The following is a 43,339-nucleotide window of genomic DNA, read 5'->3' on the forward strand; positions in this document are numbered from 1 at the left end:
TCAATGCCATGGTCCGAGACAACAAGGAATGGGAGGCAATGCCACACTCACCATGAAAACAACATGGTTGCTCCCCCGCTAACGCGGGAGAGGGGGTAGGACGCTTGTCAGAACAACTGAGACGCAGTGCGGCGGCAGTCCCCTCTCCCACCGAAGGTGGGGGAGGGTTAGGGAGGGGGCAGCCGTTCGCCCTTTAAGCCCCGCCGCCCTCGCGCTGGGTCTGTTCGATAATGTCCTCGCGCTCGCCCATCTCCTCCCACTTCTGCTGAACGGGCTTGTCGGGATCGCCGGAGGCCTTGCCGGTCTTGTCGACCAGTTTGTCCTCGATTCGCTGGGCGGCGTCTGACGGCGCGTCGGAGGTCACGGATTTGGAGCGGTCCTGGTCGGCCATGATGGCGGTCTCCCGAAAAGATGGTTGACCACCCAAACACTCACGGCGCGACAAAGTTCACGCACCGACGCGGAACGCCTCGGCCAATCGTTCCACCAGGGCATCGGCCTCCGCCGCCTCATAGGGTTCGGCATGGCCGGACCCCCAAACCGGCCCCGGCCATGCCGGATCGCCCCGCGTCCGGCCGATCACGTGGACGTGCAGTTGCGGCACCATATTGCCCAGCGCCCCGACATTCATCTTGTCCGGCGCGAACAGCCGCTCCACCACGCGGGATGCCTGCGCGATCTCCCGCATCAGCGTCGCCTGATCGACTTCCTCCAGCCGGTGGATCTCCACGGCCCCCTCGCGCATCGGCACCAGGATCAGCCAGGGCCACAGCCGGTTGTTCATCAGCAGCACCCGGCACAGCCCCAGATCGATCACAGGGCGGGTGTCGGCCCGTAGCCGTTCGTTAAGGGAAAACATGCTTCACTCCATTCATGGCCTGTGCCGGGCGCCACCGGGGAATAATCCGGAGGCTGCCCTGTTATAGCCGGCAGTGGCGGGGCAACCGCGAAGCTTGTATAGATTGCCGTGCGCGCCGGCCATACGGCGCAGCGGCATTCGTTGGACGATTGTAGAGTTCGGTCCGAGGACATGGTCGGGGCGGCAACGGTCCCCTTGCGCCATATCCACGGGCCGTATCCATGTTTTCTGGTGCGGCGAGCGAGAACGACCCACATGCGCAAATCGGCCTTTGCGGTTCTGATCCTGGTGATCCTCGGCAACATCGCCTTCTGGGCGCTGTGGAACCGACCGGTGGACGAGCGGTCCTGGGCGGGCGCCATCACCGGCGTCGCCTATACCCCCTTCCACTCGGACAAGAGCCCGTCGAAGGGCGACAAGGCGTCCGCCGAGGACATCGAACAGGACATGGACGCGCTGGAAGGCGCGGTAAAGGCCGTCAGAACCTATTCGACCACCGACGGCTCCGAAATGGTGGCGGCCATTGCCGCCAAGCACGGGCTGCCGGTCACCGCCGGCGCCTGGACGACCGGCAAGCCGGAGATCGACGAGCCCGAACTGGCCGGCCTGATCAAGCTGGCCCGCGCCAACAGCAACGTGCGCCGCGTCCTGGTCGGCAACGAAGCGATCCTGCGCGCAGACCTGACCGTCCCGCAGGCCATCGAATACATCAAGCGGGTGAAGAAGAAGGTCAACGTCCCGGTCTCCATCGCCGAGCCGTGGCACGTCTGGCTGAAGAATCCCGAACTGGCCGACGCGGTCGACTTCCTCGCCGTCCACCTGCTGCCCTATTGGGAAGGCGTCCCGGTCGACCAGTCGGTCGACTACGCCATGTTCCGCTACAACGAGCTGAAGGCGAAGTTCCCGAACAAACACATCCTGATCGGCGAGATCGGCTGGCCGGCCGATGGACCGTGGCGCCGCGGCGCCGAGGCCAGCCAAGTCAATCAGGCCAAGTTCATCCGCAACTTCCTGAACGTCGCCGCCCAGAACAAGCTCGACTACTTCATCATGGAAGCCTTCGACCAGCCGTGGAAGCGGGAGATCGAGGGCACCGCCGGCACCAGCTGGGGCCTGTGGGATTATCAGCGCAACCCGAAGTTCCCGATGATCGGCGGGGTGCACGAGGTCCGCAACTGGGAGATCAAGTGCGCCACCGCCATTGCGCTGGGCTTCCTGCCGCTGGTGTTCTTCCTGTGGCGCCGCAGCGACCTGAAGATCGGCGGCCAGATTTTCTATGGCGCGCTGATCCAGGCCGTGGCCTCCGTCCTTGTCTTCACCGTCAGCGCGGCGTCCGCCGCCGGCCTGGCGCTCACCACCGAAATCGCCTGGGGCCTGCTGATCTTCTGCCAGCTGGTGCTGTTCGCGGTCATGCTGATCGACGGCATGGAGCTGACGGAGGTCGTCTGGCAGCATAAGTTCAAGCGCAAGTTCATCCCCTGCTCCGCCGCCCCGCTGCCCAATGCGGCGAAGGTGTCGATCCATGTGCCCTGCTACAACGAGCCGCCGCACATGGTCATGCAGACGCTGGACGCGCTGGCCAACCTGGATTACCCGAATTACGAAGTCCTGCTGCTGGACAACAACACCAAGGATCCGGCGGTCTGGCGTCCGATCGAGGAATATTGCAAGAAGCTGGGACCGAAGTTCCGCTTCTTCCATCTCGACAACTGGCCGGGCTTCAAGGCCGGTGCGCTGAATTTCGGTCTGGCTCAGACCGCCCCCGATGCCGAACACATCGCCGTCATCGACAGCGACTATCAGGTCCATCCCGACTGGCTGAAGGCGACGATTCCGCACTTCAACCGGCCGGAGGTCGGCTTCGTCCAGTCGCCGCAGGACTATCGCGAGTGGGAACACGACCTGTTCCAGCGCATGACCAACTGGGAATATGCCGGCTTCTTCCACATCGGCATGATCCAGCGCAACGAGCGCAACGCGATCATCCAGCACGGCACCATGACCATCATCCGCAAGTCGGCCCTGGAAAAGGTCGGCCGCTGGGGCGAATGGTGCATCACCGAGGACGCCGACCTCGGCCTGCGCCTGTTCGAGCATGGCTATGAGGCCGTCTATATGCCGGAGAGCTATGGCAAGGGGCTGGTTCCCGACAGCTTCTCCGCCTACAAGACGCAGCGCTTCCGCTGGGCCTACGGCGCCGTGCAGATCCTGAAGCACCATTGGCGCCAGCTGTCGCCGGGTGCGAAGGAGCTGACCACCGGCCAGAAGTACCATTTCATCACCGGCTGGCTGCCCTGGTTTGCTGACGCCGCCCATATGGTGTTCGGCATCGCCGGCATCATCTGGTCCATCGGCCTGATGGCATTCCCGAAATATTTCGAGTTCCCGCCCAACGTCTTTATGATCCCGACGCTCAGCGTCTTCGCCTTCAAGGTCGGCGCTTCGCTCTGGCTCTACGAGGCGCGGGTGAAGTGCGGCTTCTGGGACAAGGTCGGGGCGGCGGTGGCCGGCATGGCGCTGACCCATACGGTCGGCCGCGCTATGTGGCTGGGCATCTTCACCTCCGGCCGACCCTTCGTCCGCACACCGAAGTGCGAGAACCAGCCGGCGCTGATGCAGGCCTTCCTGATGGCGCGCGAGGAGCTGGTGCTGCTGGTGTCGCTGTGGGGCGCGGCGCTGGCCATCGTCATGGTCTTCGGCCACGAGAACCGCGACGCCTTCATGTGGTCGGGTCTGCTGGTGGTACAGTCGCTGCCCTATCTGGCGGCCTTCATCACCGCGCTGATCAACGTCTTCCCCACTATCGGCTTCGGCAAGAGCAAGCCGGAAGCCGCCGACGGCGCCGTGAGTGCCGGGGCCGGTGACTGACCAATGGGAGCCGGCGCTTTCGCATTGACGAAAGCGCCGGCTCTGCCAGACTTGACCGCCAGGGAGAACCAAACCCGGGAGGCGGCTCATGTCCGGCAATCTCACCTCCGGGCGCGGCATCGGCCCGCCGGAGTTCAGCGTCCGCACCACTGCAGGCGTCGAGCGGAGCGGCAACGCCACCGACCGCAACAGCCGCCGCAACCCCCGCCAGGAGCGGCACGACCGCGAGCAGGAGCGGCGAGACCACAACCCGCCCAACCCGCAGCGCCGCCGCCTCTATGACCTTCTGTTCGACGAGGTCGACCAGTTCGACGGGTTGGACGAGCGTCAGCGGACAAGGCTGAAGGACAATCTCCGCAGCCATCTGTCCAGCCGAGCACCGCCACCCCCGGCCGCTCCACCCCCGGTCCACCATGACGAAGAGGCGCTGGCCGAAGCCCTGCTGAAGGACCCGGCGGCAGAGGTCCCCGTCGATCCGGAGCACATCGTCCAGGCTGCCATCGCCGCCGCACCGGAGTTGGACCCGGAAACCGCGCGTCTGGCGGAACAACTGCGCGACTGCCTATCCCGCAACAGCGACCGCGCCCGCAAGGTGGCGGTCTACCTGCATTTGCTGCTGACGCTGGAAGGAGCCTTCCGGCCGCATATGGTGGTGGATGTGTAGGTCTCGGCTGGCGAATGCCCCCTCCCCAACCCTCCCCCGCTTCGCGGGAGAGGGAGTTGAGCGCGATAGCGGCGGAGTTCCCTCTCCCGCGGAACGCGGGGGAGGGTTAGGGAGGGGGCACCCGGCAGCCGACACTTCTCCAAAACGGAAAAAGCCCCGCCTCCCTTTCGGAAGGCGGGGCCTTTCACGTCACATACCCTGGCGTTACTCCGGAGTGGAGGCTTCGCCGTCGGCTTCCGGGGTGCCCATCATCGCATCGGCGACCAGACCGGCGTTGCCGCGGATCTTGGCCTCGATCGCATCGGCCATCTCGGGGTTGTTGCGCAGGTAGGTCTTGGCGTTCTCGCGGCCCTGGCCGATGCGGGTGCCGTCATAGCTGAACCACGCACCCGACTTGTCGACCACGCCGGCCTGGATGCCGAGGTCGAGCAGTTCGCCCACCTTCGACACGCCCTCGCCGTACATGATGTCGAACTCGACCACGCGGAACGGCGGGGCCATCTTGTTCTTCACCACCTTGACGCGGGTCTGGTTGCCGACGACGGTGTCGCGGTCCTTGATCGAGCCGATGCGGCGGATGTCGAGGCGAACGGAGGCGTAGAACTTCAGCGCGTTGCCGCCGGTCGTCGTCTCCGGATTGCCGAACATCACGCCGATCTTCAGGCGGATCTGGTTGATGAAGATCACCAGGCAGTTCGACTTCGAGATTGAGCCGGTCAGCTTGCGCAGGGCCTGGCTCATCAGGCGGGCATGCAGGCCGACATGGCTGTCGCCCATCTCGCCTTCCAGTTCGGCGCGCGGAACCAGCGCGGCCACCGAGTCGACCACCAGCACGTCGATGGCGCCGGAGCGCACCAGCGTGTCGGCGATCTCCAGCGCCTGCTCGCCGGCGTCCGGCTGGGAGATCAGCAGCTCGTCGATGTTGACGCCCAGCTTGCGGGCATAGGACGGGTCGAGCGCGTGTTCCGCGTCGACGAAGGCGCAGGTGCCGCCGGCCTTCTGGGCCTGGGCGATGGCGTGCAGCGCCAGCGTCGTCTTGCCCGAGCTTTCCGGCCCGTAGATTTCGATGATGCGGCCCTTCGGCAGGCCGCCGATGCCCAGCGCGATATCGAGACCCAGGGAGCCGGTGGAGATGACCTCCGTCTCGACCAAGTTCTCACGGGCGCCAAGCTTCATGATCGAGCCCTTGCCGAACGCGCGTTCGATCTGGCTCAGGGCGGCATCGAGCGCCTTCTGCTTGTCCATGGAATCCTTCTCGACCAAACGAAGCTGTGCGGACGACATGCCCGGTACCCCTCTCTTAGAACACACGGTCGGCGCTCTTGCAACGAGGCTGAATGTACTCTCTTCGTTCTCATTTGCAAGGCCTGATGTTGCCTGTGCGTTCCTATTTTACGGGGTATGTCCGGGCATACCGTTGTGGCCGGATTCGCCCCTCACCGTCCGTCGCGGATGACCTCCTTCACCTTGGAGGCCAGTTGCTTCAGCGAGAATGGCTTGGGCAGGAAATGGGCGACTTCGACGCCGTCGATCTCGCCCAGCCGGTCCTCGGCATAGCCGGAGATGAAGATCACCCGCATCTCCGGGCGCAGCTTGCGAACATGACGGGCGAGCGTCGGACCATCCATCTGCGGCATCACCACGTCGGTGATCAGCAGGTCGATGGAGGCGCCGTTGGTCTCGATCTGCTGCAGTGCCGCCTCGCCGTTCTTGGCCTCCAGCACCTGATAGCCCTTGTTGCGCAGCGCGCGGGCGGAGAAGACGCGCACGGCGTCCTCGTCCTCCACCAGCAGGATGGTGCCGGTGCCGGTCAGGTCGCTGCCGCGCCGCTCGCGCGGTTCGGCGGTGTCGACCGGGCGCAGCTCGCCCTGGTGGTGCGGCAGCAGGATGGTGAAGGTCGTGCCCTCCCCCACCGCCGAATCGACCAGCACGAAGCCGCCGGTCTGCCGGACGATGCCGTACACCGTCGACAGGCCGAGCCCGGTACCCGACCCGACCTCCTTGGTCGTGTAGAAGGGCTCGAAGATGCGCTGCAGATTCTCGCGCGCGATGCCGCAGCCGGTGTCGATCACCTCGATGGAGACATAGCTGCCGGATGGGATCGTCTCATGCTCCCGCCGTTCCGGCTGGTTGACGACGTAGTTGGTGGTGTTGATGGTCAGCTTGCCGCCGCCGGCCATGGCGTCGCGGGCGTTGACCACCAGATTGATGATGACCTGCTCCAGCTGGTTCTGGTCGACCTTGACCAGCCCCAGGTCGCGGCCGTGGATCATCTTCAGTTCGATGTTCTCGCCGATCAGCCGGCGCAGCAGGTTCGCCAATTCAGCCAGCACATCGGTCACATTGATGACGCGCGGCTGCAGGGTCTGCTGGCGAGAGAAGGCCAGCAGCTGCCTCACGAGGTTGGCGGCACGGTTGGCGTTCTGCTTGATCTGCATGATGTCGCTGAAGGACTGGTCGCCCGGCTTGTGCCGAAGCAGCAGCAGGTCGCAGAAGCCGATCATCGCCGTCAGCAGGTTGTTGAAGTCGTGCGCCACGCCGCCGGCCAGCTGGCCGACCGCCTGCATCTTCTGCGACTGGGCGAACTGGGCCTCCAGACTCTTGCGCTCGGTCATGTCGATGAAGTGCAGGATCAGGCCGACCCCATCCGCCCTGCCGCCATCAGCTTTTCCGCCATCCGTGCGGCCATCGGTGCGCACCGGGTTGGCGAGCCGCCGGGCGTAGAGCTGGGCCGTCAGTTCCCGCCCGCCGGACAGCCGCACCTCCAGCGGGTGGGCCGGATCGGCGCCGCCCTGCACCGATTTCAGCCGCGCAGTCACCGCCTCACGCTCCGCCGGAACGATCAGGTCGGCCATCGGGCGGTTGATGACGCTGCCCGCCTCGCTGCCGATCAGCGCCAGGAAGGCCTCGTTGCATTCGGTCAGCTGGCCGGTCTCGTTGACCAGGGCGATCCCGATCGGCGCGTCTTCGAAAAAGCGCTGGAAGCGCTGTTCGGACTGACGCAGGGCCTCCTGCCATTCCCGTTCGGGCGACAGGTCGCGCACGACCGACCGGGTGTGGATGGTGCCGTCGTCGGCCCGCACCACGCTCTGCGCCACCGCAACCTGGAAACGCCGGCCGCGCAGACCCACCATGGTCAGCTCGCCGCGCTGCTCGCCGCCACCGTGATCGAACAGGTCGAAGGGGGCCGCGGAGACCGGGGGCACGGCCAGGATGCGGTGCAGCCGCGATTCGCCGTCGGTCAGATCGCCGGGTGCCGCCTCCAGCCATTGCGCCAGTGTGGCGTTGACGAACAGGAAATGGCCGTTCTGATCGACCGAGAAGAAGCCGACCGGCGCATGCTCCATGAAGTCGGCCAGCTTGGCCTGCTCGCGCAGCATCACATGCTCAAGCTCACGTCGGGCGGTGATGTCCTCGATCCGCCAATGGACGGAGCCGGGGAAGCCGGCGACCGGCTGCCCCTGCACCTTGCGCCATTCCGGCGGGCGGTTGTCCAATGCCGGGATCGCCAGCTCTGCCGAAGCGGCGGCACCGGCCCTCACCCGCTCACGCAGGCGGCGGAACTCGCGCGCGCTGTCGGGGTCGCCGGAAAACTGGCGCGCCAGGGCGTCCAGCGGCCGTTCGCCGCGGCGCCAGCCCGCCAGTTCGCGGAAGGCCGCATTGACGAACACCACCTCGTCGGCCCCGTCGCAGACCAGCTGCCCGGCCGGCATCCCTTCCAGCGCGCCGCTCAGCAGCGCGCCGATCCGCGCCGACCGCCGCACCATCGACACGCTTCGGCCAATCAGCAGCGCCACGCCCACCGCCGCCAGCCCGGCGCCCAGCCAGCCGACTTCGTCGCGGTCCAGCAGCAGGCCGGCGGCCAGCACCAGCAGCCCGGCCGGCGCCAGCGCATATTGGATGAGCATCAGCACTCCGCCGGACGACGCCCGGTGGTTCGCTGCATTGCGTGCGGTGTCGGAAAGGGAAGTTGTGTCGTCCACCAATACTCCAAACCCCACACGGTCTTCCTGGGAGTTGCCCCGGACCGGATGTTACCGACCGGGCATCTCCGTCGCGCCACCTGCGATGGTCGGCCGCTCCACCGGTCCCGTCAACCGTTACGGAGCCGGATCAGTTGCGCAGCGCCCGCCCTTTGAGCTTGAAGACATAGGTAATGACTTCGGCGACCGCCCGATAGTGCTCGGACGGAACTTCTTCGTCGATATCGCAAGCGGCATAGAGCGCACGGGCGAGGGGCGGGTTTTCTATGACCGGAACATTGTTCGATTCGGCGATCTCGCGAATCTTGAAGGCGACCTGATCGACACCCTTCGCCAGGACCATCGGCGCGCCCATCTGGGTCGGGTCGTATTTCAGCGCGACCGCAAAGTGGGTCGGGTTGGTGACCACCACGTCGGCGTTCGGCACCGCGGCCATCATGCGCTTGCGCGCGCGCTCGAACCGGATCTGCCGGATGCGGCCCTTGACGACGGGATCGCCTTCCTGCTGCTTGTGCTCGTCCTTCACCTCCTGCTTGGTCATCTTCATCTTCTTGTCGAACTGCTGCTTCTGCCACAGGAAGTCGCCGGCAGCGATGAAGGTGAGGACCACCAGGACCCAGATCAGCAGCCGGTGGGCCAGCCCGTCCATCTGCAGCAGCATGGTGACGATGTCGATGCCGATATAGGCCTCGATTCCGCCGAACATCGGCACCAGCGCCATGTAGGCGACGCCGCCCACCACCGCCAGCTTGGCGATGCTTTTCAGAAGTTCCACCCCCTGGTTTGCCTTGAACATGTTCATCAGGCCGGGCAGCGGGTTCAGCTTGCCGAATTTCGGCGAGATCAGCTCCCAGGAGACGTGGAAGCCGGTCTGGCCGATGGTCGACACCACGCCGGCCACCACGAACAGCAGGATGGGCAGCCACAGCGCCCACATGACGTCGCGCATCACCCGGAACAGCAGCGCGCCGACCCCGGCGCGATCGAAGGTGAACTGGTCCAGATTCTCGAAATAGTAGTTCAGGCGGAAGACCAGCCCCTTCAGGGTGCCGGGGAGGATGGAGACCAGCACCACCAGCATCGCCGCGACCATCAACCAGTTCGCGGCCTCGCGAGTCATCGCGAACTGGCCCTGTTTGTGGGCCTCGTCGAGTTTCTTGGATGTCGGGTCCTCTGTTTTGGAGGACTCGTCCGCCTCTTCCGACACGGGCGTCCCCCCTCTACAGCGGCTTCAGGAATTCGATGAAGGTCGATTCGAAGCGCGACAGCCAGAACAGCATCATCGCGCCCAGCGTCAGCGCGAACATGAACAGGCCCAGCAGCACCTGGACCGAGGTGAACAGCTGGAACACCTGAACTTGCGGCGCCAGCTTGTTCAGCAGCCCCAGCGCCAGCGCGAACAACATGCCGGTGATCAGGAAGGGGGCGGACATCTGCACCCCCAGCATGAAGCTTTTCGACACCAGTTGCCCGACCACGTTCGCCATGTCGTCGATCGGGATCGCCGCCCCCGGCGTGAAGGTGGCGTAGCTGTCGACTACCGCCATGATCAACAGATGATGCAGGTCGGTGACGAAAATCAGCAGCAGCCCCAGCCAGCCCATCAGCGAGCCGGGCAGAGAGCCCGATGTCGCCAGCGCCGGGTTGAAGATCTGCGCGTTGGCAAGGCCGCTCTGCAGGCTGATGATGGTGCCGGCCACCTCCAGCGCGCCCATCAGCAGCCGCGCGATGGTGCCGAGGAAAATCCCCACCGTCATCTCGCCGGCAGCCAGCACCATCAGTTGGAACGGACTGCCGGGCATCGGCGGCAGCATCGGCCGGATCGCCGGCGCCACCAGCGTGCTGACCGCCAGCGCGAACAGCAGGCGCATGCGGGTGGGAACGAAGGCGTCGCCGATGGTGGGCATCACGCTGAAGGCGGTGCCGACCCGCATGAAGACCAACATCCAGACGAAGATCTGTTCGCCCAGAAGCTGCTGCAGGACGTTCATTGGCCTGCCGCGGCCGCGGTCGGCGCCGGGGGCGGCATCACGCCGGTGCCGGGCGTGAAGGGCGCACCGCCATTGTCGGTGGCGCCGACGCCGATCGCGACGATGCGGTCGGCGACCTCATGTTCGAAGAAGTCGGTCAGCTTGCCCAGCATGAAGGGCATCAGCAGGATGCTGAGGCCGAAGACCAGCAGCACCTTCGGCACCATGGCGAGGGTCTGCTCGCTGATCTGGGTAACCGCCTGGAAGATGGAGATGACGGTGCCGACCGCCATCATGATGACCAGAATCGGCCCGCAGACCATCACCAGCGTGACGATGGACGTGCGGCAGAGTTCGATGACTTCGGTCTCGTTCATGACGACTGGTTCAGAACGGCGGAGGGTGCGAAACGGACGCCGTCACATCGGCATGCGCAGGATTTCCTGATAGGCGTTCAGCACCTTGTCGCGCACGGCGGTGACGGTCTGCAGCGTCACCTCGGCATTGGTCACGGCCTGAACGACGTCGTTCAGGTCCGCCTTGCCGACGGCCGCCATGGCCGACATGTCCTCGCTCTTCTTCAGGGTGCCGATGCTTTCCTTGGCCGCCTGCTCCAGCACGTCGCCGAAGGAGAGGCCATCGCGCGCGGCCATGCCAGGGCCGGTCGTCTTGGCGGCGGTGGTGGCGTAGGCCGCGGCGGCGTTCAGCGGATTGATCATGGCGGCGGTTCCGGTCGGTCGGGAGGTTCAGGGGCGATTGAGCGGGACGAGATCAGGCGCGCAGGATGTCGATGGTGCGGGTCAGCATCTGGCGCGCGGTGTCGATGGCCGACAGGTTGGCTTCGTAGCTGCGCTGGGCCTCGCGCATGTCCATCGCCTCGACCACCGAATTGACGTTGGGCATCAGCACATAGCCATCGGCGTCGGCCGACGGGTGGGAGGGATCGTAGCGGCGCTGGAAATCGCTCTTGTCCACATCGACCTTGGCGACGCGGACCTTGTCGACGTCCATCGCACGGTCCAACTCGTTCTTGAAGATGACCGTCTTGCGCCGGTAAGGCAGATCGCCCGGCGTTTCCGCGGTGGTGTTGGCGTTCGCCAGATTCTCCGAAATGACCTTCAGGCGCGTGCCCTGCGCCTTCATGCCGGAGGCGGAAACCGCCATCGACTTGTAGAGATCCATCGCACCGCCTCCTCAAAAACCCGCCGGCAAATCCAAGCCGATCAACTGCCCGAGCGGATCGCCGACTTGATCATCGCCACCTGCTTTTTGTACAGGTTGGTGATGGTCTGGTAATCCATCGAATTCTGGCTCATCCGCATCATCTGGTCTTCCAGGACGACGTTGTTGCCGTCCGGCGCCGTCTCGTACGGATCACGCACCTTCTGTTCCTGCGCCATGCCGCCGGGACCGCGGGTGCCGGCCAGATGGGACGCGTTGGTCGCAACCGGGGTCAGCCGCCGGCTGTCGCCGAGCGCGTCGCGGAAGGTGAAGGGCTTCAGGTCGCGGCCCTTGTACTCAGGCGTATCGGCGTTGGCGATGTTCTGCGAGATGACTTCCTGACGCTGGGTCAGCCAGTCCATCTTGCGCGACATCAGTTTGAAGATGCCGAGATTACCGAGGTCCATGGCCCTGATCCCGCCCCAATGCCGCCGAACGCTGCCCAGGCCGGGCATCGTCACAGCCTCCGATGGTCGCCCGTTTGCGTTAACGAAGAATGAATCCCCGCATGTGGAACCGCGCAGACACCACGCCTTTACAGTTCGTTAAGCCTACCGGTCCAGGATGCGGCGCAGGAAGGACCCTTCGATAAGGCCGCCTGTTGTCCGCGCAAGCCCGCCCTCCCGCCTCACCGCCAGCCGGCAAGAGGCCGTCCCCTGCCCGGCGCCCGGTCGCGGTTGCGCTGAAATACCAACTGGGGACGGAGACGCTGCCGCGGATCGTCGCCACCGGCAAGGGAACGGTGGCGGAGCAGATCCTGGAGGTCGCCTTCGCCAACGGCGTGAAGGTGCGCGAGGACGCCGATCTGGTCGAGATCCTGTCCGCCATCGAGGTCGACAGCGACATCCCCGTCGAGGCCATCGCCGCGGTGGCGGAAATCCTCGCTTATGTCTACCGCGCCAACGGCACGATGCCGTCGGAACCGCACTCCGAGGACATCGTCGAGGAGGACAAGCCGTGACCCGTCCGCCAACCGCCTCCCCTTCGCCCGAAAGCACCGAGTCGGCCGGCCGGATCGCGGACCAGGCGGTGGCGCTGGGTGCAACGCTCGACGATGCGCGCACGCAGGCCGAGGCTGGGGTGCTGATCGACCTCGCCGGGCTGGAGGAGCGCGTCGCCCATCTTTGCCTCGCCGCCGAAGCCCTGCCGCGCGGTGAGGCGCGGACCCTGCTCGGCCCGCTCGGCGATCTGGTCGCGGCGCTGGCGCCGCTGGCCGCCGCGCTGACCGACCAGCAGGCCCGGCGGGAGGAAACCATCGCCGCCGCGCTGGCCGGCCGCGACGATCCGCACACCGCCCGCCAGCGTGCCGCCGCCGCCTATGGCCGCTCCGGGGGGCCGTCCGCTCCGGGCCGCCCCGACGATACGCCCTGACAGAGAAAGCCTGCCGTTTCCATGGATCTCGACCAGTATATCCGTTTCCTGATGGCGCTCGTCTTCGTGGTGGCGCTCATCATGGTCGTCGCCTGGGTGATGCGCCGGGTCGGCATGGCCGGCGGCACCGTACGCGGGCGCGCCCGCCAGCGCCGGCTGAGCGTGGTGGAGGCGCTGCCGATCGACGCCAAGCGGCGGCTGATCCTGGTCCGCCGCGACGACCGCGAGCATCTGATCCTGCTGAGCGCCAACGGCGACCTGCTGGTCGACAGCGCCCCGGCCGGGGGATTCGACACGGCGCTCGCCGGGACGGCCGATGCCCCCCCCGCTTCCGCGCCGGCCGGGAGCCAGCCGCGATGACGGCGGCCGTCCTGAGGCGCCTGCGATCCTGGTGGAAGCCGGCAGCCGCCGGGCTGGCGCTGGCGCTCGTCGTTGGCGTGGCGCTGGGGCTGAGCGCCGGGCCGGCGCTGGCGCAGAGCCTGACCTTCGACCTGGGCGACGCCGGCGGCACCGCCACCGGCCGCATCGTCCAGACCATCGGCCTGATCACGGTGCTGTCGCTGGCGCCGTCGATCCTCATCATGATGACGGCCTTCACCCGCATCGTCATCGTGCTGTCCTTCCTGCGCAACGCGCTGGGCGTGCAGCAGGTGCCGCCGACCACGGTGATGATGTCGCTGGCGCTGTTCCTGACCTTCTTCGTCATGGCCCCGGTGTTCGAGCGCAGCTACACCCAGGGCATCCAGCCGCTGATGAACCAGGAAATCGACGAGATGGAGGCGTTCCGCCGCACAGTGGCGCCCTTGCGCGATTTCATGCTGCATCACACCAGCGAGAAGGACCTGCGCCTGTTCATGGACATGGCCCGCCTGCAGAATGTGCAGGAGCCGAACGACATGCCGCTGCACGTCCTGGTCCCAGCCTTCATGATCTCGGAGATCAAGCGCGGGTTCGAAATCGGCTTCCTGCTGTTCCTTCCCTTCCTCATCATCGACATGGTGGTGTCGTCCATCCTGATGTCGATGGGCATGATGATGCTGCCGCCGACCATGGTCGCCATCCCGTTCAAGATCATCTTCTTCGTGCTGGTCGACGGGTGGTATCTGATCGCCGGTTCTCTGGCCCGGAGTTTCGGAACGCTTTGAGGGCGCCCGCATAGCGCGAACAGCCCTGCGCACTTCGTCGCAGCCCCCGGGCTTGGCCTTCGCGGCGCAAGCCCGCGCTGGCGTTGTGCGCAGTAAGCGCGTATGAGGAAAGGCGATGTGCGTCGGTGGGATGATTGGCAAGGACGCCGATCCCGCCGGATGGATCGACCGTTCGCAGCCGCCGAAGGGGCGACGGGCCGGGACATCGCCGCGATGGGCGCCATCGAACGACGGACCAACTTCGGACCGCAATCACTGCATGACTGATACCGCTTTGAAGGCCGCGCCGCCCGACTCCGGCAAGCTCGCGACGCTGACCCTGGGTGCCCTCGGGGTGGTGTATGGCGACATCGGCACCAGCCCGCTCTACACGCTGCGAGAATGCTTCGGCGGCGACCATGGGCTCGCCCTGACCCACGACAATGTCCTGGGCATCATGTCGCTGGTGTTCTGGGCGCTGGTGATGGTCGTCACCGTCAAATATGTGGGCTTCGTCATGCGGGCCGACAACAAGGGCGAGGGCGGCATCCTCTCCCTTCTGGCGCTGGCATCCAAGACGCGGCCGGATGCGTCGGGCAAGTTGACCATCCTGACGGCGCTCGGCCTGTTCGGCGCCTCACTGTTCTACGGCGACGGCATGATCACCCCGGCGATGTCCGTGCTGTCCGCGGTCGAGGGCCTGGGCGTGGCGGAGCCGGCGCTGGAGTCGGCGGTGGTGCCGCTGACCGTCGCCATCCTGATCGCACTGTTCGCCATCCAGAGCCATGGCACCTCGCGCGTCGGCGCGCTGTTCGGTCCGATCATGCTGGTGTGGTTCTCCACGCTCGGCATCCTGGGCCTGCTGGAGGTGATCCGGCAACCGAGCGTGCTGGTCGCCTTCAACCCGTACTATGCCATCGCCTTCTTCGCCGAGCATGGCGTCGCCGGTTTCCTGGTGCTGGGCGCGGTGGTGCTGGCGGTGACCGGCGGCGAGGCGCTCTACGCCGACATGGGCCATTTCGGCCGCCGCCCGATCCAGGTCGCGTGGCTGGCCGTGGTACTGCCGGGCCTGCTGCTGAACTATCTGGGGCAGTGCGCGCTTCTGCTGAACGACCCGACGGCGGTGCGCAGCCCCTTCTACCTGCTGGCGCCGGAGTGGGGGCTCTATCCGCTGATCGGCCTGTCCACCGCCGCCACCGTCATCGCCAGCCAGGCGGTGATCTCCGGCGTCTTCTCGCTGACCCGGCAGGCGGTGCAGTTGGGCCTGTGCCCGCGCCTCGACATCCGCCACACCTCCAACGAGGAGGAGGGGCAGATCTACATTCCCCGCGCCAACTGGGGCCTGCTGGCTGCGGTGCTGGGGCTGGTGCTGGTTTTCCAATCTTCCAGCCGTCTCGCCGCCGCCTATGGCATCGCGGTGACCGGCGACATGATCATCACCACGACCCTGTTCCTGGTGGTGGCGCGGCGCCGCTGGAGCTGGAGCCTGCCGCTCTGCTTCGCCGTCGGCGCGGCCTTCCTGACGGTGGAGGTTTCCTTCTTCGCCGCCAACGCGGTGAAAATTCCTCATGGCGGTTGGGTGCCGCTGGTGATCGCCTGCGTCACGCTGGGGTTGATGTCGACATGGCGCCGCGGCCGGGCCGTGCTGACCAAGCGGCTGGCCGAGGAATCGCTGCCGCTGGATGCCTTCATCCAGCGTCAGGCGAAGAAGGGCGACATCCAGCGGGTGAAGGGCACGGCGGTCTTCATGACCTCCAGTTCCAACACCGTGCCGATCGCCCTGCTGCACAACCTGAAGCACAATCAGGTCCTGCACGAGCGCATCGTCTTCGTCACGGTGGTGGTGGAGGATGTGCCGCGCGTCCCCGCCAAGGACCGCGTGGTGGTGGAGGGGCTGGCCGACGGCTTCTACCGCATCACCGTGCGCTACGGCTTCTCGCAGGAGCCGAACATCCCCAAGGCGCTGCGCCTGTGCAAGGCCTTCGGCCTGGAGTTCGACGTGATGGCGACCTCCTTCTTCCTGGGCCGGGAGACGCTGATCCCGCAGATGAACTCCCAAATGGCACTGTGGCGGGAGAAGCTGTTCGTGGTGATGTCCCGCACCTCGGTCAGCGCCACCGACTTCTTCAAGCTGCCGCCCAACCGCGTGGTGGAGCTGGGGACGCAGGTGCAGCTCTAGCCGTCGGGAGGCGGCGCTGCACCACCAGAGTATTACCTCTTTCGCGCAAACAAAAATCGGTGCCACGCACAGACTCTGCTGTGATCTGACCGGAAGCCTCCCCCGTAACGGTGTTGTGTCCGCGGGAAGCGGACCTTCACCGACAAGAGGGAATGCTATGAAGAAGGTTGCCACCGTGGCGATCGCCACCCTTCTTTTTGCCGGTTGCGCCAATGCGGCCATGGAAAAGATGGTCGGCGGCGCGCCGATGTACCCGAGCAAGACCATCGTGGAGAATGCGTCCCAGTCCAAGGACCACACCACCCTCGTCGCCGCCGTGAAGGCCGCCGGGCTGGTCGACACGCTGAACAGCAAGGGCCCGTTCACCGTCTTCGCACCCACCAACGAGGCCTTCGCCGCCCTGCCCGCCGGCACCGTCGATACGCTGTTGAAGCCGGAGAACAAGGCGCAGCTGACCAAGGTGCTGACCTACCACGTCATTCCCGGCAAGCTGGACGCCAAGGACATCGTGGCCGACATCAAGAAGGGCAACGGCAAGGCGATGCTGAAGACGGTTGAAGGCATGCCACTGACCTTCACCCAGTCCGGCGACGCCGTGATGGTCGCCGACGCCTCCGGCAACATGGCGCGCGTCACTATCGCCAACGTCGAACAGTCCAACGGCGTCATCCACGTCATCGACAAGGTCCTGCTGCCGAAGTAACGGCCCAAGGCCATCGGCGCGGAGCGGGCGGCGGGGCGTCGCAATGCCCCGCAAGGCGTCCCGCCGCCTTATGAAGTCGGCTTTAGGACGTCGGCTTATCGGCCGACTGCTTTCCGCCGCGATATTCCTTCAAAAACTTCTTGAACATATCCACTTCCGCGACGCGGGAGCGGATGGTGCCGACGTCGATCAGGCCCATTGCCTGTTCGGGGCGGGTCAGAATGCGGAAAGCGTCCTCATTCGGCCCGCCCTTCATCGACCCTTCGAAATCCTTCTTCAGCAGGTTCAGCCCGTTGCCGTCACCGGCCAGCGCCAGGGCCACCGCGCGATTCAGCACCAGCTGCGACATGTTGGGGTCCAGCTGTTTGCCGGCGGCGGGTGGCGGGCCGATCACCTTGTTCAAGGCCAGCGCCGCGGCATCCCATTTCTGACCCTTCCAGGCGATGTCGACACGCAGCAGGTTGGCGTTGGTGCTGTCGTCCTGGGCCAGAAGCTGCATCGCCTCGTCGCCGCGGTTCAGCTCGGCCAGCGCCTTGGCCTGCATCAGCCGCCGTTCGGCCGTCAGGTCGGCCGGCAGTCCGGCGACATTCGAAAGTTCCAGCGCCTTCAGCGCCTCTTCCGGCTTGTTGTCGAGCAGCCGGACGGAGGCCAGCCGCGTGCCGACCCGCGCCTTGTCCAGACCGGACAGACGATATTCCACCTGATACTGCAGCAGGTCGGCCGCACGGTTCAGCAGATCGATGGAGATCAGCCGTTCCGCCAGTTGCCGGATGATCTCGTCGCCGGCCTCGCCCACCGGGGTCAGCTCGCGGAACTGGTCGTAGAGCTGCAGCGCGTCCAGCGTTGGCAGGCGCTGCGCCCCATCCTTGAACAGGTCGGCGAAGATGCGCGACATCTCCTTGGTGATTGCCTCGGCCCTGGGCGTGTCGGCGACCAGGGCCGCCGTCTCCTTCATGGTGTTGAAGCCCTTGGCATATTCGCCGCCGGCGATCAGCACCTCGCCCATGCGCGAGCGGATTTGCATCTCCAGATCGTCGCCGCGCCAGGTGAATGTCAGGCCGGCCAGCTGCTCCGCCGCGGCGGTCGGCGACATCTTGCCTTCCGACAGTTCCAGATTGGTCAGCGCCAGTCCGGCCTTGGCGCGATAGAGCCGGTCATAGCTGTTGTAGGCGGCGGTCAGCTGTTCCCGCGCCTGATCGATCTCGCCGGTCTGGGCGAAGAGCAGGCCGCGCAGATATTGCGTCTGCGGGTTCTCCTCCTGATCCGGGCCGCTGTGTTCGATCACGCGGTCGAACAGCCGCTTGGCGGTGGCGGAGTCGCGCGTCTCCAGCGCCGCTTCCGCCGCCCTCAGGCCGAGCTTTCCGATCATCGGTTCGGGGTAGCTGTTCAGGATCGGGCCCGACGCCTTGAAGCCGGCCATCGCCTTCGGCCAGTCGCGGCGGTCGGCGGCGATGGCGGCGCGCCACAGATTGGCTTCCGGATTGCCGGCCAGCGACGGGATCGACAGGTCGGCCTCTGCCCCGTCGAGGTCGCCGGTCAACACGCGGGCGGCACCGCGCAGCGCGCGGAACTCCGGCCAGCCCTCCAGATCGGGTTGGTTCTGCTGCAGCACGTCCAGCATGCCGAGCGTCTCCTGCCCAAACCCGTTGGCGAAATAGAACCGCGCGAGGTCGAGCTGCGCCTTCGGCCGCTCCGATTCCGGCGCATTGACGACGGCCAGTTGCAGGTCCTGCCGCGCCTCGGTGAAATGGTCGAGGTCGCCATGCTTCCAGGCCGGCAGATTGAACAGGCGGCGGCCCTGCATCTGTGCGGGTTGCGCCTTCGGCGGCTCCATGGCGGACGAGGCGCCGCCGGCCGGCGGATTGACCGGAAGCGGCGCCGCGGCCAGCTGCGACGGAACCGGCTGGGGGGCTGATGCCGGTGCTGGCGGCGGCGCGACCGCCGGGTTGCCGGCATCGGCGGCCGGCGACAGGTGCAGCCCGCCGGCGGTGGTCAGTTCCACCCCCTCCTTGATCGCGCGCACCGTCACATTGTCGGAGATCGGCCGCACCACCACGCCCTGATAGGAGGGCATCACTTCCAGGTCGGGATAACGGTGCGGTTCGGGAACGCCCTGCCCCGGGCTGGGCAGCGGGACCACCTGGATGCGGTCGCCGACGTCGGGATCGGCGAACTGCACGACGTTCGCCGCGTCGGGTGCGCGCACCAGCAGCCGGGCGCCGAGAAGGAAGTCGGGGTCGGGCTCCACCCGGAGATCGCCGGCGCTGCCCATGTTGGCCGGACGGGCGGAGGACAGGATGCGCCATGTGGTGCCCTGCCGTTCCACCGTCGGCCAGACCATCGGGCCGATCTTGGTGCGGAACACGGTGCCGCCGGTCGCCGGTACCGGCTCCACCGCGCCCATCAGTTCGGACCCTGGGCCACTGAGCTTCCCGGCGCCGATGGGCATGGGGCGGTCGAACACGACGTAAAGCTGGCCCGCCCGCGGATAAACGGCGATGGAGGCCGGTCCGCCGGTGTCGAAGGTCAGCACCGGTCCCTTCGGACCTGCCGCCGGCTGGGCCTTGGCATCGGCAGGCGCTGCGGGCGCGGCCTTCGCTTCCGCCGGCGGAACGCTGGGGGCCACGACATTGGCCGCAGAGTGGGGCGCCGCGGCATTGGCCGCGATTGCGGAACGGCTGGAGGTCGCCGACGCCATCGTGGGCGCGTCCCTGCCGCCTTCCCCGGCGGTGTCCTTGGCCGGCGCCGGCTGGCTGCTGCTGCCCTGCCCCGCAGCGGTCCCCTGGGAACCGGCGGCAGGCGGAGCGTCGCTCTTGGGCAGGCCGGCGCGTGAGCCGGGATTGCCGACGGACAGCACCACCGACTTGCCCGATGCGCTGTCGGTCACCTCGGAATCCTGCGGCACGGCCAGCGTCACCGCCAGCGCGCCATCGGCCCGCCGATAGGCTTCCACATTCCGGATGTTGCGCAACGCCGCCTTGGAAACGGCCGATAGGTCGGCGGTGCCGCCCTTGTCGAAGGCGACCGTCACCGCGGCGCCGTCGCGCGTGACCGTGTAGCCGACCGGCGACGGCCAGTCGAAGGTCAGGCGGCTCTGGTCCGGCTGGTCGGCCCCGCGCACGCGCAACCGCCCGGCGGACGGCACCGGCTTTACCGCTTCGGCTTTCGTGGTCCCAGGCTTGGAGGGTTCAGGAATGGTGGGCTCGGGCTTCGCGTCCTCCGCCTTGACGGCCGTCTGCGGTGCGGCCGGCGACAGGTCGATGGCGATGGCGTTGCCGTTGCGGAAGCTTTTCAGCGAGACCGGGCGCTTCAGGTCGAAGGAGATCGTCTTGCCATCCGCCTCGACCCGTCCGGCGGCCAGATAGCCGGGCAGCGCCCGCACCAGACGGTCGAGCGGGGCGTCGATGCTGTCCGTGAAGGTGACGACCAGCCGGTCGCCCTCGACCGACGCGGTGTAATCGACCTTGCCAGGCCAGTCGAAGACCAGCCGGCCGAAATCCTTGTGGGTGCCGCCGCGCACCGGAACCGTGGCGGCGTCCGCGTCCAGGGGAGACAGCAGGACCGGCACGGCAAGCAGCGCCACCGCAGCGGCACAGCCGCGCAGCCAACGCTTCCACTCTTGGGCCGTCCGGTCCGTCACCTCAATCCGCTCCTTCCTCTCGCACCACGATGTCCACCGGCAGGCGCCCGCTGCCGGCGCCCCCTGCCCCATCAACCGGCATCATCACCGCCCGTGCCACCAGATCGCGGCGATAGCCGGTCTCGCGCAACGCAGCGGAAACGGCGACCGCCCGCGTCAACGCCCGTTCCCAGGCCACACCGCCCGTCGCACCCTCGTGCTCCGCATGGCCGACCAGCTCGATCCGGTTGCCGATCCGGCCGATGACGGCGCCCAGCAGGAACAGCACCCGCCGCCCCTCCTCGGTGAAGGCGGCGCCGGTGGGATCGAACATCCGCTCGCCCGGCAGACGGATGACGACACGGTCATCTTCGCGCCGAACCTCGACCACCGCCAGTTCCGTATTCGACCGCAGCTGGCTTCCCAGCAGGGCCGCCAGATAATGCAGGTCGATGGCCGCCCTGGCCTCCACCGCCTTGGCGTTGAAGGCGGCGCCGGGATCAGTGGGCCGATCCGACGGAGTGCTGGCGGTCGACCGCGCGGCGGGGATCGCCTCCGCCACGCCCTTCGCCAGACGGGTCCAGCGCTCCGCCTCCGGCTCGCTCATCGAATACATCAGGACGAAGAACGCGAGCATCAGGGAGATCAGGTCGGTGAAGCTGATCAGCCACAGCGTCTTGCGCTGGCCGCCGCGATCGTCCGCTTCCGCCCCGGCCTTGCTGACGACGCCCGGAATGCGGATCATTTCCGCACCTCCGGCTTCCCCGCCTTCGGGGTCAGCTTGGGAGCCGCCTTCGCCGCCGCCCCATCCTCGTCCCAGCGCAGGGAGAACAGCAGGCGCACGCCGCCCGGCTCCCCGCGCTCGATCCCGATGGTGACGTTGCCGGCCGGCGCCCCATCCTCGACCAGTGCGCGGGCCAGAACCCCGGCACGGGCGACCGGCCCCGGCGGCTGGCTGGGCGTTCCCGTCGGCCCGATGCCGAGCAGCGCGTCCAGTTCCACCCGCTCGCCCTGGCGCGACTGGCGCAGGGCATCGGCGATGCGGTCGATCAGGCCCTGGCGGTCCGGCCGGAGGGTCATGGTGCCGGGAAGGAACAGGTCGTCGGCCGGCAGCCGGACCTCCAGCAACTGGCCGGGAGCGACCACCTCCACCTTGGCGACCGCCACCGCGGTGGCGAACAGGGTGCCGACATCGTCCAGCCGCTGCACGGCGAAGACGGTCCCGGCACGCGAGGCCACCGGTTCGGCGCCCTCACGAAGGCGCGGGTCGATGACGAAGCTGGGAAAGGTCCGCTCCAGCGAGGCGGCGACCGCCTTCACCTTCTGCACCGTCTGCACCGAATTGGCATTCAGCACGATGAAGAAGACCAGAAGCAGCAGGAACAGCGACAGCAGAAGCAGGATGCTGCCGTTGTTCGGGTTGGCATGGCCGCCAACACCGGACCTGGCACCGACACCGCCGGCACCCGCGACCCGCAGCGGCGACAGCCCGGCGTTCCCCGTGCCCGGTCCTGCACCTTGGGCCGTGTGGCCGCCGGTGGGCCTGCTGATGGGTGCGCCGGGCAGCATGGCGTCAGTCGAAGCTGGCCAGCAGACGGTCGATCTCGTCCTGGTCCATGGCGTTGCCCGGCATCTGCGGCCCGTGCAGAAGCTGCTTGTCCGCCTCTTCCTCGCTCATCGGCTCGTAATGGACGGCGGCCTCCGCCTCCTCCGCCGCCAGCTTGGCCAGCCGCGGGGCGTGGTTCTGCCGCACTTCGCTGCCGAAGGCGGCGACGATCATGTCGACCTTCGATTCGATGTGCTTCAGCGTCCGCACCACCTTGCTGATGCGCTGGCCGGTAATGTCCTGGAAGTTGCAGGCCTCGTAGATCTTGGTGATCTGGTCGTTCAGCTTCGCCGAGCTGTCCGCGTCCGTCTGGCCGGCGATGGCGCCGATGGCGTCGCAGGCGTCGAAGATGGCGAAGGTCGCCTTCTCGGTCGCGCCGATCACCGCATCCAACTCGTCCGTGGCGGTGCGGATATGTTCGTCGCGGATTTCGGCCGGCTGCAGCGCCGCGATTTCCTGCTTGGCCGTCTCGATGAACTTGGCGAGGTCCACAACCTCCTTGTAGAGGCGCAGGTCGGTGGCGGAGATGTCGCCGTCCATGCTGCCCAGGATGTTGCGGACGATGTCCGTCACCTCGTCACGCGACAGCGGCTTTGCTGCTTCCGCGAAGGCGGCGTCGAGGCGCTGTCTCAGGAGCTTCTGTTCCGTCACGGCGGATTGGGCGGAGAAGGTCATCGGGCGTGTCCAGCGAGAGGGGCAAGGCCTTGGCGGAATATGCCGGAACCACCCCGGTCCGCGCCCTCCAGCGAGCGCCCGTCGAGTGCCCTTACGGCGGAGGTTCGACGCTCCGTCCGATCGTGGCGCCCAACCGTCCCAGGAACTGTCCGAGCCGACCAAGCCTATGGTCGTGAGGGTTAATAGCCCGTAAAGAGGACCGCGCCGCAGCTTCCTTGGCGGCGCCGAAGTTGCCGGCGCGCCACACTGTGGCGCGTTCGACCGGATTGCGGCAGGCCGGGGCTCAGAACAGCCCGGCGGCGGCCGGCGCACCAAGAAGCGCCGCCAGGACCAGCAGGGTAACGGCAATCAGCCGCTCCGCGGTCGACCAGCGTTTCCAGTCCTTTCTGAAGCTTTTCAGTTCGTCGGCCATGGCAAGCCTTCCGCGTTCGGGAACTACACTGCAACGCAACGAAAATGCATCGGGTCCAGTTGACGCATGGTTAAAATCAGCCCGAATGACGATCACACCTTCGTACTGGCACAGAAATGCCACAGTCGCGGCCTTGAAACCGATGATCCAGGTCAAAGGTCGGATAAATTTTCGCCATTTGCCAATTCAACTGCGGCGATCGCCGGCACTCCGGCGGCGTGCCACTTCCGGCGGCTTCCGATACCGGCCGGCGATGCCTAGATGATAAGCTCTAGATCAAGCCGCCGGCCGATATCGGAGTCTGGTGGGGGCGCTGACAGGGGAAGCGGATGGCGAAGGAAACCGACCTGAAGATCGGGCTTGCCCTGGGCAGCGGCGCTGCGCGCGGCTGGGCGCACATCGGCGTCCTGCGCGCGCTGGAGGAAATCGGGATCAAGCCCGACATCATCTGCGGAACCTCCATCGGGGCCGCGGTCGGGGCCGCCTATCTGACCGACCAGATGGACGAGTTGCAGTCCTGGGCGCAGAAGATGGGCTGGCTGGGCATGCTGGGCATCATCGATCTCACCTTCCGCCGCGGCGGTCTGGTCGCCGCCGAGAAGGCGTTCGGCCGCTTCGACAACGAACGCAGCAATGTCCTGATCGAGGATCTGCCCCTGCCCTTCGCCACCGTCGCCACCGATCTGTCGACCGGGCGCGAGATGTGGCTGCGCGACGGCCCGCTGATGTCGGCGGTGCTGGCGTCGGCCGCCATGCCCGGCCTGTTCCCGGCGGTGCGGCGCGATCACCACCTGCTGGTCGACGGCGCGCTGGTGAATCCGGTGCCGGTCTCGCTGTGCCGGGCCCTTGGAGCCGACGTGGTGGTGGCGGTCAACCTGAACAGCGAGCTGTCGCCGCTGGGACGGCCGAACGGCCGCGGCAAATCGGATGGAGTCAAAGCGGTGTCGGCCAAGGTGCCGGAACCGGTGGTCGCCGGCGGCGATGCCGGCTCGCCCGCCTTTTCGCACCTGACCAGCCAGATTTCCACCTGGCTTGGGCGCAAGCCCACCCAGCGGACCCGTTTCCTGGCCGATCAGATCGACGATGCCCAAGCCCACAAGCCGATGCCGAACGCCCTGGAGGTCATGGCGGGCTCCATCGACATCATGCAGGACCGCATTACCCGCTCGCGGCTGGCCGGTGAGCCGCCGGATGTGCTGATCGCGCCGCGGCTGGCCCATATCGGCATCCTGGAGTTCGACCGCGCGGCGGAGGCGGTGGAGATCGGCCATGCCGCCGCCTCGATGCTGCGTCCGTCCATCGAACTTGCGCTGCGCCGTGCCTGACCTGTTGCGCTCGAGAGCTTGCTCGTATTTCGTATAAGCGGTAGTCCGGAATCCCTCTGGACAACTTCACCGATCGCCGCGAGAGCCGAGCGTCCATGAGCCAATCCGCCCTGACCGCCAACATTTCCGCCCTGCTCGCCAGCGGGACGCCACATTGGGGCAACAACGGCACCGTGCTGAACGGCAGGTCCGTCGGCGCCGCCGTGACCGTGACCTATGGTTTCCTGACCAGCGCGCGGCAAATCTCCACCGCCGATGCCGCCGGTTTCGCCGCCATGAACGGCGCGCAGCAGGCTGCCGTCCGGCAGGCGCTGGCGGCATGGAGCGCGGTCGCCAACGTCACCTTCACCGAGATTGCCGACCCCACCGCCGCCGCCGTCGCGTTCGGCACCAACCGGCAGTACGGCCAGTCGGCAGCCTACGCCTATTACCCCTCCACCGCCTCCCAGGGCGGTCAGGTCTTCCTGGCCAACGACAGTTCCACGAACACCGACCCGACGACGGGCAGCTACGGCTACATGACGATCATCCACGAGATCGGCCATGCGCTGGGCCTGAAGCATCCCGGCAACTACAATGCCGGCTCCAGCGAAGGGACGGAGGGTCCGTACCTGTCGTCCGCCCAGGACAATTATGCCTACAGCATCATGTCCTACAACGACAGCGACGCCCTGCCGTCGGGCGTCAATCTGACCGGCCCCAGCCTCTACGACATCGCGGCGATCCAGTATCTCTACGGCGCCAACATGTCGGCCGCCCCCGGCGACACCAGCTACACGCTGAACATCGGCAGCTTCATCACCCTGTGGGACCCCAACGGGCACAACAGCCTGAACGGCAGTGCCCAGACGGCGGCGCTGTCGCTGGACCTGCGCGACGGTCAGTTCAGCAGCGCCGGCTCCACCACATTCCTGGCCCTGGCCTACGGCACGAAGATGCAGCAGGCGATCGGCGGCAGCGGCAACGACAACTTCACCGTCAACAGCCTGGGCGATGTGCTGGATGGCGGCGCCGGCACCGACACGGTGGTGTTCAGCGGCAGCCGCGCGCAATACAGCGTCCAGCAGCTGGACGGCAGCCACACCATCGTCAACGGCCCCAACGGCACCGATGTCCTGACCAACATCGAGTATCTGCGCTTTTCCGACAGCAGCAGCGCGCTATCGGCCACGGTGTCCGGCAGCTTCGACACCCTGCGCTACATCGCGTCGAATGGCGACCTGATCGCCGCGTTCGGCGCCGACACGGCCGCCGCGGCCCAGCATCTCGCCAATTCCGGCGTTTACGAAGGCCGCAGCCTGAGCGGATTCGACCCCTACAATTATCTGGCTGGCTACGGCGATCTGATGTCGGCCTTCGGAACCGATGCCACCGCGGCGACCCGTCACTTCATCGATCACGGCTATCGCGAGGGCCGCAATTCCAGCCTGTTCGACACGCTGTCCTACGAAGCCAGCAACCCCGACCTGATCGCCGCCTACGGCAACAACCGCGAGGCCGTGGAGCTGCATTACATCCAGTTCGGCAGGTTCGAGGGACGGTCTCTCAGCAGATTCAATGCCGCCGCCTATCTGGCCGCCAACCCTGACGTCAAGGCCGCGGTCGGCGGCAGCCTGTCCGGCGCCCGGCAGCACTATGTCAGCTTCGGCTATGCCGAAGGGCGGGCGGTGGCCTGACAATATTGGGCGAAGGGTCGGCGCTCACCGCGCCGGCCACATCCAGGTCAGCTCGTGCTTGTTGTGGTGCAGGTGGATCACCCGGCCGCCGGGGATCGCCGCGAAGGCGCGGGCGGTCTCATGGTCGGTTTCCGCCTGGAATTTCAGCGTGCAGATGAAGCGTTTGGCCAGCCCGCTGTCCATCCACTCCTTCACCAGCCGCAGAAGCCGGGTCGGGTAGCAGATCACGTCGCAGCACAGCCAATCGACCGGTCCGACCGCCGCCGGCTTCAGGCCGAAAGCGCTTTCCTGCCGGATCTCCACCCGCGGCAGGGCGGCGATGGCAGGGTCGAGCGGCGCCTTGTCGACGCTGACCACCGACGCCCCCAACTCGTGCAGCACCCAGGTCCAGCCACCCGGACAGGCGCCGAGATCGAGGCAGCGGTCGCCCGGCCCCGGCTGCTCCCCGAACAGGGTCAGTGCCTCCCAAAGTTTCAGATAGGCGCGGTTGGGCGGCACCGTCCGGTTCTCGACGAAGGTCACTTCACCGTTGCGGAAGGGGCTGGAGCAGCGTGCCGCGGCGATGATGGTGGACTCGTCCGTCAGCGTCCAGGAGCCCAGCGGCGCGGTCGGCAGGGGCGACGGGAAGACCACCGGCTTGGCAGAGACGTGCGGCAGGTTCTCCTGGATCAGGGCAGCGCGGCGGTGATGCCGCTGCGACCACGGTGCCCAATTCCGCTGGATCCCGCGCAGCGCCTTGGCACCGCCCTTGATCGAGGAGAACTCGATGCGCACCGGGTCGTACCAGATGTTCTGCGCCCAGGCGGCCGGGCGCGCCGGGCCGTCGACGAAGACCAGACGGCCATCGACCGACGCGACCTCCCCCAGTTCCGCCACCAGATCGTCGAGGAAGCCGTCCGCCGCCAGATAAACCGTCTGGCCGAGAGGGGTCACCACCGCGCCCGGCGAGGGCTGCGGAGCGTTTTCGGAGGCGTTTTTGGGGGTGCTGTCGTCCATGCCCCACGGGCTACCGCCGCCGGCCGCCGAATGCAAGCGCAAGGATGCGGGAGCCCCCCCTTTCGAACTTACGCGAAGGAGGGTGTGACAAAGCGTCTCGAAACCTCTTATATGCGATCGGTTCGCAATAGCAGCATTGACAACGATTCTCACTCTCAGCTATTGCTGGACCCAGGAAATGCTCCGCAACCGACCGTCGCCGAGGGCTAATGTACGTCTGCATCTGCCACGCGTTGAACGACAAGAAGGTCAAGGCCGCGCTGGATCAAGGCGCCACGACCCCGGCCTCGGTGTTCCGCCATCACAATTGCCAGGTCCAATGCGGCAAATGCGTGCCCACCATGCGCAGCATGGCCAGCGAGCATCGCGCCGTCATGGCCCAACAGGCCGCCATCGCCGCAACGCCGGTGGGCGCCCCCTGCTGCGGCACGGCGATGCCGGAACCGGCCAATGCCGAAGCCATCCCGGCCTACGCCGTCGCGGCCGAGTGAGCAGGCGCACGGACGCTCTACCACTTCCGACTTTCTGCCCGGTTTGAGGGTTACAACCTCGCCTTTAGGCTGCGACAGATTGCGCGCCGTCTATGATTTTTGGGCGGATTGACCCTGCCCTGCCAATCCGGCACAAAAGCGTCACCAAAACAAAAGAACGTCGTCAAAAAGGCGGCGTATAAAAATGCCAACGGGCCGGATGAAACCGGCCCTGGAGGAAACGCAATCCAACCAGGAAGACTTCCTCGGCCACCGGGTTTGCCTTGTCCTTTTCGGGCCGGGGCAACCCGGCGGATTTGGATTCGGACGGATATCCCGCAACTGCTAAATCGCATTGCAAAATCGCTACGGCTTCTCCCAAAGGGGCTGTGACGACTGCGCTTCCGGTGCGTTTGCGCAGTATCGGCGCGGGGCTATCCTGCCAACCGGCCGAGAGGTCAAAATCGGTTGAGGATCAAAGGAGGACACCTCATGAGCCGCCGCAACCGGCAAGCCTTCGACACGCTGAGCCGTGAGCTCGTGCTGCGCGCCACCGACCGCATGGAAACCCTGCGATCCATGGTGGAGCGCGCGGGCAGCGACCGGCGAGAGACGTGGGAGCGCACGCTCGACCGCCTCCGCGGACTGAACAATCGTGCCATCGCCCGTATCGAGGCCACCCACATGGCCGATGACGACGCATGGCCCTTCGCCCGTGCCCAGGCCGATCAGGCGATGATGGACCTGATGCGTGCGCTGGACGACTTCGACGGCCATCTGCGCCTTATGGCCGCCTGAGGACGCTTTACTAGCCTTGAAATGGAAAAGGCCCTCTCCCGCGGGAGAGGGCCTTTGTCGTTCAGGACGCCCCGAAATCCAGCCCCCAGGCCGAATAGCGTTCCGGGTCGTCCACCCAGCCCTCGCGCACCTTCACGAACAGGATCAGGTGGACGCGACGCTCCAGCATCGCCGTCAACTCGGACCGCGCGGCGGAGCCCAAAGCCTTGATCCTCTGGCCGCCCTTGCCCAGCACGATGGCCTTCTGGCTTTCGCGCTGCACGAAGATGACCTGCGAGATCTTCACCGATCCGTCGTCGAACTCCTCCCACACCTCGGTCTCGACCGTGGCGGAATAGGGAAGCTCCTGGTGAAGCTGCAGGAACAGCTTCTCGCGGGTGATCTCCGCCGCCAGCAGGCGCATCGGCATGTCGGAGATCTGGTCCTCCGGGAAATGCCACGGCCCTTCCGGCAGCCGGTCGGCCAGGAACTGCTTCAGATCGGCGACGCCGTCCTCGGTGAAGGCCGACACCATGAAGATGTCGGAGAAGATCCCTTCCTGCCGGAAGGCGTCGGCGATCCCCAGCAGGACGTCGCGCTTCACCAGATCGATCTTGTTCAGGATCAGGATCGCCTCGCGCCCCTGCTCCTTCAGCCGGGCGACGATGCTGCGGGTGTCCTCGTCGATCGAGCGGCGTGACACGTCGTACAGCACGCCGATCACGTCGGCGTCCTCCGCCCCCTGCCAGGCTGCCGCCACCATGGCGCGGTCCAGCCGGCGCTTCGGCTTGAAGATGCCGGGGGTGTCGACGAAGATCATCTGGGCGTCGCCCTGGATGGTGATGCCCAGCACGCGGGTGCGGGTGGTCTGCACCTTCGGGCTGACGATCGACACCTTGCTGCCGATCATCGCGTTCAGCAGCGTCGACTTGCCGGCATTGGGTGCGCCGACCAGGGCGATGAAGCCGCAGCGCGGATGCTCCGGCATCGTCGGCAGCGGCGGCAGGACGGAGATGGGCTGCCCGCGCGGAGCATCCTCATCATCCTCGTACTCATCGTCCTCGTATTCGCCGTCTTCGCCGTCGAAGTCGCCCTCGTCGGCGTTTTCGTCGGCGTCCTCGCCCGCAACGTCGCCGTCCTCGCCGCCATCCTCATGGTCGAGCGCTTCGTCGTCCGTCACCGACTCCGGTGACGGCTCCACGGCTTCGGAACCGGGCGTCTTGTTCTGCATCTTGTCGATGTCGTCGCGACCGTCAGTCATCGACCTGTACTCCCACCTGGCGCAGCAATGTGCTGGCCGCCTTCTTTTCCGCGATGCGCTTCGACGAGCCGGAGCCGCTGACCGGCTCCATTCCCGCGACATGCACCGCAACCACGAACAGCGGCTCGTGCGCCGGGCCGCTGCGTTCGATCAATTCATAACGGGGCAGCGGCTTTCCGCGCCCCTGCGCCCATTCCTGCAGCGTCGTCTTGCTGTCCAGCGGCGGCGGCGTCGCCTTGTCGATCTCGCCGGCCAGCGCGTGGCGGACAAACCGCGTCACCGGTTCCAGCCCACCGTCGAGATACATGGCGCCCAGCACCGCCTCGCAGGCATCGCCCAGGATGGTGCGATTCTCCCGCCCACCGCTCTGCGCTTCTGCCGGCGACAGGCGCAGATAGGCGCCCAGCCCGAGGGCGTCAGCGACGCGGCCCAGCGATTCCCGGCGAACCAGCGCTGCATGCCGCTTGGCCAGCGCCCCTTCGCGCTCGTTCGGATAACGCTCCAGCAGCCATTGCGCGACCACCAGCCCGACGACGCGGTCGCCCAGGAACTCCAGCCGCTCATAGGCGATGCCCGGTCCCTTGTGCGACTTGCGGCCGGCCCGTTCCAGCCCCATCAGGCTCGGGTGGGTGACCGCGTCGCGCAGCAGCGACGGGTTGGAAAACTCGTAGCCCAGCGCACGCGCGAGGCCGGCGACATCCGCGGACTGGACGGCGCCATCAGCCTCGGGTTCAGAGCCGGCGCCTGCGTCGGCAGGCGCCTTGGTGACGGTGGACACTTACCGGACTCCGTTGAACAGACGGCTGAAGCGCAGATCGACCGGCCAGCGCCAGATCTCGTAGAAGCGCGTGCCCTCGTCGAGTGAGAAGAACAGGAATTCGGCGCGGCCGACCATGTTTTCGATGGGAACGAACCCGACCTGCGACGGCACGCGGCTGTCCAGCGAGTTGTCGCGGTTGTCGCCCATCATGAACAGATGGCCGGCCGGCACCTTGAACACCGGGGTGTTGTCGAGCGGACCGTTGTCCGACTCCTCGATGATGCGGTGGGTGCGGCCGTTCGGCAGCGTCTCGATGAACTGCGCGGTGCGGATGCTGCGGCCCAGCGGATCGGTGGTGACGTAGTCCTCGATCCGCTCGCGCTTCACCGGCTGGCCGTTGATGTGCAGGATGCCGCCGATCATCTGGATGCTGTCGCCCGGCAGGCCGATCACCCGCTTGATGTAGTCGGTCTTGTTGTCGCGCGGCAGCTTGAACACCGCCACGTCGCCCCGCTCCGGCATGGAGCCGAAGATGCGGCCCTCGAACAGCGGCAGGCCGAAGCCGACCGTGTATTTGCTGTAGCCGTAGCTGTATTTCGACACGAACAGGTAATCGCCGATCAACAGGGTCGGGATCATCGACCCCGACGGAATGTTGAACGGCTCGAAGGCGAACGTCCGCACGCCGAAGGCGATCAGCACGGCGAAGATCACCGTCTTGACGGTCTCGGCGAACCCGGATTCCTTGGTCTTGGCGCTGGACGCCGTTTCTTTCTGAAAGGTCATTCTGGGTTCGCCGTATTGGTTGGCATTGTGGGCTTGGTTGGGGCGGACTCGATCGGTTCGGCGCTGATGACGACGAAGGCCTCGGCCATCGGGTATTCGTCGGTCAGCGTCACATGGATGCGGGCGCGCATGCCTGGCGGCGTGATCGCCTCCAGCCGGGCCAGCGCCCCGCCGGTCAGGCGCATGGTCGGCTGGCCGGACGGCAGGTTGACCACCCCCATGTCGCGCCAGAACACCCCGTCGCGGAACCCGGTGCCCAGCGCCTTGGAGCACGCCTCCTTGGCGGCGAAGCGCTTGGCATAGGTCGAGGCGCGGGCGTTGTTCTTCGCGGCGGAGCCGGCGCGGCGTTCCGACTTGGCCTGCTCGATCTCGGTGAAGATGCGGTCGATGAAGCGCTGTCCGAAACGCTCCAGCGACTTCTCGACCCGCCGGATGTCGATCAGGTCGTTGCCGATGCCGAGGATGGTGCCGGACATCATCATGAGGCGGGCGCCGCCGCGTTCCGCGCCGTGTCCATGGCCTTGCGCATGCGGGCGATGGCGTTGGTCAATCCGACGAAGATGGCCTCGCCGATCAGGAAATGGCCGATGTTCAACTCGACGATGGTCTGGATCGCCGCCACCGGACCGACGGTGTCGTAGCTCAGCCCGTGACCGGCATGGCACTCCAGCCCGATGGCCTCGGCATGGGCGGCGGCGCGGACGATGCGCGCCAACTCCGCCTCGCGCGCCGCCGGATCATGAGCGTCGCAATAGGCGCCGGTGTGCAGTTCGACCACCGGGGCGCCGAGGCGCTTGGCGGCGTCGAGCTGCGCCGGTTCCGGATCGATGAACAGCGAGACGCGGATGCCGGCTGCACCCAACTCCCCGACCGGCCGGACCAGTTGGTCGTACTGGCCGATCACGTCCAGCCCGCCTTCGGTGGTGACCTCGGTGCGCTTTTCCGGAACGAGGCAGGCCGCGTGCGGCTTGTGGCGCAGCGCGATGCCCAGCATCTCGCCGGTGGCCGCCATTTCGAAGTTCAGCGGGCGATCGATCTCGACCATCAGCCGGTCGATGTCGCGATCCACGATGTGGCGCCGGTCCTCGCGCAGGTGGGCGGTGATCCCGTCGGCCCCGGCCTCGATGGCGAGCCTCGCCGCGCGCACGGGATCGGGATGCGCCCCACCGCGCGCGTTGCGGACGGTCGCCACATGGTCGATGTTCACGCCGAGGCGCAGGAAACGGGACATGCACGGACTCCAATGCGTCGCCGCCCGCCGGAACGGGCGGGGACGATTCCGTCTATATAGCTGTGCTCCGGCCTTCCGTCACGCCGAACCGACCGATGCACCCGCGGATGACAGGGAATTTACCGTCCCCGCGCCCGCTCCACCGAATGGATGGCCGGGGTGGCGCGCAGGGCGGCCATGATGTTGGTCAGGTGCTTGGCATCCTTCACGTCGATGTCGATCAGCAGCTCGAAATAGTCGGTGCTGCGGTTCGTGATCTTCTGATGGATGACGTTGCCCTGGTTCTTGCCGATCACCGTGAACAGCGTGCCGAGCGAGCCCTGTTCATTGGCGATGACGACGCTGATGCGGCCGACATGCTCCTCCGGCGAATCCGGACCGGTCTCCCACGAGACGTCGATCCAGCGTTCCGGCGATTCGTGAAAGCTCTCCAGCGTCTCGCAGTCGATGGTGTGGATCGTCACGCCCTTGCCGGTGGTGACGATGCCGACGATGCGGTCGCCGGGCAGCGGGTGGCAGCAACGGGCGTAATGCACGGCCATGCCCGGAATCAGGCCGCGGATCGGCAGCGCCGATTCCTTGCGGTTCTTCGCCTTCGGCTTCGGCGCGCTCTCCTCCGTCTCGCGGACGGCGGGGGCGGCCTGCGCCTTGTGACCGGGGAAGACGGCGTGGAAGACTTCGCGCACCGAATGCAGGCCGGAGCCGACACCGGCCATCAGATCGTCCACCGTCGGCTGCTGGAAGATCTTGGTCGCGGCTTCCAGAGCCTTTTCGGTGAACTCGTAGCCTTCCGACTTGAACTGCCGCATCAGCATGCCGCGGCCCAGTTCCATATACTGGGCGCGCTGCTGGGTGCGCAGGAACTTGCGGATGCGGGCGCGGGCCTTGCCGGTGACGACGAAGCGTTCCCAGCCCGGAACCGGCGTCTGCGCCTTGGAGGTGACGATGTCGACCTGATCGCCGTTCTGCAACTGGGTGCGCAGCGGCAGCATGCGGCCGTTGATCTTGGCGCCGACGCAATGGTCGCCGACCTGCGAGTGGACGGCATAGGCGAAGTCGACCGGCGTGGCGCCGCGCGGCAGCGCGATCAGATCGCCCTTCGGCGTGAAGCAGAAGACCTGATCCTGGAACAACTCCAGCTTGGTGTGTTCCAGGAACTCTTCCGGCTTCTGCGCATGTTCCAGGATGTCCAGCAGCTCGCGAAGCCAGCGGTATTCACCGCCGTTCGGGCGCGGCTGGTGGTCCTGCTTGTAGGCCCAGTGGGCGGCGACACCCAGCTCGGCGATCTCGTGCATGTCCTGGGTGCGGATCTGCACCTCGATCCGATTGCGGCCGGGACCGATCACGCCGGTGTGCAGGCTGCGGTAGCCGTTGGGCTTGGGCGTGGAGATGTAGTCCTTGAAGCGCCCCGGCACGACCGGATAATGGGCGTGGACGATGCCCAGCGCCTGATAGCATTCGCCGACCGTGCCGACCGTGATGCGGAAGGCCATGATGTCGGACAGCTGTTCGAAGCTGACATTCTTGCGCTGCAGCTTGCGCCAGATCGAATAGGCCGACTTCTCGCGGCCGGTCACCGATACGTCGGGCAGCCCTTCGGACGCCAGCAGCTCGCGCAGCTCGGTGATGATGGTCTGGACGCGGTTCTCACCCTCGCTGCGCAGGCGCGCCAACTGGGCCAGGATGCTGTCGCGCGCGTCCGGGTTCAGTTCGGCGAAGGCAAGATCGTCCAGCTCGTCCTTGATCTTGTGCATGCCGATGCGTTCGGCCAAGGGCGAGTAGATTTCGATGGTTTCGCGGGCGATGCGGCGGCGCTTTTCCGGCTTTTTCAGGTGGAACAGCGTGCGCATGTTGTGAAGCCGGTCGGCCAGCTTCACCAGCAGGACACGGATGTCCTCCGACATGGCGATGACCAGCTTGCGGAAATTCTCCGCCTGCTTGGCCTGCTCGCTGTTCAGCTCCAGCCGCGACAGCTTGGTGACGCCGTCGACCAGCCGGGCGATCTCCTTGCCGAACACCCGCTCGATGTCTTCGAGCGTGGCGACGGTGTCCTCGACCGTATCGTGAAGCAGCGCGGTGGCGATGGTGCCGGCGTCCAGCTTCATCTGGGTCAGGATACCGGCGACCTCCAGCGGATGGAGGAAGTAGGGATCGCCCGACGCGCGCGTCTGCGACCCGTGCGCCTTCATTGAGAAGACATAGGCGCGGTTGAGCAGATCCTCGTCGGCCGAGGGATCATACGCCTTGACGCGCTCGACAAGCTCGTATTGCCGGATCATGCGGCCCGACCCGGCGCGCGCGGCGCCTCAAATGTGTGCGTGGTGGTCCTGAGCGAACCAAAAGGGAGCCGGATGCTCCCCAACCCATTCTTCGATGAGGGGGCGTCGAGCCCCCTCCGTGTTCTGCGGTCGTTGTCCAGAATCAGAGGTCTCCGTCGGGATCCTCGGTCATGGCGAAACCAGCGCCCGGCTCGGCATCCATGTCTGCGGCGATGTCGTCGTCCTCAGCCAGTTCCTCGCCGTCGCTCTCGCTCATGCCGTCTTCGTCGCCCAGCGAGGTGTTGCCGCGCGCGGCCCAGTCGTTCTCGCCGGCCATCAGCTCGACGATCTCTTCCTCAGGCTCATCCGGCTCGACATGCTTCTGGTGGCCCTTGATCAGGGCGTTCTTCAGATAGTCCAGCGACACCGTCTCGTCCGCGATCTCGCGGAGCGCCACGACCGGGTTCTTGTCGTTGTCGCGGTCGATCGACAGCGGAGCGCCGCTCGCGACCTCGCGGGCGCGCTGGGCGGCCATCATGACCAGCTCGAAACGGTTCGGAACCTTCAGGACGCAATCTTCAACGGTAACGCGGGCCATGCCAGACGAACTCCGGAGTCATAGGAGGCTCTAGACTATATGGATGTGGCCCGATAGGTGCAAGCGCGAACGACAGCGTTGCTGCATTGCGCCAGGGGAACGTCCCGGAAAAATGTCCCTATACATCAATGTGGTGTCCCGGAACAGTCGGCGACCGCTGCCCCCTTGTATGTTCGCCTTCAATACACTAGATTTCAAAATTGGAACGTGGGTCTTTCCGCGTAATCCATGCATTTTTTCACAAGCAGCGATGGAAGGATCCTGGCATTGGACCGCAATTCGACTTTGCCGCGTGATGTCAGCAAGTTGTTTTACAAGGAAGAGCGTCTCGCTCTGTTCATAGACGGCGCCAACCTTTACGCCGCAGCGCGTTCGTTGGGCTTCGACATTGATTACAAAAGGTTGCGTGACGGCTTCGCCGGGGAAGGCCGGCTGGTTCGCGCCTTCTACTACACCGCGCTGGTCGAGGATCAGGAATACTCGCCGATTCGTCCGCTGGTCGACTGGCTCGACTATAACGGCTACACCATGGTCACCAAGCCGACCAAGGAGTTCACCGACGCGTCGGGCCGGCGCAAGATCAAGGGCAATATGGACATCGAGCTGGCCATCGACGTGATGGAGATGGCCGACCATGTCGATCACATCCTGCTCTTCTCCGGCGACGGCGACTTCCGCCGGCTGGTGGAGGCGGTTCAGCGCAAGGGCGTGCGCTTCAGCGTCGTCAGCACCGTCCGCTCGCAGCCGCCGATGGTCGCCGACGAACTGCGCCGTCAGGCCGACAACTTCATCGAACTCCAGGATCTGGCGCCCTTCATCGCCCGCACCCACCATCACCGCGAACAGGCGCCGACCCACCATGACCAACAGGGTGGGCCGACGATGTACGATCCCGACGACCGGGGCTGATCGCACCGGAAGGATGACCATGAAAAAAGGAGCGCACGAGCGCTCCTTTTTCATTTGTGCGGTGATTTGTTCGGCAGTGCCGCGTTTAAGGAGCGCTTGTCCGCCGCCGGTTCCGCGCCATCCGATCGGCCGTTTTCAGCGCCGCGATCAGGCTGGTCGCGTTGGCGGCACCCGTGCCGGCAATGTCCAGCGCGGTCCCGTGGTCGGGCGAGGTGCGGACGAAGGGCAGGCCCAGCGTGATGTTCACGCCGCCGTCGAAATCCACCGTCTTCACCGGGATCAGCGCCTGATCGTGGTACATGCACAACGCTGCGTCATAGCCGCGGCGGGCGGCGGCGTGGAACATGGTGTCGGGCGGGCGCGGGCCGGAAACGTCGATGCCGTCCGCGCGCAGGATGGCGATCGCCGGTTCGATGATGTCGATCTCTTCGCGGCCCATCGCCCCGCCCTCCCCCGCATGGGGATTGAGCCCGGCGACGGCCAGTCTCGGCCGCTCGATGCCGAAATCACGCGCCAGCGAAGCCGCGGTAACGCGGCCGGCATGAACGATGGCATCGGTGGTCAGTTGGTTCACCGCGTCGCGCACCGACACATGGATGGTCACCGGGACCACCCGCAGATCGGCGGCGGCCAACATCATGATCGGCTCGTCGGCCAGTCCGGCCAGATGCGCCAGATATTCGGTGTGGCCGGGATGACGGAAGCCGGCGGCGTAGAGCGAGGATTTCTGGATGGGGTTGGTGACCACGGCCGCCGCTTGGCCTCCCTGCACCAGGGCGACCGCTTGGTCGATGCTGGCGATCACCGCCGCACCATTGGCAGGGTCAGGTTTTCCGGCGATGACTGCGGTACCGAGCCCCACCGGCAGAACCGGCAGAACCCGGTCGAACAGCGCCACAGCCTCCTCCGGCGACGACACCGCCTGGACCGGAACCGCCAGCCCGAGCTTCGCGGCGAGCGCAGCCAGCCGCGCAGGGTCGTCGAGGACGACGAAGGGCGGCAAGCCGGCCTCATGCCGGGCCGCCCAGGCCTTCAGCGTGATGTCCCCGCCGATGCCGGCCGGCTCCCCCATGGTGAGAGCCAGCGGCAGCTTGTCCGGCGGGGGGGCGGTCACAGGCGCGTCTCGATGAAGGCGGTGCGGCGCAGGTCACGGAGATAACGGCGCGACAGCAGATCCGCACGCTCGGCGATCAGCTCGCGCTCAATCTCGTCGCGACCGGGCAGCTTGGCCTCCTTGATCGGAGTCGGCGCCGCCGGCGGCGGCGGAGCCGGCTGGGCCTGCGGCGGCGGCTGGATCATCGGCACGTCGCGCTTGCAGACGATCAGGATCACCGCGGCGGCCGGGCTCATCAGCACCGGGCTGGCCTGCCCCAGCGGGATGCCCAGCGCGAGGTTCTGCAGGCCCGGCGCCATGTCCTTGACCCGCATGGTGCCCATGTCGCCCGATTCCGGCATGCCGGTTTCCTTGGCACGGGCCTGGAAGTCGGAGCAGCTCTTGATCGACTTGCGCAGCTTCTCGGCCTGTTCCTTGACGGCCTTGGCCTGTTCCTTGGATTCGATCGGAATGATGATCTGCTTCATGTTGACGGTGGCCTTGGCCACGTCGGGCCGCGCCTGCGGACGGGGCGCCGGCGGCTGGGCGACCGGCATCGGAACTTCGCCGCCGCTGCTGCCGAAGGGCCGCTGGCCGCGCACCAGCAGGATGTGATAGCCGGTGGCGGTGCGGATCGGCGCCGACAGCTGCCCACCGCGCATCCCGGCCAGCGCCTTGTCGACCTCGGGCGACAGTTCGCCGCTGCGCACCCAGCCGAGATCGCCGCCCGACGCGGCGCCGGCCGACTGCGAAAACTGGCGGGCCAGCGCGGCGAAGTTGCCGCCGCGCTTGACCTCTTCGACCAGACGCTCGGCATTGCGGCGCACCTCGTCGTCCTGGTCGGGGCTGTCCACCGCCAGGAAGATCTCGGCGACCAGATATTCCGGCTTGCCGATGTTGGCCTTCAGCCGCTCCATCGCCGCGTCGATCTCGTCCTCGCCGACGACGACCTCCTGACGGATGCGGCGCTGCATCACCTTCTGCCAGCCAAGCAGCGCGCGAATCTGATCCTTCAGGGTGGAGACCGGGACATTCTGCCGCTTCAGGGTATCCTGAAGCTGCTGTCCATTCATCCGATTCTGCTCGGCGATGCGCTTGATGGCGTCCTCGATCTCGGAGGCGGACACCGTGACGCCGAGGCGCTTTGCCTCCTGCATCTGCAGGCGCTCGTCGATCAGCAGACGCATCACCTGCGGGGTCAGGCGCTTGATCGTCTCCGGATTGCCGGCGGCTCCGGCGTTCAGCAGAGCCATGCGGATGCGGGCGTTGACGTCCGAAACCGAGACGACCTCGTCATTCACCACGGCGGCGATGCCTTCGGACCCCGGTGCCCGCGCCATCTGCGTGCCCTGGTCGGTCGGCCGGGGGGCCGCAGCGCCGGCGGCGGCCTTGACGGACTGCGCCGCGGCGGGCAGGGCCAGAAGCGCGCAGGCGGTCGCCACGGCGACGGTGGTCCGGACGGCTCGCAAACTCGACATGCTGCTCAAGCTCCAAAAACGGGTCGCCCGTTATTACGGTGGGGCCGGTGCCCCATGCAAACGGAATCGGACCTTGCCATTCAGTGCGAAACCAACTGGGCGGAATTATGACCGAAGGGGATAACCGGTCGCTTTGCGGCGAATGGCCCCACCCCCATCCGGTCGTTTTCCGTCAGCCGTCCTCCAGATGAAGAAGGGCCGCGGTTCCCAGCAGCAGGCTGATGCCGGCCGGACTCCACGCTGCCATCACGATGGGGATCGTCTCCGACATGCCGAAGGTGCGGACCACGTCGGTCATCACGAACAGGACGAATCCGGTCAGCACGCCGCCGGTGACCATCGCCATCGTCCCGCCGCGCCTTGGCAGCCGCAGCGAGAATGCGGCGGCGAACAGCACCATAGCCAGGAACAGGAAGGGCTGGGCCAGCAGCGACTGGTAATGCAGCCGGTGCCGCACGGCAGGGAAGCCGGTGGTCTCCAGCGTGTGGATGAAGCGCGGCAGCTCCCAGAAGGAGATCGTCTCCGGCGGGGCGAAGCTCTCCTCGATGGTGGCCATGTCCAGCTCGGTCGGGATCGTGTAGCTGTCGAGCTTCTCCGGATCCTTCTTGGCCCGGTTCAGAACGGCGTCCTGCAGTTCCCACTTGCGGTCCTTCAACTCGGCGCTGGGGGCGTCGACGCGGCCGAGATAGTTCTGATCGGCATCGAACAGGAAGACGATGACGTTCGACAGCTCGAAGGTCACCGGATTCACCAGCTCCGAATGGATGAAGAACTGTTCCTTCTCATTGGTCTGGCGCAGCCACAGGCCGGAGCGCGAAATGTTCAGCGTGCTCGACTGCAGTTTCAGATAGCGGTCCTGCAACTGCTCGTACTTGGCGATGAACACGGCGCCGACCGGATTGATCAGCGTCACCTTCACCACGCCGATGGCGGCGGCGGCGAACATCACCGGCATCAGGAATTGCCAGGCCGAGACGCCGACGGCACGGGCGACCACCAGTTCGGCGCTGCGCGTCAGCCGCCAGAAGGTGAACATGCCCGCGAACAGGATGACGAAGGGGAAGATCTGCTGCCCGATCTCCGGCAGCTTCAGCAGCGCCATCTCCACCACCAGCCCGAAGGTCACATGTGGTTTGGTGCCGGCGCGGCGCAGCAGTTCCACCGTGTCCAGCAGCAGCACGATGGCGAGCAGGATCACCATCAGCAGGCAGAACCAGACGATGAACTGCCGCCCGATGTAACGGGAAAGCGTAGGCGAGGAATACATGCGGTGTCCGGTCTCCGGAGCCCCGCCCGGCGCGCCGCCATGGCGCTTGAGGCGGACTGGCGCGGCCCCGCCCGATAGCATCGGTGCGGGCCCCCGCCGGAACAGTCCCGGCTGTTTACCCCTGTTGCGGCGCGATGACAACCGGGCCGGGGGCAGGCCTCCCTCCCGCCAATCACGCGGCCCTATCGTTGGTGACGCATTCCTGCCTCCTTTTCCGGCTGGACTTCCTGCATCCGCACCCCAAACTGTTGGTATAGAGGCTGCACGGGAGGGTCGGTCGATGACGGACACCACGGTCGCAATCCGCCAGGCGCATGCGTCGGACGCCGACGACATGGCCCGCGTCCATGTGCAGAGCTGGCGGTCGACCTATCCCGGCCTGATCCCGGCGCAGTTCCTGGTCAATTTGTCCGAGCCGGCCGCCGCCCAGCGCTGGGCAGCCATCGCCGAGACGCGCGGCCCCGGGCAGGGCGCCTTCGTCGCCGTCGATGTCGCTGGCGGGATCGCCGCCCCCGGCACGATCGTCGGCATCGCCTCCTTCGGCACGCGGCGCGTCGCGGTGCAGGGCCACGCGGGGGAGTTCCACGCGCTCTATCTGCTTGACGACGCAAAGGGTTACGGCATCGGCCGGCGGCTGATGGCGGCGATGGCCGACCGTTTCCTGGCGGCTGGCGTCCGGTCGGCCGCGGTGTGGTGCCTGCGCGACAACCCGTCGCGCTGGTTCTACGAACGGTTGGGCGGCATCAAGGTGGCGGAACGGCCGATCCGCTTCGCCAGCACCGATCTGGTGGAGATCGCCTATGGCTGGCGCGACCTGACGCCGCTTGCACGCTTGTCGGCGGGGCCGGAGGTGCGGTAGTGAGGGGCCTTGAGTCCCCCGCATCAGGATTCGTCGATGTCCAGCGCCGCTTCCCTTTCCGCCGAACGCGTCCTCATTCTCGATTTCGGGTCGCAGGTCACCCAGCTCATCGCCCGCCGTGTGCGCGAGAGCGGGGTCTATTGCGAAATCCATCCCTTCGGCATGAGCGACGAGCGTATCCGCGAGTATGACCCGAAGGCCATCATCCTGTCCGGCAGCCCGGCCTCCGTCACCGAGGCGAACGGCCCGCGCGCGCCGCAGGCGGTGTTCGACCTGAAGGTCCCGGTGCTCGGCATCTGCTACGGCCAGCAGACGATGTGCCAGCAGCTGGGCGGCAACGTCTCCGGCTCCGACCACCGCGAATTCGGCCGCGCCTTCATTGAGATCAAGGAGCCCTGCGCCCTGTTCGACGGGCTGTGGGAGGTCGGGTCGAAGGAACAGGTGTGGATGAGCCACGGCGACCGCGTCACTGCGCTACCCGACGGCTTCCGCGCCGTGGCGGTCAGCGACGGCGCCCCCTTCGCCGCCATCGCCAATGACCAGCGCCGCATGTACGGCGTGCAGTTCCACCCGGAGGTGGTCCACACCCCGCATGGCGCCCAGCTGCTGGCGAACTTCGTCCACCGTGTCGCCGGCATCAAGGGCGACTGGACCATGGCCGCCTTCAAGCAGCAGGCCATCGAGAAGATCCGCGCCCAGGTCGGCAAGGGCAAGGTGATCTGCGGCCTGTCCGGCGGCGTCGATTCGTCGGTCGCGGCCGTGCTGATCCACGAGGCCATCGGCGACCAGCTGACCTGCATCTTCGTCGACACCGGCCTGATGCGCGCCGGCGAGTCGGAAGAGGTCGTGCGGCTGTTCCGCGACCATTACAACATCCCGCTGGTTCACCGCGAGGCATCGGACCTGTTCCTGGGCAAGCTGGCCGGCGTCACCGACCCGGAGCAGAAGCGCAAGATCATCGGCGGCCTGTTCATCGACGTCTTCGACGAGGAGAGCGCCAAGGTCGGCGGGGCGGAATTCCTGGCCCAGGGCACCCTCTATCCCGACGTGATCGAGAGCGTGTCCTTCACCGGCGGCCCGTCGGTCACCATCAAGTCGCACCACAATGTCGGCGGCCTGCCGGAGCGGATGAAGCTGAAGCTGGTGGAGCCGCTGCGCGAGCTGTTCAAGGACGAGGTCCGCGCTTTGGGCCGCGAACTCGGCCTGCCGCCGGCCTTCATCGGCCGCCACCCCTTCCCCGGCCCGGGCCTCGCCATCCGCGTCCCCGGCGAGATCACGCCGGAGAAGCTGGAGATCCTGCGCAAGGCCGACACGATCTATCTGGAGGAAATCCGCAACGCCGGCCTCTATGACGCGATCTGGCAGGCTTTCGCCGTTCTGCTGCCGGTCCGCACCGTCGGCGTGATGGGCGACGGCCGCACCTACGACCATGTGCTGGCTCTGCGCGCCGTGACCTCCACCGACGGTATGACCGCCGACTGGTACCCCTTCCCCCACGACTTCCTGGCGCGCGTGTCCAACCGCATCGTCAACGAAGTGCGCGGCGTCAACCGCGTCGTCTACGACATCACGTCGAAGCCGCCGGGGACCATCGAGTGGGAATGAGGCAAGCGGAAGCTATTGCTGGTGAAGGACGAAGGGGCGGGAAACCGCCCCTTTTCTTTTGCCCGTTCAGTTGCACCTCAGAACAGCGACTCGACCGCCTGCGTCCTGGGACTGCGCCGCTTGCCGCGGGCGGGCTTGGGGCTGGCCGGCAGGAGGCCTTCCCGCTGGGCGCACAGGTCGTGCCAGACGCGGCCGGGCCGCTCCGGCGTCCAATACATGGGTTCGCCAAGCAGCACCTCTTCGCCGCAGCAACTGCAGGGAGGGTATGGGCTGGATGTGTGTTCGGACCGGTCCATCTCACCGTTATGCCAGTGGTGAGGCGATCCGTAAGTGATACGGATCAAATCAGACCGCAATGGCGCAAAAAATTGTCCGGCTCACGCTGGCCCGGTGGTGGGCCGCGGCTCTCCCACCGTGGAGACGCGGGAGCCGACCGCCATCGCTTCCTACCGCGCGTCGGCCAGCGCAACGCAGGCGCGGTCGCGGCCGGCGAGGCTGCCGCAGCCGTCGGCGCGCTGGGAGACGAAGCGCATCACCACGCGCTCGCCCTTGCCGACCGATTGCGGGGGAAGCAGCGCTTCGGCGACCTGCGTGGTGAACTGCGGGCTGACCCTATGCGTGGTCGGCGGCGGCGAGTCGAGACTGGCGACCTGGACCGGCTTGGCGGCGGGCAGCACGGGTGCGGGCAGTGACGCCACCGCCACGGGGGCCGGGGTCGGGGCTGGGGTCGGGGCCG

General features: G+C 66.6%; 42 protein-coding genes and 1 pseudogene. 15 read left to right on the forward strand and 28 right to left on the reverse strand.

Annotated features, from left to right (window positions below; genetic code table 11):
- Positions 1-193 precede the first annotated feature (193 nt).
- Positions 194-391 carry a hypothetical protein gene (locus TSO5_RS02165; RefSeq protein ID WP_109150044.1) on the reverse strand — a complete coding sequence of 66 codons (198 nt, stop codon included), beginning with the start codon at positions 389-391 and terminating at the stop codon, positions 194-196.
- A 57-nt stretch (positions 392-448) separates the two neighbouring features.
- Positions 449-859, reverse strand: coding sequence for an HIT family protein (locus TSO5_RS02170; RefSeq protein WP_109150045.1), 411 nt, complete (start codon positions 857-859; stop codon positions 449-451).
- A 255-nt stretch (positions 860-1,114) separates the two neighbouring features.
- Here TSO5_RS02170 and TSO5_RS02175 point away from each other — a divergent pair, with 255 nt between their 5' ends.
- Both TSO5_RS02175 and TSO5_RS02180 read left to right on the forward strand, forming a co-directional pair.
- Positions 1,115-3,727, forward strand: coding sequence for a glycosyltransferase family 2 protein (locus TSO5_RS02175; RefSeq protein WP_109150046.1), 2,613 nt, complete (start codon positions 1,115-1,117; stop codon positions 3,725-3,727).
- A gap of 88 nt (positions 3,728-3,815) precedes the next feature.
- Positions 3,816-4,391, forward strand: coding sequence for a hypothetical protein (locus tag TSO5_RS02180; RefSeq protein WP_109150047.1), 576 nt, complete (start codon positions 3,816-3,818; stop codon positions 4,389-4,391).
- 204 nt (positions 4,392-4,595) lie between these two features.
- Here the strand turns inward: TSO5_RS02180 and recA are convergent, their stop codons facing one another.
- The 8 genes from recA to flgB all read right to left on the reverse strand — a co-directional run bounded on the left by recA (position 4,596) and on the right by flgB (position 11,972).
- Positions 4,596-5,675: a recombinase RecA gene (gene recA, locus TSO5_RS02185; RefSeq protein WP_085089587.1), complete on the reverse strand. Its 1,080-nt coding sequence runs from the start codon at positions 5,673-5,675 to the stop codon at positions 4,596-4,598.
- A 152-nt stretch (positions 5,676-5,827) separates the two neighbouring features.
- The gene (locus TSO5_RS02190) at positions 5,828-8,299 is read right to left on the reverse strand and encodes an ATP-binding protein (protein WP_247870544.1); all 2,472 of its coding nucleotides are present in this window, start codon (positions 8,297-8,299) and stop codon (positions 5,828-5,830) included.
- Positions 8,300-8,504: 205 nt separating this feature from the next.
- Complete coding sequence (gene flhB, locus TSO5_RS02195) at positions 8,505-9,581, reverse strand: flagellar biosynthesis protein FlhB (RefSeq protein WP_109150048.1); 1,077 nt, start codon at positions 9,579-9,581, stop codon at positions 8,505-8,507.
- 13 nt (positions 9,582-9,594) lie between these two features.
- A complete protein-coding gene (gene fliR, locus TSO5_RS02200; RefSeq protein WP_109073150.1) occupies positions 9,595-10,365 on the reverse strand; it encodes a flagellar biosynthetic protein FliR in 771 nt (256 codons plus the stop codon).
- Positions 10,362-10,721 (reverse strand): flagellar biosynthetic protein FliQ, encoded by a 360-nt coding sequence (locus TSO5_RS02205; protein ID WP_109150049.1) that lies wholly within the window; start codon positions 10,719-10,721, stop codon positions 10,362-10,364. Before TSO5_RS02205 ends, fliR begins: the two co-directional genes overlap by 4 nt.
- A gap of 42 nt (positions 10,722-10,763) precedes the next feature.
- Positions 10,764-11,063 carry a flagellar hook-basal body complex protein FliE gene (gene fliE, locus TSO5_RS02210; RefSeq protein ID WP_109073148.1) on the reverse strand — a complete coding sequence of 100 codons (300 nt, stop codon included), beginning with the start codon at positions 11,061-11,063 and terminating at the stop codon, positions 10,764-10,766.
- Between the two features lie 52 nt (positions 11,064-11,115).
- Complete coding sequence (flgC, locus tag TSO5_RS02215) at positions 11,116-11,526, reverse strand: flagellar basal body rod protein FlgC (RefSeq protein WP_109073147.1); 411 nt, start codon at positions 11,524-11,526, stop codon at positions 11,116-11,118.
- A gap of 41 nt (positions 11,527-11,567) precedes the next feature.
- Positions 11,568-11,972 carry a flagellar basal body rod protein FlgB gene (flgB, locus tag TSO5_RS02220; protein ID WP_109150050.1) on the reverse strand — a complete coding sequence of 135 codons (405 nt, stop codon included), beginning with the start codon at positions 11,970-11,972 and terminating at the stop codon, positions 11,568-11,570.
- Positions 11,973-12,166: 194 nt separating this feature from the next.
- Here flgB and TSO5_RS02225 point away from each other — a divergent pair, with 194 nt between their 5' ends.
- The 6 genes from TSO5_RS02225 to TSO5_RS02250 all read left to right on the forward strand — a co-directional run bounded on the left by TSO5_RS02225 (position 12,167) and on the right by TSO5_RS02250 (position 16,942).
- Entirely contained in the window at positions 12,167-12,526 is a 360-nt protein-coding gene (locus TSO5_RS02225; protein WP_109073145.1) for an EscU/YscU/HrcU family type III secretion system export apparatus switch protein, read from the forward strand.
- The gene (locus TSO5_RS02230; protein WP_109150051.1) at positions 12,523-12,936 is read left to right on the forward strand and encodes a hypothetical protein; all 414 of its coding nucleotides are present in this window, start codon (positions 12,523-12,525) and stop codon (positions 12,934-12,936) included. Before TSO5_RS02225 ends, TSO5_RS02230 begins: the two co-directional genes overlap by 4 nt.
- 21 nt (positions 12,937-12,957) lie before the next feature.
- Positions 12,958-13,296 carry a flagellar biosynthetic protein FliO gene (locus TSO5_RS02235; RefSeq protein WP_109150052.1) on the forward strand — a complete coding sequence of 113 codons (339 nt, stop codon included), beginning with the start codon at positions 12,958-12,960 and terminating at the stop codon, positions 13,294-13,296.
- A complete protein-coding gene (fliP, locus tag TSO5_RS02240; protein ID WP_109150053.1) occupies positions 13,293-14,081 on the forward strand; it encodes a flagellar type III secretion system pore protein FliP in 789 nt (262 codons plus the stop codon). Before TSO5_RS02235 ends, fliP begins: the two co-directional genes overlap by 4 nt.
- 259 nt (positions 14,082-14,340) lie before the next feature.
- Positions 14,341-16,239, forward strand: coding sequence for a potassium transporter Kup (locus TSO5_RS02245; protein ID WP_109150054.1), 1,899 nt, complete (start codon positions 14,341-14,343; stop codon positions 16,237-16,239).
- Between the two features lie 157 nt (positions 16,240-16,396).
- A complete protein-coding gene (locus TSO5_RS02250; RefSeq protein WP_109150055.1) occupies positions 16,397-16,942 on the forward strand; it encodes a fasciclin domain-containing protein in 546 nt (181 codons plus the stop codon).
- Between the two features lie 82 nt (positions 16,943-17,024).
- Here the strand turns inward: TSO5_RS02250 and TSO5_RS02255 are convergent, their stop codons facing one another.
- The 5 genes from TSO5_RS02255 to TSO5_RS33575 all read right to left on the reverse strand — a co-directional run bounded on the left by TSO5_RS02255 (position 17,025) and on the right by TSO5_RS33575 (position 23,254).
- Positions 17,025-20,582 carry a tetratricopeptide repeat protein gene (locus TSO5_RS02255; RefSeq protein ID WP_109150056.1) on the reverse strand — a complete coding sequence of 1,186 codons (3,558 nt, stop codon included), beginning with the start codon at positions 20,580-20,582 and terminating at the stop codon, positions 17,025-17,027.
- Between the two features lies 1 nt (position 20,583).
- On the reverse strand, positions 20,584-21,306 hold the full coding sequence (locus TSO5_RS02260) for a flagellar motor protein MotB (protein ID WP_109150057.1): 723 nt from the start codon (positions 21,304-21,306) through the stop codon (positions 20,584-20,586).
- Positions 21,303-22,130 (reverse strand): hypothetical protein, encoded by an 828-nt coding sequence (locus TSO5_RS02265; RefSeq protein WP_247870545.1) that lies wholly within the window; start codon positions 22,128-22,130, stop codon positions 21,303-21,305. The genes TSO5_RS02260 and TSO5_RS02265 overlap by 4 nt, the downstream gene beginning before the upstream one ends.
- Before the next feature lie 4 nt (positions 22,131-22,134).
- Entirely contained in the window at positions 22,135-22,842 is a 708-nt protein-coding gene (locus tag TSO5_RS02270) for a protein phosphatase CheZ (RefSeq protein ID WP_109150058.1), read from the reverse strand.
- Positions 22,843-23,125: 283 nt separating this feature from the next.
- A complete protein-coding gene (locus tag TSO5_RS33575; protein ID WP_256379245.1) occupies positions 23,126-23,254 on the reverse strand; it encodes a hypothetical protein in 129 nt (42 codons plus the stop codon).
- A gap of 329 nt (positions 23,255-23,583) precedes the next feature.
- Here TSO5_RS33575 and TSO5_RS33580 point away from each other — a divergent pair, with 329 nt between their 5' ends.
- Entirely contained in the window at positions 23,584-24,579 is a 996-nt protein-coding gene (locus tag TSO5_RS33580) for a patatin-like phospholipase family protein (RefSeq protein ID WP_109150059.1), read from the forward strand.
- Positions 24,580-24,674: 95 nt separating this feature from the next.
- A complete protein-coding gene (locus TSO5_RS02280; RefSeq protein WP_109150060.1) occupies positions 24,675-26,255 on the forward strand; it encodes a matrixin family metalloprotease in 1,581 nt (526 codons plus the stop codon).
- Between the two features lie 24 nt (positions 26,256-26,279).
- On the opposite strand, the gene TSO5_RS02285 is transcribed toward TSO5_RS02280, so the two are convergent.
- Entirely contained in the window at positions 26,280-27,251 is a 972-nt protein-coding gene (locus TSO5_RS02285; RefSeq protein WP_247870546.1) for an SAM-dependent methyltransferase, read from the reverse strand.
- 209 nt (positions 27,252-27,460) lie between these two features.
- On the opposite strand from TSO5_RS02285, the gene TSO5_RS02290 reads away from it, so the two are divergent.
- Positions 27,461-27,742 (forward strand): (2Fe-2S)-binding protein, encoded by a 282-nt coding sequence (locus TSO5_RS02290; protein ID WP_109150061.1) that lies wholly within the window; start codon positions 27,461-27,463, stop codon positions 27,740-27,742.
- A 471-nt stretch (positions 27,743-28,213) separates the two neighbouring features.
- A complete protein-coding gene (locus TSO5_RS02295) occupies positions 28,214-28,519 on the forward strand; it encodes a hypothetical protein (protein WP_109150062.1) in 306 nt (101 codons plus the stop codon).
- A gap of 61 nt (positions 28,520-28,580) precedes the next feature.
- On the opposite strand, the gene era is transcribed toward TSO5_RS02295, so the two are convergent.
- From era to rpoZ, 7 genes are all read right to left on the reverse strand, one after another.
- Positions 28,581-29,486, reverse strand: coding sequence for a GTPase Era (gene era, locus TSO5_RS02300; RefSeq protein WP_109073170.1), 906 nt, complete (start codon positions 29,484-29,486; stop codon positions 28,581-28,583).
- Between the two features lie 265 nt (positions 29,487-29,751).
- The gene (gene rnc / locus TSO5_RS02305) at positions 29,752-30,537 is read right to left on the reverse strand and encodes a ribonuclease III (RefSeq protein ID WP_109150063.1); all 786 of its coding nucleotides are present in this window, start codon (positions 30,535-30,537) and stop codon (positions 29,752-29,754) included.
- Positions 30,538-31,305 (reverse strand): signal peptidase I, encoded by a 768-nt coding sequence (lepB, locus tag TSO5_RS02310; RefSeq protein ID WP_109073131.1) that lies wholly within the window; start codon positions 31,303-31,305, stop codon positions 30,538-30,540.
- Entirely contained in the window at positions 31,302-31,787 is a 486-nt protein-coding gene (gene acpS, locus TSO5_RS02315; protein WP_109150064.1) for a holo-ACP synthase, read from the reverse strand. Before acpS ends, lepB begins: the two co-directional genes overlap by 4 nt.
- Positions 31,784-32,536 carry a pyridoxine 5'-phosphate synthase gene (locus TSO5_RS02320; protein WP_109150065.1) on the reverse strand — a complete coding sequence of 251 codons (753 nt, stop codon included), beginning with the start codon at positions 32,534-32,536 and terminating at the stop codon, positions 31,784-31,786. Before TSO5_RS02320 ends, acpS begins: the two co-directional genes overlap by 4 nt.
- A gap of 119 nt (positions 32,537-32,655) precedes the next feature.
- Positions 32,656-34,815, reverse strand: coding sequence for a bifunctional (p)ppGpp synthetase/guanosine-3',5'-bis(diphosphate) 3'-pyrophosphohydrolase (locus tag TSO5_RS02325; RefSeq protein ID WP_109150066.1), 2,160 nt, complete (start codon positions 34,813-34,815; stop codon positions 32,656-32,658).
- 142 nt (positions 34,816-34,957) lie between these two features.
- Positions 34,958-35,392, reverse strand: a complete 435-nt coding sequence (rpoZ, locus tag TSO5_RS02330) for a DNA-directed RNA polymerase subunit omega (protein WP_109150067.1) — start codon at positions 35,390-35,392, stop codon at positions 34,958-34,960.
- A gap of 267 nt (positions 35,393-35,659) precedes the next feature.
- On the opposite strand from rpoZ, the gene TSO5_RS02335 reads away from it, so the two are divergent.
- Positions 35,660-36,301 (forward strand): NYN domain-containing protein, encoded by a 642-nt coding sequence (locus tag TSO5_RS02335; protein WP_247870547.1) that lies wholly within the window; start codon positions 35,660-35,662, stop codon positions 36,299-36,301.
- An 85-nt stretch (positions 36,302-36,386) separates the two neighbouring features.
- Here TSO5_RS02335 and pdxA read toward each other — a convergent pair whose 3' ends face one another.
- The 3 genes from pdxA to lptG form a co-directional block, all read right to left on the reverse strand.
- Positions 36,387-37,415, reverse strand: a complete 1,029-nt coding sequence (gene pdxA, locus TSO5_RS02340) for a 4-hydroxythreonine-4-phosphate dehydrogenase PdxA (RefSeq protein WP_109150068.1) — start codon at positions 37,413-37,415, stop codon at positions 36,387-36,389.
- A complete protein-coding gene (locus tag TSO5_RS02345; RefSeq protein WP_109150069.1) occupies positions 37,412-38,872 on the reverse strand; it encodes a peptidylprolyl isomerase in 1,461 nt (486 codons plus the stop codon). Before TSO5_RS02345 ends, pdxA begins: the two co-directional genes overlap by 4 nt.
- A 172-nt stretch (positions 38,873-39,044) precedes the next feature.
- Positions 39,045-40,139 carry an LPS export ABC transporter permease LptG gene (lptG, locus tag TSO5_RS02350; protein WP_109073123.1) on the reverse strand — a complete coding sequence of 365 codons (1,095 nt, stop codon included), beginning with the start codon at positions 40,137-40,139 and terminating at the stop codon, positions 39,045-39,047.
- 280 nt (positions 40,140-40,419) lie between these two features.
- Between lptG and TSO5_RS02355 the strand changes: the two genes are divergently transcribed.
- Together TSO5_RS02355 and guaA are read left to right on the forward strand one after the other, a co-directional pair.
- Positions 40,420-40,998, forward strand: a complete 579-nt coding sequence (locus TSO5_RS02355; protein WP_109150070.1) for a GNAT family N-acetyltransferase — start codon at positions 40,420-40,422, stop codon at positions 40,996-40,998.
- A 36-nt stretch (positions 40,999-41,034) separates the two neighbouring features.
- A complete protein-coding gene (gene guaA / locus TSO5_RS02360) occupies positions 41,035-42,603 on the forward strand; it encodes a glutamine-hydrolyzing GMP synthase (protein WP_085089616.1) in 1,569 nt (522 codons plus the stop codon).
- Positions 42,604-42,680: 77 nt separating this feature from the next.
- On the opposite strand, the gene TSO5_RS32525 is transcribed toward guaA, so the two are convergent.
- Positions 42,681-42,821, reverse strand: coding sequence for a hypothetical protein (locus TSO5_RS32525; RefSeq protein WP_158282329.1), 141 nt, complete (start codon positions 42,819-42,821; stop codon positions 42,681-42,683).
- Positions 42,822-43,049: 228 nt separating this feature from the next.
- A pseudogene (locus TSO5_RS02365) lies at positions 43,050-43,339 on the reverse strand (lytic transglycosylase domain-containing protein); the annotation flags it as partial.

Origin of the sequence: Azospirillum sp. TSO5 (assembly GCF_003116065.1) — a bacterium.
In the GTDB taxonomy this organism is placed as follows: Bacteria; Pseudomonadota; Alphaproteobacteria; order Azospirillales; family Azospirillaceae; genus Azospirillum.

What these genes read in the sequence shown, in the direction of transcription:
- lptG (WP_109073123.1), bottom strand. Translation starts at nt 40,139, where the DNA reads ATGTATTCCTCGCCTACGCTTTCCCGTTACATCGGGCGGCAGTTCATC.
- flgB (WP_109150050.1), bottom strand. Translation starts at nt 11,972, where the DNA reads ATGGACCTCGGTAATCTCGGCATCTTCAAACTGATGTCGCGCAAGATG.
- TSO5_RS33575 (WP_256379245.1), bottom strand. Translation starts at nt 23,254, where the DNA reads ATGGCCGACGAACTGAAAAGCTTCAGAAAGGACTGGAAACGCTGGTCG.
- TSO5_RS02235 (WP_109150052.1), top strand. Translation starts at nt 12,958, where the DNA reads ATGGATCTCGACCAGTATATCCGTTTCCTGATGGCGCTCGTCTTCGTG.
- era (WP_109073170.1), bottom strand. Translation starts at nt 29,486, where the DNA reads ATGCCGGAGCATCCGCGCTGCGGCTTCATCGCCCTGGTCGGCGCACCC.
- TSO5_RS02190 (WP_247870544.1), bottom strand. Translation starts at nt 8,299, where the DNA reads ATGCTCATCCAATATGCGCTGGCGCCGGCCGGGCTGCTGGTGCTGGCC.
- flgC (WP_109073147.1), bottom strand. Translation starts at nt 11,526, where the DNA reads ATGGATCTCTACAAGTCGATGGCGGTTTCCGCCTCCGGCATGAAGGCG.
- TSO5_RS02180 (WP_109150047.1), top strand. Translation starts at nt 3,816, where the DNA reads ATGTCCGGCAATCTCACCTCCGGGCGCGGCATCGGCCCGCCGGAGTTC.
- TSO5_RS02250 (WP_109150055.1), top strand. Translation starts at nt 16,397, where the DNA reads ATGAAGAAGGTTGCCACCGTGGCGATCGCCACCCTTCTTTTTGCCGGT.
- TSO5_RS02325 (WP_109150066.1), bottom strand. Translation starts at nt 34,815, where the DNA reads ATGATCCGGCAATACGAGCTTGTCGAGCGCGTCAAGGCGTATGATCCC.
- TSO5_RS02270 (WP_109150058.1), bottom strand. Translation starts at nt 22,842, where the DNA reads ATGACCTTCTCCGCCCAATCCGCCGTGACGGAACAGAAGCTCCTGAGA.
- guaA (WP_085089616.1), top strand. Translation starts at nt 41,035, where the DNA reads ATGTCCAGCGCCGCTTCCCTTTCCGCCGAACGCGTCCTCATTCTCGAT.
- TSO5_RS02205 (WP_109150049.1), bottom strand. Translation starts at nt 10,721, where the DNA reads ATGAACGAGACCGAAGTCATCGAACTCTGCCGCACGTCCATCGTCACG.
- TSO5_RS02290 (WP_109150061.1), top strand. Translation starts at nt 27,461, where the DNA reads ATGTACGTCTGCATCTGCCACGCGTTGAACGACAAGAAGGTCAAGGCC.
- TSO5_RS02345 (WP_109150069.1), bottom strand. Translation starts at nt 38,872, where the DNA reads ATGTCGAGTTTGCGAGCCGTCCGGACCACCGTCGCCGTGGCGACCGCC.
- recA (WP_085089587.1), bottom strand. Translation starts at nt 5,675, where the DNA reads ATGTCGTCCGCACAGCTTCGTTTGGTCGAGAAGGATTCCATGGACAAG.
- TSO5_RS02320 (WP_109150065.1), bottom strand. Translation starts at nt 32,536, where the DNA reads ATGTCCCGTTTCCTGCGCCTCGGCGTGAACATCGACCATGTGGCGACC.
- TSO5_RS02295 (WP_109150062.1), top strand. Translation starts at nt 28,214, where the DNA reads ATGAGCCGCCGCAACCGGCAAGCCTTCGACACGCTGAGCCGTGAGCTC.
- TSO5_RS02285 (WP_247870546.1), bottom strand. Translation starts at nt 27,251, where the DNA reads ATGGACGACAGCACCCCCAAAAACGCCTCCGAAAACGCTCCGCAGCCC.
- TSO5_RS02355 (WP_109150070.1), top strand. Translation starts at nt 40,420, where the DNA reads ATGACGGACACCACGGTCGCAATCCGCCAGGCGCATGCGTCGGACGCC.
- TSO5_RS02175 (WP_109150046.1), top strand. Translation starts at nt 1,115, where the DNA reads ATGCGCAAATCGGCCTTTGCGGTTCTGATCCTGGTGATCCTCGGCAAC.
- TSO5_RS33580 (WP_109150059.1), top strand. Translation starts at nt 23,584, where the DNA reads ATGGCGAAGGAAACCGACCTGAAGATCGGGCTTGCCCTGGGCAGCGGC.
- acpS (WP_109150064.1), bottom strand. Translation starts at nt 31,787, where the DNA reads ATGATGATGTCCGGCACCATCCTCGGCATCGGCAACGACCTGATCGAC.
- TSO5_RS02265 (WP_247870545.1), bottom strand. Translation starts at nt 22,130, where the DNA reads ATGCTGCCCGGCGCACCCATCAGCAGGCCCACCGGCGGCCACACGGCC.
- TSO5_RS02245 (WP_109150054.1), top strand. Translation starts at nt 14,341, where the DNA reads ATGACTGATACCGCTTTGAAGGCCGCGCCGCCCGACTCCGGCAAGCTC.
- TSO5_RS02260 (WP_109150057.1), bottom strand. Translation starts at nt 21,306, where the DNA reads ATGATCCGCATTCCGGGCGTCGTCAGCAAGGCCGGGGCGGAAGCGGAC.
- lepB (WP_109073131.1), bottom strand. Translation starts at nt 31,305, where the DNA reads ATGACCTTTCAGAAAGAAACGGCGTCCAGCGCCAAGACCAAGGAATCC.
- fliP (WP_109150053.1), top strand. Translation starts at nt 13,293, where the DNA reads ATGACGGCGGCCGTCCTGAGGCGCCTGCGATCCTGGTGGAAGCCGGCA.
- TSO5_RS02280 (WP_109150060.1), top strand. Translation starts at nt 24,675, where the DNA reads ATGAGCCAATCCGCCCTGACCGCCAACATTTCCGCCCTGCTCGCCAGC.
- TSO5_RS32525 (WP_158282329.1), bottom strand. Translation starts at nt 42,821, where the DNA reads ATGTATTGGACGCCGGAGCGGCCCGGCCGCGTCTGGCACGACCTGTGC.
- rpoZ (WP_109150067.1), bottom strand. Translation starts at nt 35,392, where the DNA reads ATGGCCCGCGTTACCGTTGAAGATTGCGTCCTGAAGGTTCCGAACCGT.
- fliR (WP_109073150.1), bottom strand. Translation starts at nt 10,365, where the DNA reads ATGAACGTCCTGCAGCAGCTTCTGGGCGAACAGATCTTCGTCTGGATG.
- TSO5_RS02165 (WP_109150044.1), bottom strand. Translation starts at nt 391, where the DNA reads ATGGCCGACCAGGACCGCTCCAAATCCGTGACCTCCGACGCGCCGTCA.
- TSO5_RS02170 (WP_109150045.1), bottom strand. Translation starts at nt 859, where the DNA reads ATGTTTTCCCTTAACGAACGGCTACGGGCCGACACCCGCCCTGTGATC.
- fliE (WP_109073148.1), bottom strand. Translation starts at nt 11,063, where the DNA reads ATGATCAATCCGCTGAACGCCGCCGCGGCCTACGCCACCACCGCCGCC.